We start from the raw sequence: 56,052 nt of genomic DNA, 5'->3' as shown, positions 1-56,052 counted from the left end.
GCACGGTCCTGGAGGTGGCCGCCGAGGACCGGGCCGCACCCCGGCCGCACCCCGGCCTCGCCCGCAGCTACGCGCGGTTCCTGTGCCGTACCGCCCGCGCCCTGCGTCTGTACAGCCGCAGCCGCTTCGACTCCCCCCGCGAGGACGAGCTGCGCGCCGAGGTGACCGGCCTGCGCGCCGCCCTCGACAGCCTCCGCGGGGAGCTGGCCCGGTCCGCCACGGGTCACCCGGACGACCTCGCCACCTACGGCACGCTCCTCGCCCAGGCCAACCGGCTCACCGACCACCTCCTGGCCTCCACCGGATGAGCGCCGTCACGCGTCCGCGGCCCGCACCACCCCGAACTCGGCGTCCCCCACCGTGAGTACGCCGTCGCCGACCGGGCGGCACCGCACTCCCCCGCCGCCGCGCAGCGCCCGCTGGGCGCCGGGCCCGAGGGTGGCGTCCATCCAGGCGCAGGGCCGCGCCGGGCGGCGCACCTCCAGCTCCACCGGTCCGGTGCCGCAGTCGAGGAAGACGGTCGCGCCGATGTGGGCGTCGATGTCCACGCCGCGCAGCAGGACATTGCGCCGGGTGAGCAGCAGGCCCGCCCGCGGCGACCCGCTGCGCGGCAGCCGTTCGGCGGCCATCAGGGTGATCGAGGCGTCCCGGTGGGCGGGGCGGTTGAAGTAGCGGTCGCCCTCGATGCCGAGCCCGGCGCGCACCCGGACGCTCTCCACCAGTTCGCCGGGCGGCAGCTCGGGCAGGCCGTCGCCCGGCCGGCCGGCCAGCCGGTGCACCGGGGAGACCAGCAGCTGGAGTATCTCGACGCGCGCCACGCCACGAGCCTACCCGGCGCCCCCGCGCGGTCGGAGCGTCCCGGCAGGCGCGGGGCGCGGTCGGCCCGATGCCCGGTCAGCCGGAGGCGAAGGTCTTCAGCTGCTTCTCGCTGCCGTTGAAGCGGTCGTGGTCGCCCACGGTCTTGCCGGTGGAGGTGTACTGCCACATCGTGTAGTACGCCCAGCCGGCCGGCAGGGTGCCCGCCGTCGAGGCGTATCGGGCGATCCACAGCGGGTTGGTCGCGCTGAATCCGCCGTAGTTGCCGGTGCACTCGGTCCACCAGTTGGTGGCGGTGTAGATCACGGCGGCGCGGCCGGTGCGGGCCTTGTAGCGGTTGAGGAAGTCGCGGATCCAGGCGACCATCTGGCTCTTGGTCTTGCCGTAGCAGTCACCGCCGTACGGGTTCCACTCGATGTCGAGTACGCCGGGCAGCGTCCTGCCGTCCGCCGACCAGCCGCCGCCGTGGTTCACGAAGTAGTCGGCCTGGGCGGCGCCGCCGGTGCTGTCCGGGGTGGCGAAGTGGTAGGCGCCGCGCACGATGCCGACGTCGTAGGAACCGTTGTACTGCTGGGTGAAGTAGGCGTTCTTGTACGAGGTTCCTTCCGTGGCCTTGGTGTACGCCCAGCGCACCCCACTGCCGTACAGGGTCGACCAGGCGACGTTGCGCTGGTAGCTGGAGACGTCCACGCCCTCGGTCAGACCGGTGCGGGAATCGGACAGCGAGTCGGCGGTGGGGCCGGTGGCGACACCGTCGTGGGCGAGGACGCCCATGCCCATATAGGCGCTGCCCCGCTCGGGGGTCGCGGCGCCGCTGTCGGGCACGGCCGCCGGGACGGACAAGGTGAGGAGGAGGCCGGTCAGCACGCCGGTGACGGTCAGGCGTGAGCGGCCGCGGGAAAGGGCTCTCGAGGTTCGCACGGCTTCCATCTGACCCGGCATCGGGCCGCACCGCACTCCGGGCGCCGCCCAACGAAGGCGGATGCGCGCGGGTTTGGGCCATCCGGGTGGCCGCCCGGCCGGTCGCGGGCACCCCGTGCGGGGCGATCGCGACCGGCCGGGGTCCGTCAGCCGTCGATGCGGTGCTGGGTCCAGAAGGAGGTCAGGTCCGTACTGGTGGCGGCCTGGGCCGCGGCCTTGAACTCGGCCGTGGTGGACACGCCGTACCAGTGCGCGCTCGCGTAGTCCTTCAGCAGCTTGGCCATGGCGGTGTCGCCGAGGACGCGCCGGAGGTCGTGCAGGGCGCACTTGCCGTAGCCGTAGACCACGGTGGAGTAGCGGGAGGAGTGCGCGTCCCAGTACGCCATCGAGTTGGTGATCTTCTCCGCGCTGGAGGCCCAGGAGACGCTGTTCCAGCAGTTGGCTCCGGTGATGCCCTGCGCGAGGTCGGTCGAGTAGTCCGCGAACGCCTCGTCCAGCCAGGGGTTGTTGTACTCGTCGTCGCCGACGATGCCGTACCACCACTGGTGGGCGATCTCATGGGTGAGCGCGGTGCTGCTGACCAGGTCGAGGACGAATCCGGGGTACTCCATTCCGCCGAACCAGTAGTTGTTGTCGAGGACCGCGTCGAGTTCGCCGTACGGGTAGGCGCCGAAGCGGCCGGCGTGGGTGTCGACGGCGGACTTGGCGGTGCTGAGCATCGACTGGGCACTGGCGGAGCTGATGCCGGACACCGAGTAGACGTTCACGGCGACCCCGGCCGGTGAGGTGCCGGATATCTTGCTGAAGGGCCCGGCGGCCCAGGCGAAGTCGCGGACCTTGGCGGCGGTGGCCGTGGTGACGGTACGACCGCTCGTGCCGGGGGTGTCGGTGGAGGTGCCGGCGGCCGGGACCAGCAGGGTGCTCGGGTGGTCGAGGGTGACCTTGAAGTCGGCGGCGAGCGAGTAGAAGGCCTCGCCGTTGTCCGTGTAGGGGTCCAGGTGCCAGCCCGCGCCGTCGCGGATCGCGAGGACGGGCAGGGCGTTGCCGATGAAGCTGTACGCGCCGTCGTGGCCGAAGCGGTCGGCGCCGCTGGGCACGGTGATGCCGAGGTCGAAGCCGATGGTGGCGCTCTGTCCCTGGGCGAGCGGGGCGGGCAGGGTGATCTTCAGCGCGGTGCAGGCCACGGACAGGTCGCCCGCGGTGCCGCCGGTGACGTTGCCGACCGTGATCGGCATCGCGGAGCAGCTGCCGTGGTAGTTGTCCCACAGCCGCAGATAGACCTCGCCGAGCGCGGTGGCGGAGGCGTTGGTGAAGGTCACGCTCTCGTGCCCGGTCCAGGAGGTGCCGGTGCTGTCGCTGCTGAGGCTCACCGTGTAGCCGGGCGCGGCGGGGGTGCGGGTGGTGTCGGTGGCCGGGGGCGCGCTGCCGCCGGAGGTGTCGAGGGCGACGTCGTCCAGCACGAAGCTGGTCTGGAGGCTGGAGTCCTCGGTGCCGCTGAAGGACAGGTTCACCGTCTGCCCGGCGAAGGACGACACGTCGAACGACTTCCGCACGTAGCCGGTGTTCTTGTCGAGATTGGACCAGGTGCCCAGCGTGGTGCCGCCGATCTTGGCGGTCAGCTTGTCGTAGGCGGTGCTCGTGGTCGTCTCGGCGGTGTCGATGTGCAGGTAGAAGCTGAGGGTGGCGGTGCCGCAGCCGCCGGGGATGGTGACGCTCTGGCCGAGGCTGTCGGTACGGCTCTTGCCGGTGCCGTCCAGCCAGGCGTACGAGCTTCCGCCGTGCGGGCTCTGCCCGGTACGGCTGGTGATGAGGGTGGACGCGGACGGGGTCCACGCCGGGCTGCCGTTCTCGAAGCCGCCGTCGGTGACCACCTGGGCGGCGGTGCAGTCGGCGGGGGCGGCCGGGGGCGCGGTGTGCGCGGCGGCGGGTACGGCGGGGAGGAAGAAGGCGGCCAGCGCGGCGGCGGTGAGCGCGGCAGCGCCTGCGGCCTTGTGGGGGGTGGGTCTCACACGCTACTCCTTTGCGGCGGCCGGGGTCCCGGCCTGCTCGACGGCCGGCCGGCGGGGTTGCGCCGGGGCGGCCGCGTACGGGGCTTGCGCGAGCGCTGTGCTGAAGAACCGGTGGAACCGGCCGCCTCCCGCTGGGGCCGGGCGGCGACTGCCGAAAGAGTGCCAGATTTGACCCGTGCATGCCAGACGGCGCGGTCGGCTCCGCCCATCCGGCGGGCCAGGCCCCGGCCACCGCGGGCACCGCCCGCCTCGGGAGGCGCGGTCCGTGGCCCGCCGCACGGCAGGCGGTGTCCGAGTGGTGAGGCCGGGTCAGGCCGCGCGCACCGTCAGCAGCACCGCGCGCAGACGGTCGCCCGAGGGGGCGGGCCAGCCGGTGGCCACGTGGCCGAGGGAGGGCGCCGCCGGGACCGGCGGGTTGGTGTCGCTCGGGGTGAGGACGCGGTGCAGGTGCAGGACCGTGCCGTGCGGAGTGGGCAGACGGGTGCCGTCCGCGTCGTCGACCGGGGCCGGGGTGAAGGCGGCCGGGGTGAGCGGGGCGCCCGTGTAGGCGTGGGTCACCTCGTGGTCCGGGAAGTCGGTGATGCTCTGCGCCATCGCCTGCGTGCCGCCCTCCATGAGCCGCAGCAGTTCGGTCACCAGCACCGGGTCGCACAGGCCGTCGTACGCCCAGCGCCTGCCCAGGACGCCGTGCTCCATCGTGCCGACGAGGGCGTGCTCGGCGCCCTCCAGCGGCGCGCCCCGATAGCTCAACGGCATGAGGTACGCGGTCCGTTCGGGGCTGCTGGTGTCGGTGACGATCATGATCTCGATGCCCACCTCGCCCTCGGGGTCGTCCAGCCGGAAGCCGCCGGTCTTCTCCAGGACCGGGGTGCCGGGACCGCCGCGGTACCAGGGGCGGGAGGGCAGCCACCCGGCGAGCAGTTCGACCTTGGACGGGATGAGAGTCGTGTGGTGGATGACGGCCATGGCGGTGCGGTCTCCCGGTGGTGAGCGTGCGGAACGCCCTCAGCCTCGCACACCGTCCGTGAAGTCCAGCGCGGGGCTCAACGACGCCCAGGGATTGGGCCCTTCGCCGGTCACCGGCCCGCAGACCCCGGCTCCCCGCTCCCGCGCGGTGCGCACCGCGAGCGGCACCAGGGCGGCGGGGACGCCGTACACCAGGTGGCAGATCCGGTCGGCCGGGTGCCGCGCCGCCCAGGCCGGCCGGGTGAACGCGGAGACGTACGTCGACCAGTGTCCCTCGAACGTGACGGTGAGATCGGCGAGCCGGGCGTACCCCGGCGCCGGATGGACGCCGGGATTGAGCACCACGGTCCCGGCGCCGAGCCGCCGCAGCCCCCGGACCAGGCGGCGGCAGCCGGGCAGGCCCTCGGGCGTCGCGGTGACCCGGTCGAGGAAGCAGCCGTGGGTCCCGTACCACAGCCGGTGCCGGCGCACGTCCTCGGCGATCGCGGCCCGGTCCCGCATCCCGTAGTCGGTGTCGACGTAGCCGAGCAGCCGGGCGCCCGCCGCGCGCAGCGCCCGAGCCGCCGCCGTGTAGGCGGGGTCGGGCGCGGCGCCGGGCCCGCTCGCGGGGTTGAGGACGACCGCACGGGTGCGGGCGGCCGCCGTGATCAGCCGGTGCCAGGCGCCCGGATCCTGCGCCGGGTGCACGTACAGCGGGACCAGCAGGCTCACGGCGCCGCCCACAGCGCGGCGAGCGCGTCGTCCAGGCCGTGCGCCGGGCGCCAGCCCAGGGCGCGTGCGGCGGCGGCGATGTCCGAGCACTGCCAGGACACCCGGCCGGAGCGCGCAGAGCCGTCCCCGTCCTCCGCCAACCCCCCTTGGAACCCGGCCAGTTCGGCCAGCCGGTGCACCAGGTCGCGCACCGGTACGGCCCCGCCGCCGCCGATGTTGAGCACGGGCGGCAGGGGTCCGGGCGCGGTCACGGCGAGGGCGACGGCTTCGGCGACATCGCGGGTGTCCACGAAGTCACGGTAGGCCGACAGGTCCCCGAGCCGCAGCACGGCACGGGGATCGGGGCCGGCCGTGCGCAGCAGCGCGGCCATCCGGCCGGGCAGGCTCGCCGCGGGCGCCCCCGGCCCCACCGGGTTGCCGATCCGCAGCACCACCGCGTCCACCCCCGCAGAGGTCACCGCGAGGGTGCCGGCGAGTTTGGTGGCGCCGTAGGGGGTGACGGGACAGGCGGGCGCCGACTCGGTGACCGCCGCGCACGGGGTGCCGGGGCCGTACTCGGCGGCGGAGCCGAGGTGGACCAGACGGGCGGCGGGGGCCGCCTCGCGCAGCGCGGCGCAGAGCGCGGCCGGCCCCCGCGCGTTGACCTCGGCGAGCGTCACCGGGTCGCCGCCGGTGGCACCCGCGCAGTTGACCACGGCGTCGGGCGCGGCCGCCGCCAGGGTCTTGGCCAGCCGCTCGGGCGGGTCGGCGGCGAGGTCGACGGCGTACCCGGCGCCGGTGCGGCCCCCGGTGAGCAGGTGCGCGCCGGGGAGGGCGCGTACCCGCTCGGTCACCCGGCGGCCCAGATATCCGGTACCGCCCAGGACGAGAATGCGCATGCGGGACTCAGGCTCCCTTGAGCAGCAGGGACTTGCGGCTGGTGAACTCGGCGTTGGCCCGGTCGTAGTCGTCGGGGCGGCCGATGTCCAGCCAGTAGCCGCCGAACTCATAGGCGTGCGGCGGGTTCTGGGCTCTGAGCAGGTCGAGGACGAGTTCGTCGAAGCCGAGCGGCAGGCCGGGGGTGTAGCCGTCGAGGGTGGCGCGGGAGAGGCCGTAGACGCCCATCGAGACCCGGTAGTCCATGCTGGGCTTCTCGGTGAAGGCGACGACCTTGCTGTGGTCGGTGGTGAGCACGCCGAAGTCGATGTGCACCTTGCGGGCGTAGGTGGCGATGGTGAGCGGGGCGCCGACGGCGCGGTGGCGGCACAGTACGTCCGCGTAGTCGAGGTCGGTGAGGACATCGCCGTTCATCACGAGGAAGTCCTCGGGCAGCCGGTCCTTCAGGTTGAGCAGGGGGCCCATGGTGCCGAGCGGGCTCTCCTCGGTGGCGTAGTCGACGCGCATGCCCCACTGCGAGCCGTCGCCGACGTAGGCGCGGATGATCTCGCCGAGGTGGCCTATGGCGAGGGTGCAGCGGGTGAAGCCGGCCGCGGACAGCTGGCGCAGCACGATCTCCAGGATGGCGTGCTGGTCGCCGATGGGCACGAGCGGTTTGGGCAGCGCGGTGGTGTAGGGCCGCAGCCGGACGCCCTTGCCTCCCGCCAGGATCACTGCGTGCATGGGGTGCCTCCTTCGAAGACGTCGTGACGTGCCGGACGGATCAGATGTTGTAGATGCCGGTCTTGTAGCGGGCCAGGTTGGCCGGGTCGCGGAAGAACTCCACGGTGTGCGCGAGGCCCTGTTCCAGGGTGTGCGCGGGGCTCCAGCCGGTGGCGGCGGTGAGCCGGGTCGCGTCGGCGACGAGCCGCATCACCTCGGAGTTCGCGGGCCGGACGCGCGCGGGGTCGGCGCGGACGTCGAGCGGGGTGTCCATGACCTTGCCGATCAGCGCGACCAGGTCGCCGACCGAGATCTCGGCGCCGGTACCGGCGTTGAAGGTGCGCCCGACGACCTGCCCGGCGGGGGCGCCGCCGACGGCGAGGAAGGCCCGCGCGGTGTCCTTGACGAACAGGAAGTCGCGGGTGGGCCGCAGATCGCCGAGGGTGATGGTGCGCTCTCCCGCGGCGACCTGCCCGATGACGGTGGGGATGACGGCCCGCATCGACTGGCGCGGTCCGAAGGTGTTGAACGGCCGCAGGGTGGCCACCGGGGTGCCGAAGCTGGCGTGGTAGCTGTCGGCGAGCCGGTCCCCGCCGGCCTTCGAAGCGGCGTACGGGGACTGGGTGTTGATGGGGTGGTCCTCGGTGATCGGGACGGTCCGCGCGGTGCCGTAGGTCTCGCTGGTGGAGGTGTGCACCAGGCGGGGCGTGCCGAGGGCGCGGACCGCTTCGAGCACGTTGAGGGTGCCGGTGACGTTGGTCTCCACATAGCTGTGGGGCGCCTGGTAGGAGTACGGGATCGCGATCAGGGCCGCCAAGTGGTAGGCCACGTCGGCTCCTTCGAGCAGGCCGCGCACGGAGCCGGGGTCGCGGACGTCGCCGAGGACGATCTCCACCTGGTCCAGGACGTCCGGGGCGAGGGCCTCCAGCCAGCCGTAGGAGGAGAAGGAGTTGTACTGGGCCATGGCGCGCACCCGGTGCCCTGAGGCGACCAGGGCCTCGGTGAGGTGGGAGCCGATGAAGCCCTCGGCTCCGGTGACGGCGGCGAGCGGTTGGGAGGTCAACTGGTTGGTCCTTCCAGTGAGTCGAGGAAGAAGGAGGTTCTGGTTCAGGCGTGCCGGGCCGGGCGGCCGAGCAGCCGCAGCGCGCACGCCAGAAGACACGGCACGGCGGCGGCGCAGGCGAGCGGCAGGGCGGCAGGGCCGGGTGGGAGGTGCAGTGCGGTGACCGCGCCGGCGGTGCCGGCGGCGGCCAGGCAGATCGCGGCGGGCGGCCAGGCGGTTCCGAACGCCTGGAGGAGCAGCGCGGTCCACAGGGTGGCCGCGAGCAGCAGCAGGGGGGCCGGCGGGGCGCCGGTGAGGTATGCGGCGGGCAGCAGCGGCAGCAGGTAGCCGAGCAGGCACAGGGCGAGGACGCCGGTGGAGCGCAGCAGGAAGCCGGCGGGGGTGGCGGTGGCGCGCAGGGCGGCGACCGACAGGCCGCGGTAACGGTAGAGCAGCCATTCGGCGGGGCCCATGCTGAGGGTCAGCACGATCACCGCGTAGGGCTCCCGGCGCCCTTCGAGCAGCACCAGCAGCCCGGCGGCCAGCCCGAACAGGCCGTAGGGCAGCGACCAGCGCAGCGGGGGCCGCCGGCCGCCGTCGGCGGCGGGCTCCCTGAGCAGGCGGCGCAGGGCGTGTGCGGTGACGGTGAGGGTGGCGAGCAGTGCGAGCAGGGGCAGGCCGAGGCGCAGCGCACTGCCGGGGTGCCACCGCAGCAGGCAGGCGGCGCCCGCGAGCAGCGGGCTCAGTGCGGCGAGCAGGGTCCTCTCCCGTGCCAGGACCAGCAGGACCCCCGCGGCGGCGAGGTAGAGCGACTGGGCGGCGACGGCGAGCAGGACCGGGCCGCCGCCGGTGAGCGGCGCGGCGAGGGCGGTGGCGAGTACGGCGCCCGCGGGCGCGCCGGCCGCCAGGGTGCGGGCGGCCTCGCGCGGTCCGGTGGCCTTGCGCAGGTGGGCGCGGTGGCCGAGCCCTTGGCCCCAGGCCCAGGAGACGAGGCCCGCGAGGATCAGCGCGGCGGCGTGCCGGCCGGGGTGCCACAGGGGTGCGGTGAGCGGGTAGGCGAGGCCCGGCAGGGCGAACAGCAGCCCGCGCAGCAGGCAGCGGACATGGTCGGGGCGCCAGGGGTCGGCGGCCGGTGCGGGCTCGGGGAAGGTGCGGGGCACCTGCTCGTAGAGGGCGGTGGCCAGCGAGAACAGGTTCGGGTGCCCGTACCGGTCCTTGATCGTCTCGGCGGTGAGTCCCTCGGCCTCCAGCAGGGCGGCGACCTCGTAGGGGTGAACGGCCGGGCCGACGCGGTCGGCGAGTTCGGCGGCCAGCAGGCTGACGGCCGCCTCGTCGGTGCCGTGGCCGGCCAGCCGCAGGGACAGGGTGCGGTCGTCGGGGCGGGCGAGCCGCAGGGCGAGGGTGTCCTGTTCGGCGCCGCCGGGTTCCAGGGCCATGGGTCCGCTCATCCGGCCAGACTCCCCGCGGCGGTCCGGTGTCCGGGCTCGCGCACCGGTGCGGACGGGGTGGTGAACTCATCTGCCTGGTAGGCGAGTTCGAGGTATATGGAGCGGAAGGTGTCGATGGTCTGCCGCAGGGTGAACTGCTCGATCACCCGTATCCGCGCGGCTTCCCCCATCGCCCGGCGCCGGTCGCCGTCGCCGAGCAGTTCCAGGGCGGCCGCGGCCATCCGCTCGGGGTCGCGCGGCGGTACGACGAGACCGGTGTCGCCCACCGCCTCGCGCACCCCGCCCACATCGGTGGAGACGGTGGCCCGGCCACAGGACATGGCCTCGATGAGGGTGAACGGAAAGCCCTCGCTGATGCTGGAGAGCATCACGACGTTCCCGGCCGCGTAGGCGTCCTTGATGTCCTCGACGCGGCCCTCGAAGGCGACGGCGTCGGCATGGCCCAGCTCGGCCGCCAGCGCGGCGCAGCGCTCCCGGTACGCCTCGCCGCCGCGGGGCGTGCCGCCGAACAGCCTCAGCCGGGCCTCGGGTATCCGGGCCCTGACGAGGGAGAACGCGCGTATGAGGGTCTCCAGGTCCTTGATCGGATCGACCCGGCCGGCCCAGCTCAGGGTGGGGGTGCCGGGTTCGGGTCCGGCGGGCGGGAAGGCGGCCGGGTCCACGCCGTTGTAGACGGTGCGGATGGCCTCCGGGTCGGCGCCGCCCTGCTCCTCCCAGAGCCGGTTGTAGCGGTTGCCTGGGGTGATCAGGGCGGCTTTGCGGTAGCTCTCCTCGGCGAGCAGCCGGAAGAAGCCGAGGACGAGAGCCTTCACCGGCCAGCGGTAGGGGGCGGTGCGGTAGCCGAGGTAGCGCTCGCGCAGGTAGACGCCGTGCTCGGTGAGCAGCAGCGGCACCCCGTGCCGGTCGAGGGCGGCGAGTCCGGGCAGTACGGCCACTCCCCCGCTGACCGCGTGGGCCACGCCGTGCCGGGGCGCGGGCGCGGCGAGCGGGCGCAGGGCGTGTTCCAGCAGGGCGGTGGCGGTGACCGCGTCGTGCAGGGTGGGGCGGGCCTCGCGCACGGCGAGCCCCGGCCGGTTCCACACGGCGGCGAGCAGGGCGATGGCCCGGTCGCCGCGCAGGAACGCGCTCAGCGCCCCGTCGGCGGCGGCTCGCGCCAGCAGGTACAGGGCGGGCGGGAACTGGTCCTCGGCGCGGGGGTCGAGGAGCGCGGTGAGGAAGCGTTCGTAGGCGGCGGTGAGCCGGGCGAGGGCGCGCCCGCGGGGCGGACGGCCCGCGGGCGGCTCACCCCACATGGGGACGGAGAGCACCTGCCGGACCTGGGCGGGCAGGTCCCAGACGACGGGTTCGCGTCCGGTGCCGGTGACGGCGACGACGTCGAAGTCCAGATCGGGCATGCCCTGGACGAGTTGGTCGCACCAGACGCTGACGCCGCCGTGGCTGTGCGGGTAGGTGCCTTCGGTGAGCAGGGTGACGTGCGCCGCGCCGGGGCGGCGCGCACCGTGGTGAACGTGCATCGATCGGGCTCCACGGCCTCAGTGGTGGGGTGGTCGTGCGCATCCCGGCCGCGTTGTGGCGGCCGGGATCCGGGGCCCGTCCGAGGGTGTCGGACGGGCCCTTGGGTCGGTGCGCGTTCAGTGCTTCGGGGAGTGGCCCACCTGGTGCCGCGGGGTGTACGGGATCTGCCGGTCGACGCCCTTGGGGAGCTTGGTGCGCGGGGCCGGTGCGGTGGCCGCGGGGTGGCTGTGGCCGTGGGTGCCCGGTGTGGCGGTGGCCGCGGTGGCGGGCAGGGTGAAGGTGAGAGGGGTGCCGGTGGCGGCGGTCCAGCCGGACAGCTCGCCGGCGTACGCGCTGCCGAAGGCACCGGTGCCCAGGGTGCTGCCGGTGGGCAGGGTGGCTTCGGTGTACGTGCCGCCGGGCGCCTGGACGGTGACCGTGTTGCCGATGCGGTAGGCGGTGACCTGACCGGCGTTGAGGGCACCGGCCCAGGCGGTGCGGCGCTGGAGTTCGGTGCCGATGTCCTTCATCCGCAGGTTCACCAGCGGGGTGTTGGCGGCGAACAGGCTGTGGTAGCCGTCGAGGACGCCGTCGAGTACCGGGTAGGCGATGCGGTCCTCGGCGAGGTTGGACTGGTGGATGAAGTGCGGCTTGGGGTCGTTGGAGAGCACATGGCCGAGGTCGATGCGGGTCTCCAGCGGCACGATGTAGTCCTGGTAGCCGGTGCCGGTGTCCAGCGGGGCGGGCATGCAGGTGGTGGTCGCGGGGTTGTCCTCGCACAGGCCGCTGCCGCCCTGGGCGCGGCTGGTGTAGAGCCAGTTGTACTCGTCGACCTCTTCGGAGGCGTGGCCCGCGTTGTAGAAGACGTTCATCGGGTAGCGGGCGACGGTGTTGGCGGGGCCGACCTGGCGCTGGCCGGGGTCGCGGGAGGCGTCCGCGCCCAGCCACTTGACGCCGCTGTCGGTGAGCGCCGGTGCCAGGTTGGGGTTGTCCTGGGGCTGCTGCGGCAGGATCAGCAGGCCGGAGTGTTCACCGGTCACCAATTCGCTGTTGTCGAGGGGGAGTCCGTTGGCCTCGCCCCAGACCCGGTTGTTGGCGATCTCGTCGTCGATGGTCAGCCGGCTGACCCACCGGGTGCCGCCGCCGGGGTTGGTCTCGCATTTCCACGGGACCACGGTGGTGTCCTGCTCGCAGCCGAGGAAGGCGTGCGTGTAGGTGTGGTTGATCCAGCGGAACTGGTTGCGGTCGGCGATGAGTTTGTCGGCGAGCTGGTCGACGCCGTTGTTGTCCTCGCGCTGGTCGACGCTCCCGGAGCCGTTGAAGGCGAGGTCGAGGGTGAAGCCGTGGCTCTGCTCCCAGGCGGCGGCGTAGTCGACGTCCGCCGGGGTCATCCGGATCGGGTTGGGCGTGCCGGAGCTGTTGGTGCAGTCGACGTCGCCGGGGGTGCAGTTGAGCTGGGTGTCCCAGCGGTCGTCGGCCGCGAACACGTCGTCCACGTGGACGGCGAAGTAGTTGCGGGAGGCGCCGAGGTGCACCCCGCCGGTCATCCAGTCCACGATGCCGCGCGCCAGCAGCCGGAACTGCTGCTGGTACTGGTTGTAGACGAAGGTGATGACCAGCTCGCGCCGCCCGTCGTGCCGGTACTCGCCGACGAGGGAGCCCTGGGTGGTGGTGCCGGGGATGGTCGCCTGGACGTACGGGGTGAAGTCGGCGCCGGGCGCGGGCGTCGACAGGTAGGCGTAACTCTCGCCCACGGTCGGCGAGTTGTCCTCGAAGGGCACGGCGCCCTTGAGGTAGTCGAAGGGGCCTGCCCGGCCCGCGTCGGTGACCTGGGCCTGGACGCCGTCGACGCTGCCGGAGTAGCCGCCGGAGGTCGGGACCTGAAGCCCGGCCTGGGGGCGGGCGTAGGTGTAGGCGTCCACCTGCGGGATGCCGTACGTCTGCTCGTAGGCGGCGAGCGCGCTCATCTCCGCGCTGCCGGAGGCGAACGGGTTGTCGTTGGGCAGGACGACGGCCTGGTACTTGGCGCGGGGCCGCCCGTTCACGGTGTCGGCGAGGAAGCCGGCGTCGATGGTGGGCCGGCCGGTGCTGGTGAGGTCGACCTCGGTGAACGGCGTTCCCTCCGAGGTGAGTTCGGCGGCGATGGCGTCGGTGGCCGGGCCGCCGTCGCTCACCACCAGGACTCTGAGGTCGATACGTGGTGTACCGCTGTCGGCCTGGGCCGGTCCGGCCTGGAGGCCGAGTGCGGTGACGAGTGCGCCCACCGTGAGCGCGGTGGTGCCGATGGTCCGCTTCATGCGGTGCAGTTCCCCTCCCCGGACAGGGGTGAGCACGGCTCGCCTGGAGCGGACGCACCCCCTCACACGCCGCCGGCGTCCCCCTCAGAAGCCGGTCGGCGTGCATCCGTCGCGTCACATAGTGATGGATGTGTGTAGCTTTTGTGGTCGGGTCACGAAACCTGACGGAAAATGACGGGTGTCCAACTGCCTTGTGACGCAACCCGATTGAGCTTTTTCCCGTCGTGCCCGATGTCGCCCGGCGGACCGCGGGGTCCGCCGGGCGGCGTGCCGGCTGCCGCGGCGGGCGCGGCGGGCCGTCAGGAACAGAGCACGCGCGTCTCGGGCGTGTAGACGGGGCCGCCACTGAAGTTGGTGCCGTCGCTGAACTCGGCGTAGAAGTACGAGTAGAAGCCGATGTTGCCGTTGCAGCCGGAGTCGGCGGCGACCTGGAGGGTCAGGGTGACGGTACGGCTCTGGCCGGGCGGGATGGTGGCGCCGTAGTTGGTGCCGAGGTTGGTCGGACCGGTGCCGGAGCAGGGGGTGCTCGTGCCGTCGGCGGCGGCCAGGGTGCAGCCGCCGAAGCTGTACTTGAGGTCCGGACGCTGGGTGGTCAGCCAGGTCGGATTGATCGTCTGGTAGACGAACAGGACGTCGTACGTCTTGTTGTTGGTCAGCGTCATCGAGAGCTTGACCGAACCACCGGGGGTGGTGGTGGCGCTGTCGGTGCCGAAGGTCAGGGCGGCCGGGTCCGGGGCGGCGCTGGCCATGGAGCTGAAGCCGAAGACGGGGAGGACGACGGCGAGGACGGCGGTGAGACCGAGGCGTCTCAGCAGAGGTGATCGCATGGGCCGGGAGGCTAGGCGCGGGGCGCGCGCGGCGTCTGCCCCGTCACGGGGTCCCGGAGTGCGATCGGCCGAAAGTGGTCACCTGGTGAAGGGAATGTGATGACGATGTGACGATCTTCCGCGGCGGGCATCCCTGCACGGTACGGGCGGTGACGACGGGGGCGCATGGGGTGACCGGAAACATCGGCGCAAAGCCGGGGCAATGGCGAAGACCCGCCCCGCGCTCGCGCACGGAACCAGGTCATCCGGTCATGTACGGGCGCACTTCCCGGCCAATGGGTGAATTCCGGCCGCGCCGGTCCCCTGTGCGAGGACCGGCGCGGCCGATCCGCGTCAGCCGCGGGCGTGTGCCCGCTCGAACGCCACGAACGCGGCCTCCTGGCGCCATTCCAGGCGCGCCCTGGCGCTGCCCGCGAGGAGCCGCCGGCAGGCCGCGCCGCGCACGGGCCGGCCGGGGGTCTCGGCGCGGCAGGCCGCGACCGGGTGGTAGCCCCCCGCGGTGGGGTTGCCCTGCCACAGGCTGGCGCCGGGCAGGAAGGCGTACTGGAGGGAGGCGCGGGCCAGGTCCTTCAGCTCCGGGTAGCCGAGGCCGTAGGTGGCGGCGGCGTACTGGTACTCGTGGCCGATGTCGATGCGCGAGACGCCGGGGTCGTCGGTGGCGAGGACGACCGGGACGCCGTAGCGGCGGTACGTGGTGAAGGGGTGCTCGGCGCCCTTGACGCCGAGGATCTGCGCGTTGCTGGAGAAGGGCACCTCGACGGCGATCTGCCGGGCCGCCATGGTGCGGGCGGTGCGCTGCCAGCCGTCCTCGTGCACCAGGTCGACACCGTGTCCGACGCGCTCGGTGTGCGCGACGTCGACGGCCTCGGCGATATGGAACTTCAGCGCCTCGGGCTTGACCAGTCCGGGCCACAACTCGCCCGCGTGCAGGGTGACATGGGCCTTCGGGTACACCGTGCGCAGATAGCCGACCATGCGCATCTGGAGGCTGTAGTTCGCCAGCGAGCTGTCCCAGTCCTCGGGCTGCACCAGGTTGACCGCGACGAACCGCGGGTCCGCCTCGGCCAGCCGCATGCCGAGGTCCAGCTGGGTGAAGACCCGCACCGGTGAACTGCCGCGGGACGCCTGGGAGATCCAGCGGACGGTGAGCCCGCAGGCGGGCCGGGCCCGCGAGGTGCCGCAGTGCTCGGCGGCGCGGAACTCGGCGTCGCCGTCGTCGGTCTCCTTGCGGGCGTCCGCGACGAGCTTGTCCAGTTTGCCGTCCGCGGCCAGCTTGCGGTGCAGGGCGGCGAGATCGGCATCCCAGCCCACCTGGTCGGCGAGTCGCTTGGCGCCGTCGGAGGCGGGGGTGACCATCGTCTCCAGGTACGACTGGTTTTCGGCGACGACGGTGTCGGCGACCTGCGCGAGCAGCTTGCCCCGGTGCCGCCAGGTGACCTCGCCGAACTTGCCGAAGGTGTCGAAGAAGTGGTCGTGTCCGTTCTCGCCGGGCGGGAAGTCCTGCATGGACCAGGCGCGCACGATCGCGTCGTGGAAGGCGCGGTCGGTGCGGGCGTCGGCGGCGGGACGGGTGCCGGGTCCGCAGGGCGGGGCGACGGCGGTCATGGTCGCGTCGATGCACAGGCCGTCCTCGGCGGCCAGTTCGACGAGGTAGTCCGTGTTCACCGCTCCGGAGAGGTGGTTGTGCAGGTCTCCGCCCTTGGGGAGCTGCCGGAAGAACGCCCGCAGTGCCGCGGGCCGGTCCTTGACCGAGCGGAGGTAGGCGTCGGTGCGCGCCTCGGCAGCCGTGACCGGCCGGGACGGTGGCGCGGCGGGCCGGACCGCCGGGCGCGCGGGCTGCGCGGCGGCGGGCAGGGCGGACAGCAGGGACAGGACGCTGAGGGTGCCGAGCACGGCCGGAACGACGCGGCGCGGTACGGCACTTCGGGTGTGCAGACTCACAAGGGCATGATCAAGGAAGGCGTACGGCGGCGGGGGCGTGACCGGCGCATACCGGCCGGAGAGCACCCGTGCGGGTGACACGTCCGGCTCCCTGTCCGGTAACGGACGGTGCGGGCGGCACGCGAGGGGCCGGAGAGCGCCGGGGGGCATGCCGGGCGGCAGCGCGGGTAGTCGCGCTTGCGAACGTCGTACACCGGCGACATACCTGGAGGCCGACCCCATGCTGATGGCACACCCCGCCGTACTGAAGGACCTCGTCGCCCAGTACGAGGCCCTCGCGCCGCTCGGCGCGGAAGAGAGCACTCCGGGGACGCGGCAGCGGCTCGCGGACGTCTCGTACACGCTGTGCGTGGCCACCGGGACGCGGGATGTCGACATGGCGCTGATCGCGGCACGCCACCGCCTGTCCGGGGCCCAGCCCGAGGACGACTCCCTGCGCCAGGGCCCCGCCCCGGCCGTCGCCTGAGGCCGGGATCCGGGCACGGAACCCGGCTGCGGGGCCCGAAGCCCGGGCCGGGGCGTGAGCCCTGGCCGTGAGACGTGCGTGCGGCCGCCCGCCACCGGCGCCGCGCCCCCATGAGGCGGCTCCCCCCGCCGTCTTCCCCAACTCGCACGCTCCCGCTTCTGGTCGGCGGGTCCTACCGGGCGGTATACAGAACCGGTCGATCGCGCGGGGGCCGCTCGAAGGCGCCGCCGTCCGCGCTGTGCACCGGTTCCGAGGGGGGAAACGATGACGTACGACAGGCGTCCGGCGGACGGGGCGGGGACCCGGCGGCGGGCCGCGGTGCTGGCGTCGGCGGTGGCCGGATGCGCCCTGGTGGCCGCCGCCGTGACACCGGCCGCCGCGCACCCGGCGGGCCACGGACACCGCCTCGCGTATGTGGCGCTGGGCGACTCCTACACCTCGGGCCCCGGCATACCCACCCAGGTGGACGCCGACTGCGCCCGCTCCGACCGCGATTACCCCTCGCTGGTGGCGCGCCGGACGGCCGCGACCGCGTTCACCGACGCCAGTTGCTCGGGTGCGACGACCGCCCAGATGTGGCAGGCGCAGGGCACCAACCCGCCCCAACTGGACGCCGTGTCACGGCACACGGACCTGGTGTCGCTCCAGATCGGCGGCAATGACATCGGGTTCGGCACCATCATCGCCACCTGCGCCCGGCTCGGCGCGAAGGACCCGGCGGGCAACCCGTGCCAGCGCTCCTACGAGGCGTCAGGGCAGGACGCGTTGGCCCTCGCGGTACAGCAGACCGCGCCGAAGGTCACCGAGGTGCTGCGGGCGGTGCACACGCGGGCGCCGCACGCGAGGGTCGTGCTCGTCGGCTACCCCGATCTGCTGCCCGACGACGGTGTGGGCTGCTTCCCGCAGGTGCCCTTCGCCCAAGGGGACTTCGCCTATCTGCGCGACACCGAGAAGCGGCTGAACGGGATGCTGCGCGCGGTGGCCGCGCACCACCGCGCCGCGTACGTGGACACCTACGGCCCGACGGTCGGCCACGACATGTGCAAGGCGCCCGCGGACCGCTGGATCGAGCCGCTGCAGCCGGCCGCGCCCGCGGCCCCCGCGCATCCCAACGCGCTGGGTGAGCAGGCCATGGCGGGGGCGGTCCTGCACCGGCTCGCGGGCGGTCGCGGGCACCGCTGAGCCCCGCCGCGGCGGCCTCCGCGCACCGTCGGAAGCCGCCGCGGGCCCGCGCCGTGGAAGGGGCCGTGGCTCAGCCGCCCAGCGCGCCGCGCACCACGCCCTTCGCCTCCTCCTGCACTTGCGCCAGGTGGTCCGGGCCGCGGAAGGACTCGGCGTAGATCTTGTAGACGTCCTCGGTGCCCGAGGGGCGGGCCGCGAACCAGGCGCTCTCGGTGGTGACCTTGATGCCGCCGATGGCCGCGCCGTTGCCGGGCGCCTCGGTGAGCACGGCGGTGACCGGCTCCCCGGCGAGGGTGTCCGCGGTGACCTGGGCGGGCGACAACTTGCCGAGCAGCGCCTTCTGTTCGCGGGTGGCGGGGGCGTCGATGCGGGCGTAGGCGGGCTCGCCGAAGCGGGCGGTCAGGGCCGCGTAGTGCTCGGACGGCGTCTTGTCCGTGACGGCGGTGATCTCGGAGGCGAGCAGGGCGAGGAGGATGCCGTCCTTGTCGGTGGTCCACACCGAGCCGTCCCGGCGCAGGAAGGAGGCGCCGGCCGACTCCTCGCCGCCGAAGCCGAGCTCCCCGCCGATCAGCCCGTCCACGAACCATTTGAAGCCGACGGGGACTTCGACCAGGCGGCGGCCGAGGTCGGCGGCGACCCGGTCGATCATGCTGGAGGAGACCAGGGTCTTGCCGACGCCCGCGTCCGCGGACCACTGCTCGCGGTGCCGGTAGAGGTAGTCGATGGCGACTGCGAGGTAGTGGTTGGGGTTCATCAGGCCCGCGTCCGGGGTGACGATGCCGTGCCGGTCGGCGTCGGCGTCGTTGCCGGTGGCGATGCGGTAGGCGGCGCGCTGCTCGATCAGCGAGGCCATCGCGTAGGGCGAGGAGCAGTCCATGCGGATCTGGCCGTCCCAGTCCAGCGTCATGAACCGCCAGGTGGGATCGGTGTGCGGGTTGACCACCGTGAGGTCGATCCGGTGCCGCTCGGCGATCCGGCCCCAGTAGGCGACGGAGGCGCCGCCGAGCGGGTCGGCTCCGATGCGCACCCCGGCCGCGCGGACGGCGTCGAGATCGAGGACGCCCGGCAGGTCGTCGACGTAGGTGCCGAGGAAGTCGTAGCGGCCGGTGGTGTCCGCGGCGAGGGCGCGGGTGTACGGCAGCCGTCGTACGTCCTTCAGGCCGCCGGTGATGATCTCGTTGGCGCGGTCCTGGATCCAGGAGGTGGCGTCGGAGGCGGCCGGGCCGCCGCTCGGCGGGTTGTACTTGAAGCCGCCGTCGGCGGGCGGGTTGTGCGAGGGGGTCACGACCACGCCGTCGGCGAGCCCCGTGGTGCGGCCCCGGTTGTGGGTGAGGATGGCGTGCGAGACGGCGGGAGTGGGCGTGTAGCCGTCGGCGCTGTCGATGAGCACGGTCACGCCGTTGGCCGCGAACACCTCCAGCGCGGTGACCCGCGCGGGCTCCGACAGGGCGTGGGTGTCGGCGCCCAGGAACAGCGGACCGTCGATGCCCTGCCCGGCGCGGTACTCGCAGATGGCCTGGCTGGTGGCGGCGATGTGGTCCTCGTTGAAGGCGCTCGCCAGGGAGGAGCCCCGGTGCCCCGAGGTGCCGAACGCCACCCGCTGGGCCGGGTCGGCCGGGTCCGGGTGCAGCGCGTAGTACGCCGTGACCAGCCTCGCCACATCGACAAGATCCTCGGGACCGGCCGGCCGGCCGGCTCGCTCGTGCGCCATGAGTGCGTTCCTCCGCATCGGTTTCGGTCACTCGCTGACGCCCATCTTCCCTTGTCAGGGCGTTGCCACGCGAGTCCGTGCGGGCCGGGGCGGCGTGACCGCGCCACGTCCGCCGCCCGCGGTGCGGCCCGAGTGCCGCGCCGCGGGCTCCCCCGGCCGCGCGGCGCGGCAGGCGACGACCCGTCAGCCGATGTGGTAACTGTCGCCGTACACCTTCCAGTCGAGCGGCGTCTTCAGGTCGAGGTTGCCCCTGCGCAGGAAGACCCGCTGCTCGGTGTCGACGCGGGTGGTGTCGCTGTGGGCCTCCTCCTGCTTCATGGCCCAGACGCGGGCGTCGAGGAAGGCGTTGAGGTACGCCGTCTCGTCGCCGCCCTGCGCGGGGGGCTTGGCGGTGCGCAGGGCGCGCGCCCGGATGTTGCGGAAGCTCGTGGCGTCGTCGCCGTCACCGTGCATGACGATGGCGTCGTAGTAGCAGAACTGGCCGAGGGCGCGCAGTCCGTCGCTCTTGCCCTGCGCGACGGCGGGATCGAAGTAGACGCGGTCGCGTTCGTCGTCCTGGCACTTCTGGAACACCGTGTCCCGGGCGGCCTTGCGCCAGTCCTTGGGGAAATCGGGGTCGAGCCCGGAGTGCGAGTCGCTGCCGTTCACCTTGCGCAGCGCGGGCAGGTACCGGGCGAGGACGTTGCCGGGCTCGCGGTCGGCGTAGAGCTGGACGACCTCGAGCATGTCGCCGGTGCCGGAGCAGAAGCCGATGATGCCGGCGGTGTAGCCGCGGCCGTCGCCGATGTCCTCGATGTACTTGTACTGGGCCTTCCAGTCGAGCGAGGAGTTCTCCGCGCTCGACACCAGCTTCATCGCGATCTCCTTCTTCGCGGGGTCGTCGAGGCCGGTCGCGGCGGTGGCGGCCTGCGCCGCGGTGGCGCGCGGGATGCCGAGCGCGGCTCCGGCGGCCACGGCGCCGAGCGCGGCGACGAGGGTGCGGCGGGAGAGTCGGGCGGGGGCCGGTGATTCGCGGTGTGCGTGCACCACTGGGGCTCCAAAGAGGGGTGGGGGGTGGCGAGTTGGGCCAGTACGAAGACATTGCTCGCACTGGTAGGAAAGTTTCCTATCAGAGCCGGGAGCGGCCGGTAACCCGGCCCGCGTGAAATTCGTAGGATCGGACAGTCGCAGACTCAGAAACGGGACCGCTCAATCCCATCCGGCTGCGCAATTGGACTTATGGATCACCTCGGCGCAGGGTGGACGGACCCCCTCGCACCTCTGGGGGCACCCGTACCGCACCATCCGGAGATCACCCGATGACCTACGTCGCGGACCCCGCTCGCTACGACGGCACCATGCACTACCGGCGCACCGGCCGCTCGGGCCTCGACCTGCCGGTCCTGTCCCTGGGCTACTGGCACAACTTCGGCGACGACCGAGCCTTCGAGACCCAGCGCGAGATCGCCCTGCGCGCCTTCGACCTGGGGATCACCCACCACGACCTGGCGAACAACTACGGGCCGCCCTACGGCTCGGCGGAGCTTAACTTCGGCCGGCTGATGCGCGAGGACCTCGCGCCCTACCGCGACGAGCTGGTGATCTCCACCAAGGCGGGCTGGGACATGTGGCCGGGCCCCTACGGGCAGGGCGGCGGCTCCCGCAAGTACCTGCTGGCCTCGCTGGACCAGTCGCTGCGCCGGATGGGCGTGGACTACGTGGACATCTTCTACTCCCACCGGCTGGACGCGAGCACGCCGCTGGAGGAGACGATGGGCGCCCTCGACACGGCCGTGCGCCAGGGCAAGGCGCTCTACGTCGGCATCTCCTCCTACGACACCGAGCGCACCCGGCAGGCCACCGCGATCCTGCGCGAACTCGGCACCCCGCTGCTGATCCACCAGCCGTCGTACAACATGTTCAACCGCTGGATCGAGACCGAGGGCCTGCTGGACGCGGCGCAGGAGGAGGGGTTCGGGGTCATCGGCTTCACGGCGCTCGCCCAGGGCCTGCTGACCGGCCGCTACCTGGACGGCGTGCCGGCGGACTCGCGGGCCGCGCGCGGCGCGTCGTTCGACCGCTCCTGGCTGACCGAGGACGTGCTGCGCCGGCTACGCGCCCTGAACGGCATCGCCGCGCGGCGCGGGCAGACCCTGGCCCAGCTGGCGCTCGCCTGGGCGCTGCGCGACCGGCGGGTGACGTCCCTGGTCATCGGCGCCTCGCGCACCGAGCAGCTGGAGCAGAACGTGGCCGCGCTGGAGAACCTCGACTTCACCGACGAGGAGCTGGCCGAGATCGACACGTACGCCACCGACGGCGGGGTGGACCTGTGGCGCGAGGCACGGCTGGGAAATCTGGATTGACCGCCCACAATGTGACGTAGCTCACAGAAATGAGGGATAAATAAGACTTAATCTGGCAACTCGGACATCCTTACGACTCCCTCACACCGCAAGGAGCCGCTCGCCGTATGGTGCACGCAGCCCGTCCCAGCCCCGTCCCGCCGCCCCGTCCGGACCTGAGCCGCGCTCGCGACTGCGAACGCTGTCTCGGCTGGGGAACCGTCGTCAGCCGCGACGGCGAGCACGAGCTGTGCCCCAGTTGCCAGGCGGGCCCCCGGTAGCACCGGGGGCCCGGCCCGCCGCGGGCCCGTACCGTTGAGGCATGGCCGCTCCTCCGCTTCCAGGACCACTGGCCCATCTGGCACCGCTGCTCGGCCACTACGGCTACTGGGCCGTGGGGGCCGTGATCCTCGTGGAGGACTTCGGCGTCCCGGCACCCGGCGAGACGATTCTGCTCGCCGCCGGGGTGTACGCGGGCGCGGGTGAGCTGGACATCGTGAAGGTGGCGCTCATCGCGTTCGCCGCGGCCGTCATCGGGGACAACATCGGCTATCTGATCGGCCATTACGGCGGACGCGCCTTCGTGCACCGCTGGGGGAAGTACGTCCTGCTGACCCCGAAGCGGTTCGCGGCCGCCGAGGAGTTCTTCACCCGGCACGGCGGCGCGATCGTCACCGTGGCACGGTTCATCGAGGGCCTGCGTCAGGCCAACGGCATCGTCGCGGGCACCTCGGGCATGCACTGGCGCCGCTTCCTCGCCTTCAACGCCCTCGGCGCCGCCCTGTGGGTGGGCCTGTGGACCACCCTGGCCTACCTCGCGGGCAGCCATATCGACGCGGTCTACGCACAGATCAAGCGCTACGAGATCTACGTCCTGGTGGCGTTCGCGGTCCTGGTGCTCGCGCTCGTGGCCCGCCATGTCGTACGGCGGCGCCACGAGCGCTGAGCCGGTCAGGAGGAACGCGCCGCCCCGCGCGTCGGCTCCTTGGGCACGGCCTCCCTTCCGCCGCCTCCCGGCGCCTCCCCGGCGCGCTCGTGACCGCCGCGCAGCGCGGAGGCCACGGCGGAGACCAGGGCCATGCCCGCGGCCACGCTGAAGACGATGGTCAGGCCGTGGTGGAAGGGGCCGGAGACCAGTTCCGGGAAGAACGTGTGGCCTGTCAGGGTGGCGCGCTGGGCGGCGGTCAGGTGGTCCAGGGTGCCGCCCGCCAGCAGATGGCCGATGGGATTGTTGCCGAGGAACGTCGCGAACAGGGTGCTCACCGGCGGCAGCGAGGCCACCTGGTGCGCGGTCGCGGCGGGCACGCCGTGCGCCGTCAGGCCGCTGCTCAGGGTCTTCGGCAGGGTGGCGGCGAGGCCGGAGACCATCAGCGAGAAGAACACCCCGATGGACAGGGCGGTGCCCGAGTTCTGGAAGGTGGAGCGCATCCCGGAGGCCACGCCCCGGTACCGCGCCGGCACGCTGCCCATGATGGAGGACGTGTTGGGCGAGGAGAACATGCCCTGGCCGAGACCGTTGAGCAGCAGCAGCGCGGCGAACGGGCCGTAGGCGAAGTCCACCGGCAGGGCCAGCAGCCCGAGGAAGGAGCCGGCGACCACCAGCAGCCCGGCGGTGGAGAAGATCCGGGCGCCGAACCGGTCGGAGAGGTAACCGGAGACGGGACCGGCGAGCAGGAAGCCCAGGGTGAGCGGCAGCATGAAGATGCCCGCCCACAGCGGGGTGTCCTCGAAGTCGTAGCCGTGCAGCGGCAGCCAGATGCCCTGGAGCCAGATGATCAGCATGAACTGGAGCCCGCCGCGGGCGATCGCGGTCAGCAGCGCGGCGAGGTTGCCCGCCGCGAAGGCCCGCACCCTGAACAGCGAGAGGCGGAACATCGGCTCGGCGACCCTCGTCTCCACCACGCAGAAGACGAGCAGCAGGCAGGCGCCGCCGATCAGCCCGGCGAGGACGAGCGGGTTGGTCCAGCCGGTGGGATGGCCGCCGTAGGGCTGGATGCCGTAGGTGATGCCCGCGAGCAGGATGCCGGCGCCCGAGGCGAAGGTGAGGTTGCCGAGCCAGTCGACCCGGCCGCGCCCGCCGGCCGCGGTCTCGCGCAGGCTCAGGTACGACCAGACGGTGCCGGTGACACTGATCGGGACGCTGACCCAGAACACGGCCCGCCAGTCCACGGCGGCCAGCAGACCGCCGGCGAGCAGGCCGAGGAACTGCCCGGCGAGCGCGGTGATCTGGTTGATGCCGAGCGCCATGCCGCGCTGCCGGGAGGGGAAGGCGTCGGTGAGGATCGCGGCCGAGTTGGCGGTGAGCATGGAGCCGCCGAATGCCTGCACGATCCGCCACAGGATCAGCCACAGCGCGCCCGCCCCGGCCCGGAACGGGTCCAGGGACAGGGCGATGGAGGCGACGGCGAAGACCAGGAAGCCGAGGTTGTAGATGCGCACCCGGCCGAACATGTCGCCCAGTCGGCCGAGGACCACCACCAGCACGGCCGAGACCAGCAGATAGCCGAGGATCATCCACAGCAGATAGCCGATGTTGCCCGCGGCCAGCGGGTCCAGGCCGATGCCGCGGAAGATGGCCGGCAGCGAGACGATCACGATGGACGCGTCCATCGTGGCGATCAGGACGCCGAGTGTGGTGTTGGACAGGGCGACCCACTTGTAGCCGGGGCCGGGTGGGGTGGCTCGCTGCCGGGCCGAGCGGGCGAGGAGCCGGGCGCGTATGCCGCCCTCGGGCGCGGCGGCGTTCACAGCTGCTCCGCCAGTCGGTCCAGAAGGGGCAGCACGTCGGCCAGCGCCTGCCGCTCCCTCGGGGTGAATCCGTCCAGGGCGCGGGCGAGGCGGTCGGCGGACTCGGAGCGGCGCCGCTCCAGCACGGCGCGGCCCTCCTCGGTGATCGCGATGACGGCCCGGCGCCGGTCGGCCGGATCGGGCGCCCGGCTCACCAGGCCCCGCTGCTCCAGGCCCGCGAGGGTGCCGGCCATCGCCTGCGGTCGCACCCGCTCCAGCTCGGCGAGCGCGCCCGGCGAGTCCGGTCCGCTGCCGGAGAGCCGGGCCAGTACCGAGGAGCCGGAGAGGGTGAGGTCGCCGACCGCGTGCGCCTGGCGCAGTCTGCGCACGATCCGGCCCATGGCGAGCCGGAGCGCGCCCGCGAGCGCGCTGGTCCCGGCGCCGGGGGCCGGGTCGGCGGTCGTCTCCACCACGTCGTCTGTCGTCACATCCACGATTAGTAACAATAGGTTTATCAGTCTGGCCTGTACAACCAAGGGCGGGTAATCGGTTTGGGGCGCGTCGTAGAGGCAAACCGAAGGACGAACGGACATCGCGACACGTTGGGATGTGAGGCTCCGATGGCAGGCAACCAGAAGGCGAAGGGCAAGGCGGAGCAGGCCAAGGGCAAGGCCAAGGAGGCCATCGGCCGCGCCGTCGGCAACGAGAGCATGGAAGCCGAGGGCCGGATGGAAGGTGCCAAGGGCGACGCCCGGCAGGCCAAGGAGAAGGCCAAGGACACCTTCAAACACTGAGGGCCGCCGTCGGCCATGGCGCTGACCCGGACGACCGAATCCAGCGGGTCCCGGAAATCCACCCAGCGGATGACCGGGACCCGCCGTCGCGTCCGGGAGCCGCGGTGGGCAGGGATTCGTGTGCAACCGGAGGAATCCCGGTGCACGTCCCCTTGATCGACGGAGCACCGGGTAGCCGAGCCGAGGACGGCACGTTTCTTCACACGCTCGCAGGAAGGGACCCCGAACCCCGGAGGGAAAAGGGCGACGAGGTATGGACATCTCGCTGAGGACGCACCCGAGGACGCAGGAGCCGCGCTACAGCCGCACCTGGGAGACCGGCACGTGCAGCAGCGCCGAGGCGCGGGACGCCGTCGCCGCCCTGCTCGCCGCGGCGCGCCCCGCGCCGGTGCGGCGTTCGGTGCAGGACGCGCAGCTCGTGGTGAGCGAACTGGTGACCAACGCGGAGAAGCACGCGCCCGGCCCGCGCACCCTCCGCCTGGAGCTGGGGCCCGGCGCCCGCGCGCTGCGCATCTGCGTGACGGACACCTCCGCCGAGCCGCCGCGCCCCCGCCCGCCCGACCCCGGACGGGTCGGCGGCCACGGTCTGCATCTGGTGACGATGCTCTCGCGCGACCTGGAGGTAACGGTGCTGCCCGAGGGCGGCAAGCGGGTCACCGTGACGGTCCCGCTCCTGGCCGAGGGCACCGGCGCACGCGCCGACGCCTGACCCGCCGCACGGGACGCCGGGTCACGCCGCGGGCAGCAGGCCCGCGTTGTCCGCCGTACCGGACGTAGAACTCCCGCCGCAGGACGCCGAGTTCAAGACGGGGTTGGCCAATCCACTGTGAAGTGAGCCGATTTGCCGGCATAGGCGGCCGGGCTCTCGGCACGGACGACCGGACCCGCCCCGCACGAAGCGCGCCGCCCCTCCCTCACACCGCTCACACCACGGCCGCGGCAGCGTCGGCCGTCGCCCAGTCCGGTGGCGTCTCGCCGTCCACCACGAACTCCAGCAGGACGGGACCCGGCCGGGTGAGCACGTCGGCCCAGACGGAGGCGACATGCCGGGGGCGGTCGCAGCGTACGGCCGGCACTCCGGCGAGCCGGGCCCACTCGGCGTACGGCATCGCGGGGACCTCGGCCGAGAGCGGGATCAGCGGATCTCCGGCGGCGGCCCGGCGCTGCCAGGTGAGCCGGTTGAGGTCGCCGTTGTTCAGCACGCAGAACACGAGCGGCGGCAGCTCGCCGAGCAGGTCCGCATGGCGCCGGACCGTGATGAGTTCGTTCAGCCCCCCGCCCTGGAAGGCCCCGTCTCCCACGAGCGCGATCACCGGCCGCTCCGGGGCCGCGAACTTCGCGGCGACGGCGTACGGGACCGCAGCGCCGGGCAGCCCGAGGTGGCCCGAGAGCAGGGAGCGCATACCGTTGCGCAGCCTGAGGTGGCGGGTCCACCAGTCGAGCGCGGTCGCGGAGTCGGTGACTACCACGGCCCGGTCCGGCAGCCGCTCGGACAGCTCGGCGACGACCGCGCGGGGGTTCACGGAGGTGCCGAAGTACCGGCGGGCCCTGGTCCGCCCCTCGGCCCGCCAGCTGCGCACCGTGTCCTCCACATGAGCGCGCCAGGCGCGGTCGGTGCTCCGGCGCAGCAGCGGGATCAGCGCCTCCAGGAACGCCGTGGGATCGACGGTGGCACGCACCTCGGCCGCCGACAAGACCTCGTCGGACGCCGGGAAGGACACGGCGCGCGGGGGTTCCGCGGGCTCCACGGCGACGATCCGGCAGCGGGCGCGGTCGGGCAGCACGGCGGGGTCGAGGTCCTCCGCACCCACGAGCAGCAGGGTGTCGCACTCCCCCAGCAGCGCCGCGGCGGCGGTGCTGCCGAGCGGCCCCGCGACGCCCGTCTGGTACGGCAGGTCGTCGGGCAGCGCGTCCCGCGCGAGCGCGGTCACAGCCACCCCGGCACCGAGCAGCGCGGCCACCCCCGCCGCCTGCGCCGACGCCGCGCGTCCCGCGTTGCCCACGACCACGGCGGGGCGCCGGGCCGCGTCCAGGACGGCGGCGGCTCGGCGGAGCAGGCTCTCGTCGGGCGGCCGTACCGGCGCGGGTCGCGGGCGGTCCTCGGGCGGTTCGCCCGGTGCCGTCGCCGTCAGCACCTCGCTCGGTACGATCACGCTCGCGACGCCCCGCTCGGTGAGCGCCGCCCGCACGGCCCGGTGCAGGGCGTCGGGCAGCTGTTCCGGCCGGGAGACCGGCTCGCAGAACACGGACACCTCCGCCAGATGGCGTACGGCGAGGCCGCCGTCGTCCCCGCCGAGCAGCGCGAGCACCGGCGCCCGGTCGGCCGCCGCGTCGTACAGGCCGCCCAGCAGGCGCAGGGCGCCCGCGCCGGACGGGGCGAGGCAGCAGCCGAGGCGGCCGGTGAGCTTGGCGTGGGCGCAGGCCATGAGGGCGGCGGACTCCTCGCCGCGCGCCTGCACGAACCAAGGGGCCCAGGCTGCGGACCGCGGGGTTTCCAGCTCCCGGACCAGCGGGTCGAGCGCCAGGCACGGCATCCCGTACACCCGGTCCACGCCCGCGGCCCGCAGCCGGGCGGCGACGGCCTCGGCCATGTTCCCCACGGTGTCCTCCTCGCACTCGGCCCACTCCTCCGGGCCACCGGGTAGCCCCGCGCCGACCCGTGCAAACAGCGCGCGGACGGCGGACGGCGCCGTTTCGGACGCGCGGAGTGCGGGCACCCGTGCCAGGCTCAGGAGAGGGCACCGGGAGTTAACGACCCCGTACACGGGTGGAGGGCGAGCACGCAGTGGCGGTCTCGGAGGAACGGCGGGCATCCCGGCGTGCGGGGCGCGGTGAGCGTCTGGTGCGGGCGTTCGACGAGCGGCTTCCGGTCTCCGCGGCGGGCCGGGAGTTCCTGCGCAAGGCGTTCCCGGACCACTGGTCGTTCCTGCTGGGCGAGTTGGCGCTGTACAGCCTGATGGTGCTGGTGCTCACCGGGGTCTGGCTGGCCTTCTTCTTCCGCCCGGACATGACCGAACGGCCGTACACCGGCTCCTATCCGCCGCTGCACGGCGTGCTGACGACCGAGGCGTACGCGTCGGTGCTGCGGATCGGCTTCGAGGTGCGCGGCGGGCTGCTGCTGCGGCAGACGCACCACTGGGCGGCGCTGGTGTTCGTCGGCGCGATCGGGGTGCATCTGCTGCGGATCTTCTTCACCGGGGCGTTCCGCCGCCCGCGCGAGGCCAACTGGACAGTGGGCGTGACGCTGTTCCTGCTCTCGCTGCTGGAGGGCTTCTGCGGCTACTCGCTCCCCGACGACCTGCTCTCCGGCACCGGGCTGCGCACCGCACAGGGCATCGTGCTGTCGATCCCGGTCGTCGGCACGTACCTGTCGTTCTTCGTCTTCGGCGGGCAGTTCCCCGGACACGCGATCATCCCCCGGCTGTACGTCACGCACATCCTGCTGGTGCCGGGCCTGCTGCTGGCGCTGCTCGGCGTGCACCTGACGTACGTCGTGGTGCACAAGCACACCCAGTGGGCGCGGCCCGGCCACACCAACCGCAATGTGATCGGCAAGCCCCTCTTCCCGCAGTACACCGCCAAGTCGGCGGGCCTGTTCTTCATCGTCGCCGGGGTGCTGACGCTGATGGGCGCCCTGTTCCAGATCAACCCGATCTGGTCGTTCGGCCCGTACCGCGCCGACCATGTCTCGGTGGACTCGCAGCCCGACTGGTACGTGGGCTACCTGGAGGGCGCCCTGCGGCTGATGCCGGGCTGGGAGACCGATGTCGCCGGGCACACCGTCGTCTGGGACGTGCTCCTGCCGGGTGTGCTGCTGCCCGCACTCCTCTTCGTCATCCTGTACGGCTATCCGTTCTTCGAGCGCTGGCTCACCGGTCCCCTCCCGGAGCGGCACCTGTGCGACCGGCCGCGCAACCAGCCGACCCGCACCGCACTGGACGCGGCGGCCGTCTCGGCGTACGCGGTGCTGCTGCTCGCCGGCGGCCAGGACGTGCTGGCGTACCGGTTCGGACTGCCGGTTGACTACGTGACCCGCTGGCTGCGGGCCCTGCTGTTCGTCGTGCCGTTCCTGACCTACCACGCCGTCAAAAGGGCGTGTCTGGGCCTCCAGGCCGCCGACCGGCGCCGGTTGCTGGACGGCGAGGCGACCGGTGAGGTGCGGCGCACGGCGAGCGGCGGTTACGAGGAGGCGCACACCCTGCTGCCGCGCGCCGAGGCGTACCGCATCCTCGTGCGCGAGGTGCCCCGGCCGCGCGCCGAGGGCACCGAGGTCTGGCGCTGGTTCCGCCGGCACCGGCTGCGCAACGCGCTGAGCCGCTGGTACTTCGCGCGGAGCGTGGAGATGCCGGCCACGCCGTGGGAGCGGCGCCGGGTGGCCGCGGTGCGGGCCGCGCCCGGCGAGGTACCCGAGGAGGAGTCGTGAGCGAGGAGGCATGCCATGAGCGACGGCCCTGAGATTCGCGGGAACCAGTGGTACGGCCCCCAGCCGGACGTGGCCGGCGCGGCCGGCTATCCGGACGCGCCGCCGCGGATGGGGTTCTTCACCGACACCTCGGTGTGCATCGGCTGCAAGGCCTGCGAGGTGGCCTGCAAGGAGTGGAACGCGGTCCCGGAGGACGGCCTGGAGCTGACCGGGATGTCCTACGACAACACACAGGGCCTGGGTGCCGACACCTGGCGGCATGTGGCCTTCATCGAGCAGCGCAAGCCGTTCGGCGGGCAGGAACCCGGTGTCGGCCACGAGGACACCGACGTCTTCGCGGCGGCCGCGCGGCTGGGCACCGGCCCCGCCGCGCCGGGCCCCGGCGCCACGGCTCCCCCGCCCGGCCGGGCCCCCGAGGGCGCTCCCGCCGGGGAGATCTCCCCGCTCGCGCCCGACGGCCGCACCGAACTGCGCTGGCTGATGTCCTCGGACGTGTGCAAGCACTGCACGCACGCGGCCTGTCTGGACGTGTGCCCCACCGGGGCGCTGTTCCGCACCGAGTTCGGGACGGTCGTGGTGCAGGAGGACGTCTGCAACGGCTGCGGCTACTGCGTGCCCGCCTGCCCCTACGGCGTCATCGACCAGCGCGAGGGCGACGGCCGGGTGTGGAAGTGCACGCTGTGCTACGACCGGCTGGGGGTCGGCATGGAGCCCGCCTGCGCCAAGGCGTGCCCGACGGACTCCATCCAGTTCGGGCCGCTGGACGAGCTGCGGGAGCGGGCGGCGGGCCGGGTGGCACAGCTGCACGCGGCCGGGGTGGCGGACGCCCGGCTGTACGGGGAGGACCCGGCGGACGGGGTCGGCGGTGACGGGGCGTTCTTCCTGCTGCTCGACGAGCCCGAGGTCTACGGTCTGCCCCCGGACCCGGTGGTCACCACACGGGACCTGCCCGACATGTGGCGGCACGCGGCGCTGGCGGCGGTGACGCTGGTGGGACTCGCGGTGGGCGGCTTCGCCGGCCTCTCGAGGAGGATGCAATGAACGAGTGGCGGCGGGCGGGCCGTCCGAGGAGGGCGCGATGAGCGGAACGGACGCGGGCCGTGGCGGTGCCGGGGGGCGTCCTGGACGGCAGGCGTCGACGGGGGCGCACGCGGGGCGGCGCAGGCGGCGGCGCGGGCGGGGCGAGCAGCCGATGGTGCCGGACGCCTCCTTCTCGTCGTACTACGGCAAACCGGTGCTGAACAAGCCGACGTGGAAGGCGTTGGACATCGCGGGCTACCTGTACCTCGGCGGTCTGGCCGGAGCCTCCTCGCTGCTGGCGGCGGGGGGCGAGCTGACGGGCCGGCCGGGGCTCGCGGCACCGGCGAAACTGGGGGCGGCCGGGGCGATCTCGCTGTCGCTGGCCGCGCTGGTGCACGATCTGGGCCGCCCGCTGCGGTTCCTGAACATGCTGCGGGTGTTCAAGCCGACCTCCCCGATGAGCGTGGGCTCCTGGCTGCTCGTGGGGTACGCGCCGCTGACCATGGCCGCCGCGGCCACCGAAGTGGCGGGCCGCTACCGGCTGCTGGGTCCCACGGCAGCCGAACTCGCCTGCCGCTACCGGTTGCTGGGCTCGGCCGCCACGGCCGCCGCGGCGGTGCTCGGCCCCGCCGTGGCCACGTACACCGCGGTCCTGATCGCGGACACGGCCGTCCCCTCCTGGCACGAGGGCTACCGTCAACTCCCCTTCGTCTTCGCCGGGTCCGCCGCGACCGCCGCCTCCGGTCTGGCGCTGGCCGCGGCCCCGGTCGCGCAGGCGGAACCGGCCCGCCGGCTGGCCCTGCTCGGCGCCGGACTGGAACTCGGCGCCTTCCAGCTGATGAAGCGCCGGATGGGGATCACCGCCGAGCCCTTCGACCAGGGCCGGCCGCGGATCCTGCTGCGCGCCTCCGAGGCCCTGACCGTCGCCGGTGCCGGTCTGGCCCTCCTCTCCGGCCGGCTGCGCGACCGCCGGGTGGCGCTGGCCGCCGGTGCCGCCCTGCTCACCGGCTCGGCGGCTCTGCGCTTCGGCGTCTTCCACGCGGGCGTGGCCTCGGCGGAGGACCCGCGCTACACGGTCGTACCGCAGCGGGAAAGGCTCACCCGTAAAGGGAGTTGAGCCGGTCGGCCAGCTCCGGCAGGGAGACGGCGGTGACATCGGGAGCGCGCCGGGTCGAGGGGTAGGGCGTGTGGGTGCGGCGCAGCCAGGCGGTGGCCAGGCCCGCGCGGGCCGCGCCGTCGATGTCCCAGGGGTGGACCGAGACGAGGAGGGCCTCCTCGGCGGGCACGTCCGCGGTGTGCAGCGCGTGCGCGTAGGCGGCGCGGGCCGGTTTCCAGTGGGCCGGGGTGTTCACGTCCAGGTGGGCCTCGAACAGGTCGGTCAGGCCGGCCCGGTCGAGGACGGCGCGGGTGGTGCCGGCGGTGCCGTTCGTCAGGGTGAGCAGGCGCAGCCCCGCGGCGCGCAGGGCGCGTACGCCCTCGGCGACGTCCGGGTGCGGCGGCAGTTCGGCCAGCCCGGCGAGGATGTGGTCCGCGGCCCGTTCCGGGTCGGGCAGGCCCGTCCCGGCCGCCATCGTCCGCAGTACGTCCCGGCCGACGGCGGCGAAGGTGGCGTGGCCGCCGGCGAGGGTGAGGGCCACGCCGTCGCGCAGTACCTCCGCGAACCAGAGCGGCAGCAGACGGGCGGGCAGGCCCGCGGCGGTGAAGCGGTCGGCGAGGGGGCTCAGGTCGGTGAGCGTCTCGTTCACGTCGAACACGACGACGCGGGGGTCAGCGGGCAACGGGATCGCCTCCTGGTGCGGGCAGGGCGGGGTGGTGCGCCTCGCGTTCCTCGCGTTCGGCCCAGGACCAGGTGAGCGCCGCCGCCGTGACGCCGAGAGGCAGCATGCCGACGATCATGGCGAGTCCGGCCGCGGAGTGGCCCGCGGCGATGACGGCGACGGCGGGCAGGTCCAGGAAGGGCGCGGCGAGGAAGAGGTACAGGCAGCGGGCGGCGTCGTCCAGGCGGTGCCGGGTGTGCGCGAGCACCGGGAGCCAGAAGAGGACGGCGGTGGCTGGCAGCAGCGGTTCGGTGACGAGGGCGCCGCCGGGCGGGCGCAGTCCCGCGAGGTCGCCGAGGACGCTCCAGGCGTGGGCCAGGACGAGCAGGGGCAGGGCGAGCGGCGCGGGGACGCTGATCCGGTGCCACAGCGGGGCGCGGCGCAGCGCGTGCACGGCGGCCGGGACGACGGCGGCCACCAGGAGCGCGGACCAGGCCATGCCGGTCACGGACATGGCCGCCCTGTGCCCCATCGCCCTCACCGCTCCCGTGCCGTCGTACCCCGCGCCAGCATCACCGCGGCGACGGCCAGCAGGGGGACGGCGACGACCAGCAGCCAGCGGCCGTAGACGAAGCAGAGGGCGACCAGGAGGAGGCCGATCGCGGCGGGCAGGACGGCGCCCGCGCCCCGGTCCTGGACCCGGTAGCGCACATGCTGGTCGGGGCCGTTGCGGGAGGACGACAGGACGGCGAGGGCGGCCAGTTGGAGCAGCAGCACGACCGAGCCCCACAGCCAGTAGACCATCGCGCTCTCGCCGTAGACCGCGAGGACGGCGAGCAGCAGGCCGTTGAGCAGTCCCCAGCCCGCGACCACGGTGGCGGACAGGTGCCGTTTCACGCCTCGCTCCTCTCCCGGCGCCGCAGGTCCAGCAGCGGCGCGAAGCTGGTGACGGGCGGCAGCGGCCGGTCTGCGGGGAAGTTCAGGCGCGGCGGCGGGGAGGTGGTGGCCCATTCCAGGGTGTGCGCCTGCCAGGGGTCTTCCCCGGCGGGGCGCGACCGGCCGAGATGGCAACGGCGCAGGGTGCTCAGGAGGTTGACGAGGAAGACGGTCATCCCGGCCGCGAGGAAGGCGGCGCCGATGGTGGCGAGCAGGTTCAGCATGGCGAAGCCGTCGAAGGAGGCGTAGGTGGAGACGCGGCGCGGCATGCCGAGGTAGCCGAGGCCGAACATCGGCAGGAAGGTCAGATTGGTGCCGATCACCAGGAGCCAGAAGTGCCAGCGGCCCATCCGGTCGTCGAGCAGCGTTCCGGTGACCTTCGGGAACCAGAAGTAGACGGCCGCGAACAGTCCGAACGCGCTGCCCGCGAAGAGTACGTAGTGCAGATGGGCCACGACGAAGTAGCTGTCGGTGACGTGGTAGTCGATGACCGGGGTGCCGACCATGATTCCGGTGAGCCCGCCGATCAGGAACTGCGGGACGAAGGCGAGCGCGAACAGCATCGGGGTGGTGAGGCGCAGCCGCCCGCCCAGCAGCGTGCCGAGCATCCCGAAGTACTCCACGCCCGCGGGCACGAGCAGCGCGATGGACGTCAACGAGTAGTAGTCGTTGGCGACTTGGCCGGTGGCGAACATGTGGTGGCCCCATACGCTCATCGACAGCGCCGCGAACACCAGGAGGGACAGCGCGGTCCCCCGGTAGCCGAAGAAGCGGCGCCCGGAGAACACCGCCAGCACCTCGGCGACGGCGGCGAGGTACGGGAAGAACATCACGTAGACGACCGGATGGCCGTAGAACCAGAAGATGTGCTGGTAGCCGATGTTCCAGGTGTTGTGCAGGAACACCGAGTCGTCGGCGCGGCCCACGGCGAGCAGGGTGAGCGCGGCGAGCAGCGCGGGGAAGGCACCGATCACCATCAGGCAGGTGGCGATCATCGACCAGCAGAAGACGGGCAGCCGCAGCATGGTCATCTGGCGGGTGCGCCGGCGCAGCACCGTCCAGAGCACCGCCCAGCCCATCAGCAGGGTGCCGGTGACCGCGACGAAGACGCCGGCGATCCACAGGTCGGTGCCGGCGCCCGGCGAGTACGCGCTGTCCGAGAGCGGCGGGTAGGAGAACCAGCCGCCGGCATGCGCCCCGGCCGGGGTGGCGAGCCCGGCGAGCATGGTGAGCGCGCCGAGCGCGTAGAGCCAGTAGCCGAGCAGGGTGAGGCGGGGCAGCGCGATGCCGGGGGCGCCGATCTGCAGGGGCACCAGGTAGACGCCCATGCCGAGCGCGAACGGCGTCATGACCATGTAGATCATGCCGGAGCCGTGCAGGGTGAACAGTTGGTCGTACGCCTGGGCGGCGAGGAACGTCTCGTCGGGCCGGGCGAGTTGGCTGCGCATCAGCAGCGCGAAGACACCGAAGACCAGCAGCAGGAACAGGGCGGTGCCGGCGGTCAGCAGGCCGATGCGCTTGTGGTCGGTGCTGGACACCCAGCCGAGCCAGCTGCCCGGCGGCACCGGCCGGCCCGCGTCGTCGCGCTGCGTCGCCGGGGGCGCGACGGTCATACGGCGGCCGCCGCGCCGTGTGCCCAGCGGTCGTACTGCTCGGGTGGTACGGCCTTGATCCAGAAGTCCATGGCGTAGTGCCGCTGCCCGCAGAACTCCGCACACCGCCCGCGCCAGCGGCCGGTGTGGTCGAGGGTGAGGGTGAAAGTGTTCACATGGCGCGGGAAGGCGTCCATCTTGTAGCGCAGGTCCGGCACCCACAGGGAGTGGATGACGTCCTTGGAGGTGAGCCGCAGCTGCACGGGGCGGCCGGCCGGCACGACCAGGGTGGGCAGCGGCTGTCCGTGGCAGTCGCCGGTGACCTGGCGGTGGGCCGGGGACTGCGGGTAGGCGAAGGTCCAGCACCACTGGAATCCGGTGACGTCCACCCGCAGCGGCCGGACGGCGGCCGTGTGCTGTTCACGGGAGTTCTGCCAGGCGGTCCAGGCGACCAGGAAGACGGCGAAGGCGGCGAGGGCGGTGACGTAGAAGGCCTCGATACGGGGCCGCTCGGTCCGGTCGGACGCGTGAGCGCGCCGTGTGCTCACGCTCCAGGCCAGCAGGCCGAGGACGACGAGGAAGACGAGAGCGGCGACGGCCGACTCCAGACTGAACACGGTTGCGAAGACCTGCCGCTGCCTCATCGCGCCATCCCCCTCCCGCCGGGGCTCCCGCCCGCCATGTGCTCACTCCCGCCGTCGTATCCGTCCGTGGCCGTACGGGTCGGGCGGGAATCGAACCCGCCTGCCCTCCCAGGGCCATGACGATCCGGACATTACGGGCGCCCGTCACGGTCCGTGGGCCGACACACCGCAGCGGCGGGGTCCCCCGGCCCGGCGATCTCGCACCTCCCGGCGCCGTTTGCCCCCGGCCGACGGGGGTACCCCGGCGCCACACGAGATGCCGCCGCCGCGGCGGCGCGGGACAATCAGGACGACGAGTCGGGAGGAGTGGACGTGGGCGTACGCACCTGGATCGACTCCTGGCCGGTCTACCGGCAGCTGACCGGGACGGACCCGCTGGGCCGGGGTGCCGCCGCGAAAAGCCGGACCAGCGAGCGGCTCACACCGCGGGTGGCCTCGGCCGACCGGGTGGTCAAGTCCGTCTGCCCGTACTGCGCGGTGGGCTGCGGCCAGAACGTGTACGTCCAGGACGAGAAGGTCACCCAGATCGAGGGCGACCCCGACTCCCCCGTCTCCCGCGGCCGGCTGTGCCCCAAGGGCTCGGCGAGCCTCCAGCTGACGACCGGCGACGCCCGCGAGCACCAGGTGCTCTACCGGCGCCCGCACGGCACCGAGTGGGAGCGCCTGGACCTCGACACCGCGATGGACATGATCGCGGACCGGGTGATCGCGGCCCGCCGGGCGGGCTGGGAGTGGGAGGTCGACCAGACCCGCACCCGGCGCACCCTGGGCATCGCGAGCCTGGGCGGGGCCACGCTGGACAACGAAGAGAACTATCTGATCAAGAAGTTGTTCACGGCGCTCGGCGCGATCCAGATCGAGAACCAGGCGCGCGTTTGACACTCCTCCACCGTTCCCAGTCTGGGAACCTCGTTCGGACGCGGCGGCGCGACCACCTTCCAGCAGGACCTCCAGAACGCGGACTGCATCGTCATCGAGGGCTCGAACATGGCCGAGTGCCATCCGGTCGGGTTCCAGTGGGTGATGGAGGCCAAGGCGCGGGGCGCGAAGGTGATCCATGTCGACCCGCGGTTCACCCGCACCAGCGCGCTCGCCGATCTGCACGTGCCGCTGCGCGCGGGCTCGGACATCGCCTTCCTCGGCGCGATCGTCAACTACGTGCTGGAGCAGGAGAAGTACTTCCGCGACTACATCGTGGCGTACACCAACGCGCCGATGATCCTGCGCGAGGACTTCTGTGACACCGAGGACCTCGCCGGTGTCTTCTCCGGCCTGGACAGCGAGTCCCGCTCGTACGACAACTCCAGCTGGCAGTACGAGGGTTCACAGGTGCAGGCGCCCTCCGGCGAACGCGACCAGGAGTACGACGAGCGCACCCGCGGCGGCAGTTCGGTGACCGAGGCCGCGCGCGGCGAGGCGCACGGCTCCGGCGGTGCGGTGATCGGCGAGGGCGAGCCGGAGCGGGACGAGACGCTGACGCATCCGCGCTGTGTCTTCCAGGTGCTCAAGCGGCACTTCGCCCGCTACACCCCGGAGATGGTGGAGCAGGTGTGCGGAGTGCCGCGGGACCTGTTCCGGCAGGTGTGCGAGCTGGTCACGGAGAACTCCGGGCGGGAGCGGACGACGGCCCTCGCCTACGCGGTGGGCTGGACCCAGCACACGGTGGGCGTGCAGTACATCCGCACGGCCTGCATCCTCCAGCTGCTCCTCGGCAACATCGGCCGGCCGGGCGGCGGCATCCTCGCGCTGCGCGGGCACGCCTCCATCCAGGGCTCCACGGACATCCCGACACTGTTCAACCTGCTGCCGGGCTACATCCCGATGCCGCACGCGCACCAGAACCAGGACCTGGACGCGTTCGTCGAGGCGGAGGCAACGCACAAGGGCTACTGGGGCAACATGCGCTCCTACCTGGTGAGCCTGCTCAAGGCGTACTGGGGAGACGCGGCGACGGAGGAGAACGACTTCTGCTTCGACTACCTGCCCCGGCTGACCGGTTCGCACTCGACGTACGAGACGACGATGGCCCAGCTGGAAGGCACCTGCAAGGGCTACTTCCTGATGGGCGAGAACCCCGCGGTAGGCAACGCCAACGCCAAGCTGATGCGGCTCGGCATGGCGAACCTCGACTGGCTGGTGGTGCGCGACTTCTCCCTGATCGAATCGGCGACCTGGTGGAAGGACGGCCCGGAGATCGAGACCGGGGAGCTGCGCACCGAGGACATCGGTACCGAGGTGTTCTTCCTGCCGGCCGCCGCGCACACCGAGAAGGACGGCAGTTTCACCAACACCCAGCGGCTGCTCCAGTGGCACCACCAAGCGGTCGAGCCGCCCGGCGAGGCGCGCAGCGACCTGTGGTTCACCTTCCACCTGGGGCGGATCATCCGGGAGAAGCTCGCCGGGTCGGCCGACGAGATGGACCGGCCGGTGCTGGACCTCGCCTGGGACTATCCGACCAAGGGCCCGCTGGCCGAGCCGGACGCGGAGGCGGTGCTCGCCGAGATCAACGGCCATGACGCCGACGGCAACCCGCTCTCCTCGTACGAGCAGCTCAAGTCCGACGGCTCCACCTCCTGCGGCTGCTGGATCTACTGCGGGGTGCGCGCCGACGGCGTCAACCAGGCCGCGCGCCGCAAGCCCGGCGGGGAGCAGGACTGGGTGGCGGCCGAGTGGGCGTGGGCGTGGCCCGCCAACCGCCGGGTGCTGTACAACCGCGCCTCCGCCGACCCCGAGGGCAGGCCGTGGAGCGAGCGCAAGGCGCTGGTGTGGTGGGACGCGGACAAGGGCGAGTGGGCCGGCCACGACGTCCCCGACTTCAAGAAGGACAAGGCGCCGGACTACGAGCCGGACGAGGACGCGACCGGGCCCGCGGCGCTGAGCGGCCGGGACCCGTTCATCATGCAGGCCGACGGCAAGGCGTGGCTGTACGTGCCGTCCGGGCTCACGGACGGTCCGCTGCCCACGCACTACGAGCCGCAGGACTCGCCGTTCCCGAACCTGCTCTACGACCAGCAGCGCAACCCCGTGCGGCAGGTGATGCCCCCGGTGCCCGACAACCGCTACCAGCCGAGCGGGGACGAGCGCGGCGCGCAGGTCTACCCGTACGTGGCGACGACCTACCGGCTCACCGAGCACCACACGGCGGGCGGCATGTCCCGCTGGCAGCCCTATCTGGCCGAGCTGCAGCCGGAGTTCTTCTGCGAGGTCTCCCCGGAGCTGGCGGCCGAACGGGATCTGGAGCACACCGGCTGGGCGACGATCGTCAGCGCCCGCGGGGTGATCGAGGCGCGGGTGCTGGTCACCGACCGGATGGCCCCGCTGACCGTGCACGGCCGCCGGCTGCACCAGGTGGGCCTGCCCTACCACTGGGGCCCCAACGGCTACACCACCGGCGACGCGGCCAACGAGCTGCTGCATCTGTCCCTCGACCCCAACACGCACATCCAGGAGGCCAAGGCGTTCGCGGTGGACATCCGGCCGGGGCGCAGGCCGCGCGGCCCGGCGTCCATGGAGCTGGTGCGGGCCTACCGGGCGCGGGCGGGCATCGACGCGCACACGGGCACGGAGCCGTAGGCCCACCGCCGGGGCGGGAGCCCCGACTTCCCTGCGAGGGCCGGCGCTCCCTGTGGGCGGGCTAGCGCAGGACGACGGTGTGGGAGCCGTCGTACGGGATCAGCTCCCCCACCACCGGCGCGCCCGGCACCTCCCCGGCGACCAGCAGTCCCCCGGAGGTCTGGGCGTCGGCCAGCAACAGCCGGGTGTCGGTGTCGGTGGTGCCGAATCCGGTGAAGGGGGCGACCCATTCGAGGTTGCGCCGGGTGCCGCCGCTGACGTAGCCGTCGCGTACGGCCTCGCGGGCGCCGTCCAGGCAGGGCACGGCGGCGGTGTCGAGCACGGCGGTCACCCCGGATGCCTTGGCCAGCTTGTGCAGATGGCCGAGGAGGCCGAACCCGGTGACGTCGGTGGCGCAGGTGGCCCCGGCGGCGAGCGCGGCCTCGGACGCCTCGCGGTTGAGCGCGGTCATGGTGGCGACGGCGTGTTCGAAGCGTTCACCGGTGGCCTTGTGCCGGTTGTTGAGCACGCCGAGGCCGAGCGGCTTGGTCAGGGACAGCGGCAGTCCGGGGCGGCCGGTGTCGTTGCGCAGCAGCCGCTCGGGGTCGGCGACGCCGGTGACGGCCATGCCGTACTTGGGCTCCGGGTCGTCCACGCTGTGCCCGCCGCCGACGTGGCAACCGGCCTCGGTGGCGATGTCGAGGCCGCCCCGCAGCACCTCGCGGGCCAGTTCGAAGGGGAGCCGGTCGCGCGGCCAGGCCAGCAGGTTGACGGCGAGCACCGGCCGGCCACCCATCGCGTACACGTCGGACAGCGCGTTGGCGGCGGCGATGCGTCCCCAGTCGTAGGCGTCGTCCACCACCGGGGTGAAGAAGTCGGCCGTGCACACCATGGCCGTGCCGGGCTGTCCGGGCAGGGTGACGACGGCCGCGTCGTCGCCGGTGGCGAGGCCGACGAGCAGCGGGGTGTCGCCCCCGGCCAGCGGGGGCGCGGTCAGCCCGCTGACCACCTCCTCCAGCTCACCTGGCGGGATCTTGCAGGCGCAGCCGCCGCCGTGGGCGAACTGCGTGAGCCGGACGGTCGCTTGGCGGGTCGGTGTCATTGTGGTCTCCTGGGGCACTAGCCTGACGAGCGGTGGAGGCGTGTGGGTGCCTGGTGGCCCTCCCGGTCTTCAAAACCGAGGTGCCCGAGGATCTCGGGCAGGCGGGTTCGATTCCCGTCCGCCTCCGCTCCACGCCTGTACCCATGGGCTCCGCGGCCGAACGCCGGCCGACCGCGTCTCATTCGGCCGCCGTACCGGGTCGTCCGGCCGCCGTCCGTCCTCACCGCCGCTTTCCGGCTCCGTACGGCAGCGCCGGTGCTGGTCGTCGACGCGTTCCGTGTGGCCGCGGGCGTCCAGGAACTCCAGCAGCGGTACGGCGACCCGGCGGGTGGTGTCCAGGGCGCGGCGGGCCTCGCTGAGGGTGAAGGGCTGGGGCAGGGTGCGCAGGAGGGCGGCGGCCTCGGCGTCGGCGCCGGGCAGCAGCACGATCCCGTCGGCGATCCGCAGCAGGACCCCGGCGCTCACGGCGGCGGCCAGGGTCCGGTGGTCGAGGCCGAGTTCGGCCAGCCGGCCCGCCTCGGGCGCGCGGAACGGTGTGCGGGCCAGGTCCCGGCGTACGGCGTCCACGGCCGGGGGCAGGGCAGGCCGTGAGGCGTCGGCGGCGTACAACTTGCCGTGTTCCGCGCGGAGTCGGGGGGCCGCCTCGGCCAGCGCGTCGACGAGGGCGCGGTCGGGCAGGCCGAGCAGCCGGCGGGCGGCCTCGGTGGGCAGGCCGGGGTCCAGGGGATGGGCACGGGCGTGCCGTTCGACCTCGGCGGCGAGCCGGTCGCGCAGCCCGGTCCAGTGCGCGGGGTCGGCCAGCCAGTCGCCCGTGACCGGCTCGGCGGGGGCCGGGACGCCCATGGCGATGAGGTCGGCGCGGCGGATCAGCCCCCGGCGGCGCAGTTCCGCGGTGCCGTCGGGGCGGCCGGTGAGGGTGGCGAGTTCGGCCGCGCGGGCCCGGCCGGCGCCGCGCCGGGTCAGCCGGGGCGGTCGTACGTCGAGGACCGTGAGCCCCTGGGGCGGGCGGGTGCCGCCCGGTTCGCGCAGCACGGCGCGGTCCCCGACGCGCAGCGGCAGCGGGCGGGCGAGGGTGAGCCGGGCGGTGTCGGGGCCGAGCGGGCGGACGGTCACCGGCACGGCGGCGGTCCCGATGTGCAGGGTGACCTGGCGGGGCAGCTCGGCCGCCGGCTCGCCGGTCACCCGCGCGTCGATCACCTGGCTGGGCCGCCAGCGGCCGGGGCTCAGCAGCACCTGGCCCCGGCGCAGGTCCGCGTCCCCCGGCCCGTGCACATTGACCGCGACGCGGGCCACTCCGGCGACGGCCGCCCGGTCCTCGTGCAGGCTCTGGAGCCCGCGCACCCGCAGCACCGTCGAGCCGTCCCCGGTCGCCAGCCGGTCGCCGACGCGCAGGGTGCCCGCGCCGAGCGTGCCGGTCACCACCGTGCCGTGCCCGCGCACGGTGAACGCCCGGTCCAGCCACAGCCGTACGTCGGCGTCCGGATCAGGATCGGGCAACTCACCTGCCAGGGCGGCGAGTTCGCCGCGCAGGGCGTCGATTCCCCTGCCGGTGACGGCACTCACCGCGACCGAGGCGACCTTGCCGAGGGAGGCCCGTGCCAGCCGGCGCACGGCGTCGGCGCGCACCGGTTCGGGGTCCGCGAGGTCGCTGCGGGTCACCGCGAGGACGGCGTGCCGGACGCCGAGCGCGTCGAGGACGGCGAGGTGCTCCTGGGACTGGGGCTGCCAGCCCTGGTCGGCGGCGACCACGAACAGCACGGCGGGCACCGGCCCCACCCCCGCGAGCATGGTCGGCACGAAGCGCTCGTGACCGGGCACGTCCACGAAGGCGAGGTCGTCGTCGAGCGCGTCGAGCCGCGTCCACACGAAGCCCAGGTCGAGGGTGAGGCCCCGGCGGCGCTCCTCCTCGTACCGGTCGGGTTCCATCCCGGTGAGCGCCCTGACCAAGGCGGACTTTCCATGGTCGACATGCCCGGCGGTGGCGAGGACCCGCATCACACCCGCCCCTTCCCGGTGCCCGGACCGTCGCTGGTGCGCACCGCGCGCACGGCCGCAGCGAGCCGTTCGTCGTCCTCCGGGGGCACGGCGCGCAGATCCAGCAGGCAGCGCCCGGCCTCCAGGCGTCCGACCACCGGGGTGCGGCCGGTGCGCAGCGCGGCGGCGTACGGCTCGGGCAGGGACAGCGCCGCGCTGGGCAGCCCGACGCCGGGCGCCCCTCCCCCGCCGACCGTGGCGGTGCTCTCGACGGCGCGGGCGTCGATCCCGTGCGCGCCCAGCTCGGCGGCGAGCCGGCCGGCGCGGGCCCTGAGGGCGGCGGGGCCGGCGGTCAGGGCGCGGGCGGTGGGCGTGGGCGGTCCGGTGAGGGTGGCCTCCAGGGCGGCCAGGGTCAGCTTGTCCACGCGCAGGGCGCGGGCCAGCGGGTGCCGGGCGAGGGCGCGCACCAGGCCGCGGTCGCCGAGCAGCAGCCCGCACTGGGGTCCGCCGAGCAGCTTGTCGCCGCTCGCGGTGACGAGGGCGGCGCCCGCGCGCAGCTGGGTGTCGGCGTCGGGCTCCTCGGGCAGACCCGGCTGCGGGGCGAGCAGCCCGGAGCCGATGTCCACGACGAGCGGGACGCCCAGGCCGGCGAGTTCCCCGGCCCCGGCCGCACGGGTGAAGCCGGTGACACGGAAATTGGACGGGTGCACCTTCAGCACGAACCCGGTCTCCGGTCCGATCACCTCGGCGTAGTCGGCGGCGGTGGTCCGGTTCGTCGTGCCCACCTCGCGCAGCCGCGCACCGGTGGAGACGAGCAGGTCGGGCAGCCGGAAGCCGTCGCCGATCTCCACCATCTCGCCCCGGCTGACCACGATCTCCTTGCCCGCGGCGAGCGCGGTGGCGGCGAGGACGAGGGCGGCGGCGCCGTTGTTGACGACATGGACGTCCCCGGCGGCGGGCACCCGCGCGCCCAGCGCGGCGAGGGCGGAGCGCCCCCGGCGGGCCCGAGCGCCGGTCACCAGGTCGAGCTCCACGTCCGTGGGTCCCGCGGCCTCGGCCACGGCCCGCCGGGCGGCGTCCGACAGAGGGGCGCGGCCGAGATTGGTGTGGAGCAGCACACCGGTGGCGTTGAGCACCGGGCGCAGTCCGCTCGCGGCGTCGGGGAGCAGGCCCAGGACCGTCTCCGGCACCTGCTCGGGCGCCACCTCCCCGTCCCTGGCCCGCTGCTGCGCCTGCCGTACGGCGTCCTTGACGACCCCGGCCCCGAGCCGGTCCACGGCCTCGGCCAGCCGGGGGTCGCGCAGCAGGGTGTCGGTACGGGGGATACGGCGGCGGGGGTCGGGGGCGCGGTCGGCGGGGTTACGGGTGCCGGCGTTCCGGGTGGTGGGCGGCGTCGTACCGGCCGTGCCCGTCGTCCCCGCGCCCGCCCCCACTCCCGCGGCGGCCGGTTCGCTGCCCGCGCCCGCCGCCCGCGGGGTCACCCGCTGTCCCATGCCGCCCTTGCCGCCCTTTCCCTGCGGTCCGGCCCGCGCCGCCCCTGGCGGGGTCCGTCCATCGTCTCCCAGTGCCCCGGAACGGCCGTCCGACACGCCGGGAGGACGTTGCGGTGGCCGGGGCGGGGGTACCCGGCGCCGTATGAACGCACGCGATGACCAGCCTCAGGGCCGACAGGAACAGCGGGCCGCGAACCGCCGCAACGAGACGGAACGCCGACGTGCCGCCGAGTCGGCCGGCAACTCGCCGACGCCGACGCCCACACCTCGCGACATCGCCGAGCGCACCTCCAGGAGCAGGGGCGCCGAGGAGCGGGGCGGCGAAGGGAAGCCGCGCTGACCGGCCGACCCGCCCCCGGTGGCATGCCTCGCCGGCGTGCCTTCACCGGTATTGCTCTCACCGGGCCGGCGGGGACCTCCCGCCGGGGCCTTCGCCGCCGTCCGCCCCGCCGGCGTCCGTCTGCGGCCGGGGCAGCGGCAGGTCGCCCGCGGTCAGGTGTTCCAGGACCTGCACCAGTTCCTGGCACGCCTGCTCCACCGAGCGGCGCGTGTTGCGCTGCTCGGTGATCAGGGCGGCCATCAGCAGCGCGGTGAGCGCGATCGTCCCGTTGAACGCCTGGAGCTTGGCCATGGTCTCGACCGGGTTCAGCCCCTCGAACGCGCCGCTCCCGTCCGTGGCGGCATTGGTGGCCATCACGGACGTGAACAGCGCGCACAGCACGGCGCCCGCGAGCTGGAAGCGGACGGCGGCCCAGATGATCAGCGGGTAGACCAGAAAGAGCAGGCTGACCGAGCTGTAGGTGGCCACCGGGACGAGCGCACAGGTGATGACGGCGAGGGCCGTCGCCTCCCGCCACCGGCCCGGGGAGAGCGGCCGGCGCAGCCCGCGCAGCATCAGCAGCAGCGGGGTGACCAGCAGCACGCCCATCGCGTCCCCGACCCACCAGGCGAGCCACACCGGCCAGAAGGCGCCAGTGGCCAGCTTGTCCGTGAGCACGAGCATGCCCACGCCGACGGTCGCGCTGACCGTCATGGCGGCCAGCGCACCGAGGAACACCAGGGCGAGGCCGTCCCGGAACCTGCTGAGGTCGGGGCGGAAGCGCGCCAGGTGCAGCAGGATCGCCGCGCACACGGGGGCCGCGGTGTTGCCGAAGAGGATGCCGACCAGATCGGGGCCGGGCGGCGAGATGGTCAGGATCAGGGCGAGGGCACCGAGGGTGATGCCGGGCCAGCAGCCGATGCCGAGGACCAGCAGGGCGGCGACGGCGACGCCGGTCGGCGGATAGATGGGGGTGAAGACGGCGCTCCCCACGGTCAGCTCGCGCAGCAGCCCGAGGCGGGCGGAGCCGTAGTAGAGGGCCGCGACGGCCAGCACCTGGACGGCATAGCCGCCCGGCCGGCGCAGTTCCGCGATACCCACCACAGCAGCCATCTCACACCGCCCGGCGCGACCCGGCGAGGCGAGAGCGCCCGGTTCGGCCCCTCTGGCCGAGCTGAGACCCGCCGCAGAGGCCCTACGTCCGCCGGGGCCCGTCGAGTCCGACGACGAGGACGGCGGCGTCGTCCTCGTGTCCGACGCTCTCGGCGCCCTTGATCACGGCGGCGGCCAGCGCATGGCTCTCCAGGCCCGCGACGGCGGCTATGCCCGCGAGCCGGGTCACCTGCTCCAGGCCGTCCTCGACGTCGAGCGAGGGACCTTCCACCACGCCGTCGGTGAGCAGCACGAACAGCCCGCCGGTGGTCAGCCGGTGCCGGGTCACCGGGTATGCCACGCCCCGCTGGATGCCGAGCGGCGGCCCGCACTCGTCGTCGGCGACTCCGGACCTGCCGTCCGCGGTGGCCCACACGAAGGGGATGTGGCCCGCACGGGCGCTCTCCATCGCGCCGCTGGCCGGGTCGAGCCGCATGAAGGTGCAGGTCGCGAAGAGTTCGCTGCCGAGGGAGAGCAACAGGTCGTTGGTGCGGGCGAGTAGTTCGCCGGGCTCGCCGGTGGCGAAGGCGAGGGCGCGCAGGCCGGCCCGGACCTGGCCCATGAAGGCGGCGGCCTCGATGTTGTGCCCCTGTACGTCCCCGATGGCCAGCCCGATCCGGCCGTCGGGCAGCGGAAAGGCGTCGTACCAGTCGCCGCCCACGTTGAGGCCGTAGCAGGCGGGTGCGTAGCGGACCGCCAGGTGCAGTCCGGGGGCGCCGGGCAGGTCCCGCGGCAGCATGCCGCGCTGCAGGGCGATGGCCAGCTCGACCTGGGTGCGCTGGAGTTCCGCCCGCTCACGCGCCTGGGCGGTGAGCGAACCGAGTCTGGCCAGCAGTGCGTCGCCGTCATCGGTGGAACGCTTGCGGGGCATCGGCTCACTTCCGGCGGAGGGTGCCCACCCGGACGGCCGCCTCCGGGGAGGACGGCTGCCCGAACAACGGCTGCCCGGATTATTGGCAAACGCCTCGATTTTACCTGGGTTGACCGAACTCGGCGCGGGACCGGTGGCGGGCCGCTCAGTGGGCGTCGGAGTCGATTCCGGTGATCACCGCGGGTCCCAGCGGCGCGCTGCGCTCGTCCAGACCCGCGCCGCGCAGCGCGGAGTCCGCGAGCCGGCGGGCCTCCTCCTCGGCGTGCGGGCCGGTGTCGGCCTCGACGGTCAGGCGGAGGGTGAAGGTGTTGTCGTCGTTGACGTTGAGCACGTCCAGGTCCTCGCTGCTGCCCATCCGGGTGCCGTGCGGGTCCACGGGGCGCAGCGCGCGGGTCAGCCGGGTCCGGGTGTCCGCGCCGACCCCGGCGGTGAAGGTGCCGGGGACGCTGATCAGATAGGTCGTCATGACGGTCCTTTCCTCGGGCGTCCCCTCGACTACCCCGTTTCCCGGCCTTCGCACGGGCCGGGCGGGGTGATCGGCTTCTTACGGACTCCTCACCGGGTCAGGGCGCTCACAGCGGGGAGTGGGCCACCGCCGTGACGTAGGCGCCGAAGAACAGGGACACCAGGGTGAGCGCGCCGTAGACGAGGACCGCCTGGACCGGTCGGGCCCGCCAGGTCCGGGCGAGGGCGCGGGCCATGGGGATGAGCAGCGGGAAGGCCGGGAGCAGGAAGCGCGGCTTGGAGGAGAAGGACCCCGAGCCGCCGAGCACGAGCAGGATCAGCACCCCGGCGAAGACGACCAGGACCAGCGGGGCGCGCTCCAGGCACAGCAGCGCGAACAGCAGCACTCCGGCGGCCACGACCAGCAGCGCGACGGTGTAGACGACGCCGCCGCCGTGCAGCAGCAGGGCCTTGACGAAGCGGGCCGCGCCGACGCCGAAGTCGAAGCGGGAGTCCCAGGCGCTCTGCACCTTGAAGTAGCCGCCGAACAGATTGCCGACCTGGGTGCCGACCCACAGCACATAGCCCAGGAAGCCCAGCGGGGCGAGGACGGCGCCGGCCCATACCCGCCAGGAGACCCGGCCGCGGGCGCGCCACACCTCGTACAGCGCGGCGAGGGCGACCGCGCCCGCCACCGCGAAGCCGCTGGGCCGGGCGAGACCCGCGAGCGCGGCCAGCACCCCGGCCCACAGCCAGCGGCGCTTGAGCACGCAGTACAGGGACCAGATGGCGAGAGCGGCGAACAGCGACTCGGTGTAGGCGATGGTCAGCTCGACGGCGTGCGGCATGACCGCCCACAGACCGACCAGCGCGGTGGCCACTCCCCGGCCGTGGAGCAGATGCCCGATGACGTAGACGCCGTAGGCGGCCACGCCCGCGGCGAGCCAGGAGACGAGCAGTGCGGCCTGGCCCGGAGTGAGCGGCAGCACGGTGGTGAGCGCCCGGATGAGCGCCGGGTAGAGGGGGAAGAACGCCCAGTCGGTCTGGACGGCGCCCTGCGGGGTGATCCACATCTTGTGGCCGTAGCCCTGGGCGGCGATGTGCAGGTACCAGCGGGAGTCCCAGGAGTGGGCGAGGGTCCTCACCAGCGGGTGCCCGCGCCACGCATTGGTGAGGATCACCGCGAGTATCCCGGCGAGCCGGACGCAGGCGAACAACGCGAGGGCCGGGACCGCCCCTTCGGGGATGCCGCGGCGGGCGATCCGGGGCAGGTCGAAGCGGCCTGCGGGGCGGGACGGGGCGGCCGGTTCGGGCCGGGGTACGGAGGAGGTGCTCACGCTTTTGACCTTGGGCACGCCGGGTAAGACGTGCAAACCACGACTCGGGTTTCTTACGTACTTCCACCCTGAATCAGGAATTGGTCAAGGAATGGGTGTAATTCCCTTACGGTCCCTTACCCCGGCGGCTCGAACACCTCTTCGCGGACCCCCCTGCGGGCCCCCAAAAGAGGCCCCGTAGGGTGTGGTTATCATATGAGCGCTGCCTAGCTCGAAAGATGGACCGGACCTGTGACTGTCAACGACGACTCGTTCACCAACTGGAAGAACCGCGAGGAGATCGCGGAGTCGATGATCCCGCTCATCGGGAAGCTGCACCGCGAGCGGGACGTGACCGTCCTGCTGCACAGCCGCTCCCTGGTGAACAAGTCGGTGGTCAGCATCCTCAAGACGCACCGCTTCGCCCGGCAGATCGCCGGCCAGGAGCTGTCCGTCACCGAGACGATGCCCTTCCTGAAGGCCCTGACCACCCTGGACCTCGGCCCCTCCCAGATCGACCTGGGCATGCTCGCCACCCTCCACCAGGCCGACGAACGCGGCCTGAGCGTCGAGGAGTTCACCGCCGAGGCGGTCGCCGGCGCCACCGGCGCCAACAAGATCGAGCGGCGCGAGCCACGCGATGTGGTGCTGTACGGCTTCGGCCGCATCGGCCGGCTCGTGGCCCGGCTGCTGATCGAGAAGGCCGGCTCGGGCAACGGGCTGCGCCTGCGGGCCATCGTGGTGCGCGGCGGCGGCCCCCGGGACATCGTCAAGCGCGCCTCGCTGCTGCGGCGCGACTCGATCCACGGCCAGTTCCAGGGCACCATCACGGTGGACGAGGACAACAGCACCATCGTCGCCAACGGCAACGCCATCAAGGTGATCTACGCCGACGACCCGTCGCACGTGGACTACACCGCGTACGGCATCCGCGACGCCATCCTCATCGACAACACCGGCAAGTGGCGCGACCGCGAGGGCCTGTCCAAGCACCTGCGCCCCGGCATCGACAAGGTCGTGCTGACCGCGCCCGGCAAGGGCGACGTCCCGAACATCGTGCACGGCGTCAACCACGACACCATCAAGCCGGACGAGCGGATCCTGTCCTGCGCCTCCTGCACCACCAACGCGATCGTCCCGCCGCTGAAGGCCATGGACGACGAGTACGGCGTGCTGCGCGGCCACGTGGAGACGGTCCACTCGTTCACCAACGACCAGAACCTGCTGGACAATTACCACAAGGCCGAGCGCCGCGGCCGCTCCGCGCCGCTGAACATGGTGATCACCGAGACCGGTGCCGCCTCCGCGGTGGCGAAGGCCCTGCCCGACCTCAAGGCCCCGATCTCCGGCAGCTCGATCCGCGTCCCGGTGCCGGACGTCTCGATCGCGATCCTCAACCTCCAGCTCGCCCGCGCCACCAGCCGCGAGGAGGTCCACGACTACCTGCGCGACGTCTCGCTGACCTCGCCGCTCAAGCGCCAGATCGACTTCACCACGGCGCCCGACGCGGTCTCCAGCGACTTCATCGGCTCGCGCCACGCCTCGATCGTGGACGCCGGCGCGCTGAAGGTCGACGGCGACAACGCGATCCTCTACCTCTGGTACGACAACGAGTTCGGCTACTCCTGCCAGGTCGTCCGGGTCGTGCAGTACGTGTCGGGCGTGGAGTACCCGACGTACCCGGCGACGGCGGTCTGACCGCACCAGCCCCAGCCTCTGGCGCCCGACGTCTGGCGCCCGGCGCCTCCACGGCCGCCGACCGGAGTCTTCCGGTCGGCGGCCGTTCGCGTACCCCGGTCCAGGATGCCTTCGTAACTCAAGGATTTGCCTATGGCCTATAGGAAACTGCATAATTGCCATCGGCAAGAGGAAGGAAGCTGATGGTGCGTGCGGGACTGACCACGGAGCGGCTGGTCCGGGCCGGCGCGGAGCTGGCCGACGAGGTGGGCTTCGAGCAGGTGACCGTGTCGGCGCTGGCCCGGCGGTTCGACGTCAAGGCGGCGAGCCTGTACTCGCACCTGGAGAGTTCGCGGGACCTCAAGACCCGGATCGCGCTGCTCGCCCTCGCGGAGCTGGCCGACCGCGCCGCCGAGGCGCTCGCCGGCCGGTCCGGGAAGGACGCGCTCGGCGCCTTCGCGGACGTCTACCGCGACTACGCCCTCGCCCACCCCGGCCGCTACGCGGCGGCCCGGTACCCGCTGGACCCCGAGACCGCCGCCGCCAGCGCGGGCCCACGGCACGCCCAGCTGACCCGCGCGATCCTGCGCGGCTACGACCTGCCCGAGCCCGAGCAGACCCACGCGGTGCGCCTGCTGGGCAGCGTGTTCCACGGCTACGTCAGCCTGGAGACGGTCGGCGGTTTCGCGCACAGTGCCCCCGGCTCCCAGGAGTCCTGGACGCGGATCGTGGACGCCCTGGACTCCCTGCTGCGCAACTGGCCCGCCCGCTGAGCCGACTTCTCCCTACGAAACACAGGCCGACATGACGCACACCACCGCCCTCACCGCCGACCTCGTACGCGGCGCCCTCGACCTGGAGCGCACCGAGCGGGGACTGCTGCCGCACCGGCTGCCCGCGCGGGCCCGCGCCCAGTGCGCCGACCCCCAGCTCGCCCTGGCCGAGTCCCAGCCCGCCGGCGTGCGGCTGGTGTTCCGCACCCGCGCCACCACCGTCGAGCTGGACACCCTGCCGACCAAGCGGGTCTACCTCGGCGCTCCCCCGCGCCCGGACGGGATGTACGACCTGCTGGTGGACGGGCGCCCGGCGGGCAGCGCCACCGCGGCCGGGGGCGACACCCTCACCATCGACATGGCCACGGGGAGCACGGAGCACACGCCGGGCCCGGTCGCGACCGTACGGTTCACCGGGCTGCCGGACACGCCGAAGAACGTGGAGATCTGGCTGCCGCACAACGAGCGGACCGAGCTGGTGGCGCTGCGCACCGACGCCCCGGTGACGGCGGTGCCGGACCGGGGCCGCAGAGTGTGGCTGCACCACGGCAGTTCGATCAGCCATGGTTCCGACGCCGCGAGCCCCACCACCACCTGGCCGGCGCTGGCCGCCGCGCTCGGCGGGGTCGAGCTGGTCAACCTGGGCCTCGGGGGCAGCGCGCTGCTCGACCCGTTCACCGCACGCGCGCTGCGGGACACGCCGGCCGACCTGATCAGCGTCAAGCTCGGCATCAACGTCGTCAACAGCGACCTGATGCGGCTGCGTGCCTTCGGGCCCGCGGTGCACGGGTTCCTGGACACGATCCGGGAGGGGCACCCGGACACCCCGCTGCTCGTCGTCTCGCCGGTGCTGTGCCCGATGCACGAGGACACGCCGGGGCCGACCGCCTGGGATCTCGCCGCGCTCGGCGAGGGCCGGCTCGCCTTCCGGGCGGCCGGGGACCCGGCGGAGACGGCGGCCGGCAAGCTCACGCTCGGGGTGATCCGGGCGGAACTGGCGCGCATCGTGCGTGAGCGTTCGGCCGAGGACGACAGGTTATTCCACCTCGACGGGCGCGAGCTGTACGGCGAGGCCGACTTCGCCGAGCTGCCGCTGCCGGACGGGCTCCACCCGGACACGGCGGCGCACCGCAGGATCGGCGAGCGGTTCGCGGAGCTGGCCTTCGGCGCGGGGGGCGCGTTCGCGGGCGGGGAATGAGCGGGCCGACGGTGCCTCGCGGCCGGTGGGGCGGGCCCCGTGTCCCGCAGGGGAACCGCCCCACCGTCGGCCGCGGGGCACCGTCGCCCGCGCAAGGGCTACGGGACGAGGTGGGCGAAGACCACCAGGTTGTCGGTGTAGTCCTTCGCCGTGTGGTCGTAGTCGCCCGCGCAGGTGATGAGCCGGGCCTCAGGGCGGGGTGCGTCGGCGTAGACACGGTCGCTCGGGAAGTCGTCCTTGGCGAACGTCTCGGCGCTGTCCACCACGAAGTTCGCGGTCCGTCCGTCGGCGCGCTCCACGGAGAAGCGGTCGCCGGTGTCCAACTGGTCGAGGTTGACGAAGACGGCCGCGGAGACCTTCGTGTCCACGTGCCCGGCGATGATGGCGGTGCCCTTCTCGCCGGGTGCGGCACCCTTGGCGTACCAGCCGACGAGATTGGTGTCCGCCGCGGGCGGCGGCTCCAGTTGCCCCGTGGCGGCGAGGGTCAGCTGGGTGAAGGGGGCGTCGACGCCGATCTTCGGGATGACCAGCCGGGTCGGCTCCGACCGGGGAAGCCCGGCGGCCGCCGGGGGCAGCCCGGCCGTTGCCGACGGCCGCCCGGTGGAGCTGGCCCCGGAGGCCGGGGTCGCCCGCGGCACCGGGAACGACCCGTGGTGCCCCCCGAACATGCTGACCGCGAGGAAGAGGAGCGCCACCCCCCAGAGCACCAGCCGCCCGCCGCGAGCGGCACCTGACGCGTCCGGCTCCGGTTCAGGGGGCTGCGCGGAGGACGGATCCGCTGCCATCGGACATCACCTCACTGGGACAGGGCGGTACGGGGGACGGGTCGTGACGGCGGGGGTTCCGCCCGCCCCGCGAGGGGCACACGCCGCCGGCGCCATCGGCGCGCCGGCGGCGTCCGGGACCCGGTCAGGACGCCGGCTGCGCGGCCTTCTTGCGGCGCATGGCGTACATGCCGGCCGCGCCGACGCCGAGGACCGCGAGGCCGCCCGCGGTGACACCGGGGCCGGCGAGCGCGCCGCCACCGGTGTGCATGCCGCCGCGCGGCTTGCCGCCGCCGCCGGAGCCGCCGCCCCAGTCGCTGCCGCTGTCGTCGCCGCCCTTGCCGCGGCCACCGCCGCCACTGTCGTCGTTGCCACCCTTGCCGCGACCGCCGCCACCGCTGTCGTCGTCGCCACCCTTGCCACGACCGCCGCCACCGCTGTCGTCGTCACCGCTCTTGCCGCGGCCACCGCCACCGCTGTCGTCGTCACCGCTCTTGCCGCGGCCACCGCCACCGCCCTCGTCGCTGCCGCCCCGGCCCCCGCCGTCCTCCTTGTAGGTCTCGGGGTCGAACCGGACGTCGCCACCGCTGTCGGTGCGCAGCACGGTGGCGAGCGCTCCGCCACCCGTGTGCATTCCGCCGCGGGGCCGGTCGTGTCCGCGGTCGTTGTCGCCTCCGCTGCCGTTGTCTTGTTCCCGGTCGGAACCCTTGTCGCGGTCACCGCCGGAGTCGCTGCTGTGCGAGGAGTCCCCACGGCCCGAGTCGTGCCCGGCCGGGACCGCGAACGCGGCGCCGGGCGTGGCGAAGGCCAGGGCGGCCGCGGCGGCTGCCGTGGCCAGGAGGGTACGGGCAGAACGCATCGTGTTGTCCTTCCGCCGTGACCGGGCAGCGGACGCCTCATCAGCTGGATGGACCCGGTCCCGACATGAACCACCGTCAGTGAGGCCCCCGGATCCCACCATCCGGGCCGCCCAGCCGTGTCACCGGCCCACCCGTCTGCCCCAGTGCGCGCGGCCCCGGACCCCTCGTCCGGGTCAAGGGGGACCCGCCGCGGAATCTTGCCGGTACCGGCCGGTAGGGGTTCGCCACCGGCCCTTGTTATGACAGCCGTCATAGCGCAATCTGGTACCGGACGGTGCGACGGCACACGGCCGACGGCGGCCGGGGCGGTGGGAGGCGGCAGTGGCGGACGGGATGGCGCGGGCCCTGTGGGAGCGCTACGAACCGGTGCACGACCTGGTGTACTTCGCGCCGCAGGCGCTCGACGCGGCGCGGGCACTCGGCCTGCGCGGCTACTGGATGGGCTACTTCGCGCTCCGGGCCGCCCCGCTCGGTCCGGTCTCCCCCGCCGTCGTGACGAGCTGCTTCTACGTCTTCCACCCCGCGCGCGTCGCCAGAGCGCTGCCGGACGCCTGGGGGTACGCGGCTCCCGAGCGGGTCCTCGCGGCCCGTGCGGACGCCCTGGACGCGGCGATGACCGGGCTGTACGGACCGCAGGTCACCGGCTCCGCCGACTTCGCCGAGGCCGCCGACCTCGCCTGGGAGGCCGCGGCGGCCGCGGACACCGCGGGCCGGGTGCTGGCCGCCGCCAACCAGGCGCTGGAGCGCCCGCGGCGGGCCACGGCCCGGCTGTGGCAGGCGCTGACCACCCTGCGCGAGCACCGGGGCGACGGGCATGTCGCGGTGCTGGTCGGCCAGGGGCTCGATCCGGTCGAGGCGATGGTGCTCAAGGCGGCGGCCGGCGAGTCGGACGCCGGGTTCCTGCGCGAGACCCGCCAGTGGGAGCAGGGCGACTGGACGGCGGCCGGGATCCGGCTGACGGAGCGCGGGCTGCTCACCGAGGACGGCTCGCTCACCCCGGCCGGGGCGGCGGCGCGCGCGGAGGTGGAGGCGCTCACCGACGCGGCGGCCGTAAGCCCCTGGCGCGCCCTCGGCCCGGAGCGTACCGCCCGCCTCGCCGCCCTGCTGGATCCGCTGGCCCGCGCGGTGCGGGACTCGGACCTGCTGCCGCCCGGCAATCCGGTGGGCCTGCCCGCGCGGACGACCCCGGTCGGCGACTGACGGTACGGCGGGCGCCTCGTGTGGCCCCTTCGCGCACTCCCGCCGCCCGTGCGGTGCCGGCCCGCGCGCGAGACTCTGCCGAACGGCCGAAAAGCGTCGTAGTTACGGTCGAAGTACCCTCTCCTGACCTGGTGTTGTGCGCCGTACTCTGAAGCCGTGGTCACGCGAGACGAGGATCCTGGACAGGCGGCGTCCCGGCTCACCGGGCGCCCGGCCGGTGCGGCGCGGGGGGCGTCCGGCTCGCCCGCGGAGGTACTGCTGGACGACGGCACACCGGTGATGGTCAAGCGCGGCGACGCCCCCGGCGCGGTGCGCGCCGAGGTGGCGGGGCTGCACTGGCTGGCCGCGGCGGGCGCCGTACGGGTGCCGGCGGTGCTCGGGCACGACGAGCACTGGCTGGTCACCGAGCGGGTGGCGACCGGGCGCCCCGATGCGAAGGCGGCGCTCCGTTTCGGTCAGGCCCTGGCCGCCCTGCACGCGTCCGGCGCGCCCCGGTTCGGGTCGGCGCCGCCTGGCGGGCCGCGGGACGCGTACATCGGCCTGGCGCCCATGCGCAACACCGAGGGCACCGAGTGGTCCGGCTGGTACGCCGAGCACCGGGTGCTGCCGTACGTGCGCGGCGCGGTGCAGCGCGGGGTGCTGCGGACGGGCGAGGCGGCGGTGTTCGAACGGGTCTGCGCGCGGCTGCCGGAACTGGCGGGGCCCGCGGAGCCGCCCGCGCGGCTGCACGGCGACCTGTGGAGCGGCAATGTGCTCTGGGGCGCCGACGGCGAGGTGCGGCTCATCGACCCGGCCGCGCACGGCGGGCACCGGGAGACCGATCTGGCGATGCTTCAGCTGTTCGGCTGCCCCCATCTCGAACGCGTCCTCGCGGGGTACGAGGAGTCGGCGCCGCTCGCCGGCGGCTGGCGCGGTCGCGTCGGTCTGCATCAGCTCTTTCCGCTGCTCGTGCACGCGGTGCTGTTCGGACGCGGCTACGCGGAGCAGGCACTGTCCGTGGCGCGCGGGGCACTCGCTGTGTGAGCGCGGCGCCCGGCGGCGCGGTGGAACGCTCCCGTCCGCGCCGTGATCACGCAGCGTAAGGAAACCAATCACCCGTTCGAATCGTATAAGGACGTGAAAGCCGAACCAGGGAGAGACCATGCAACCGTTCACGCTCAACTACGCGCGCCCGGCTGTGCAGTTGGAAGTAACCGTTCCGTACGCGTACGACTCCGGACTGCAGTTGAACGTCCTCCCGGACGGGCGGATCGCCGCGACGGACCACGCGACCCTGCGCGCGCTGGGCACCACGACCTCGACCGCCGGTTCCAAGACGCACTTCGACGACTGAGCCACGGACCCGCAGACGATGACCGTGCTCATCCTGACCAGTGATGAAGACGTGACGGCGGACATGGTGGTCCTCCGCCTCCGCGAGGCCCAGGTGCCCGTCGTCCGGCTCGACCCCGCCGATCTGACCGACGGGGTCGCTCTGTCGGGCGAGTACGCACACGGCGCCTGCCACGGGCAACTGTCCGTCGGCGGGCGCCTGGTGGACCTGGACGGGCTGCGCTCCGTCTGGGTGCGCAGGCCCGGTACGGCCGCCGCGCGCGCCGCCCAGCCGTCCACCTGGCTGACCGAGGAGTCCGCGCAGGCGCTGTACGGCATGCTCCGCTGCACCGACGCACGCTGGATGAACCATCCGGACGCGGCCCGCCGCGCCCGGTACAAGCCCTGGCAGCTGCGGCACGC

General features: G+C 73.4%; 50 protein-coding genes, 1 tRNA gene and 1 pseudogene (2 of these 52 cut by a window edge). 20 read left to right on the top strand and 32 right to left on the bottom strand.

Translation table 11 applies throughout. The annotated features are described in order from the left end of the window. Positions 1-308, top strand: the end of a protein-coding gene (locus ACZ7EC_RS12150) for an FUSC family protein (protein ID WP_471061365.1). Its footprint begins 853 nt before the window's first position; 308 of the gene's 1,161 nt are visible here — the last part of the coding sequence; its start codon lies beyond the left edge, outside the window; it ends in the stop codon at positions 306-308. 6 nt (positions 309-314) lie between these two features. Here the strand turns inward: ACZ7EC_RS12150 and ACZ7EC_RS12145 are convergent, their stop codons facing one another. The 13 genes from ACZ7EC_RS12145 to ACZ7EC_RS12085 all read right to left on the bottom strand — a co-directional run bounded on the left by ACZ7EC_RS12145 (position 315) and on the right by ACZ7EC_RS12085 (position 16,050). After that, entirely contained in the window at positions 315-818 is a 504-nt protein-coding gene (locus ACZ7EC_RS12145) for a molybdenum cofactor biosysynthesis protein (RefSeq protein WP_471061363.1), read from the bottom strand. A gap of 76 nt (positions 819-894) precedes the next feature. Then, complete coding sequence (locus ACZ7EC_RS12140; protein ID WP_471061360.1) at positions 895-1,746, bottom strand: lysozyme; 852 nt, start codon at positions 1,744-1,746, stop codon at positions 895-897. Positions 1,747-1,883: 137 nt separating this feature from the next. Further along, positions 1,884-3,746: a M1 family metallopeptidase gene (locus ACZ7EC_RS12135; RefSeq protein WP_471061357.1), complete on the bottom strand. Its 1,863-nt coding sequence runs from the start codon at positions 3,744-3,746 to the stop codon at positions 1,884-1,886. 309 nt (positions 3,747-4,055) lie between these two features. Beyond that, positions 4,056-4,712, bottom strand: coding sequence for a maltokinase N-terminal cap-like domain-containing protein (locus ACZ7EC_RS12130; protein ID WP_471061353.1), 657 nt, complete (start codon positions 4,710-4,712; stop codon positions 4,056-4,058). A 39-nt stretch (positions 4,713-4,751) separates the two neighbouring features. Further along, a complete protein-coding gene (locus ACZ7EC_RS12125; protein ID WP_471061349.1) occupies positions 4,752-5,423 on the bottom strand; it encodes a spherulation-specific family 4 protein in 672 nt (223 codons plus the stop codon). Continuing rightward, the gene (locus ACZ7EC_RS12120; RefSeq protein ID WP_471061345.1) at positions 5,420-6,301 is read right to left on the bottom strand and encodes an NAD-dependent epimerase/dehydratase family protein; all 882 of its coding nucleotides are present in this window, start codon (positions 6,299-6,301) and stop codon (positions 5,420-5,422) included. The genes ACZ7EC_RS12125 and ACZ7EC_RS12120 overlap by 4 nt, the downstream gene beginning before the upstream one ends. 7 nt (positions 6,302-6,308) lie before the next feature. Continuing rightward, positions 6,309-7,022 carry a nucleotidyltransferase family protein gene (locus ACZ7EC_RS12115; protein ID WP_471061343.1) on the bottom strand — a complete coding sequence of 238 codons (714 nt, stop codon included), beginning with the start codon at positions 7,020-7,022 and terminating at the stop codon, positions 6,309-6,311. Between the two features lie 40 nt (positions 7,023-7,062). Beyond that, positions 7,063-8,064, bottom strand: a complete 1,002-nt coding sequence (locus tag ACZ7EC_RS12110; RefSeq protein WP_471061340.1) for a GDP-mannose 4,6-dehydratase — start codon at positions 8,062-8,064, stop codon at positions 7,063-7,065. A 44-nt stretch (positions 8,065-8,108) separates the two neighbouring features. After that, the gene (locus ACZ7EC_RS12105) at positions 8,109-9,491 is read right to left on the bottom strand and encodes a hypothetical protein (protein WP_471061337.1); all 1,383 of its coding nucleotides are present in this window, start codon (positions 9,489-9,491) and stop codon (positions 8,109-8,111) included. Continuing rightward, positions 9,488-11,005: a GT4 family glycosyltransferase PelF gene (gene pelF, locus ACZ7EC_RS12100; RefSeq protein WP_471061334.1), complete on the bottom strand. Its 1,518-nt coding sequence runs from the start codon at positions 11,003-11,005 to the stop codon at positions 9,488-9,490. The genes ACZ7EC_RS12105 and pelF overlap by 4 nt, the downstream gene beginning before the upstream one ends. Before the next feature lie 117 nt (positions 11,006-11,122). After that, entirely contained in the window at positions 11,123-13,282 is a 2,160-nt protein-coding gene (locus ACZ7EC_RS12095; protein ID WP_471061331.1) for a hypothetical protein, read from the bottom strand. Positions 13,283-13,581: 299 nt separating this feature from the next. Further along, positions 13,582-14,109 carry a hypothetical protein gene (locus ACZ7EC_RS12090; RefSeq protein WP_471061328.1) on the bottom strand — a complete coding sequence of 176 codons (528 nt, stop codon included), beginning with the start codon at positions 14,107-14,109 and terminating at the stop codon, positions 13,582-13,584. Positions 14,110-14,442: 333 nt separating this feature from the next. Then, complete coding sequence (locus ACZ7EC_RS12085) at positions 14,443-16,050, bottom strand: adenosine deaminase family protein (RefSeq protein ID WP_471061325.1); 1,608 nt, start codon at positions 16,048-16,050, stop codon at positions 14,443-14,445. A gap of 220 nt (positions 16,051-16,270) precedes the next feature. Between ACZ7EC_RS12085 and ACZ7EC_RS12080 the strand changes: the two genes are divergently transcribed. Beyond that, positions 16,271-16,516, top strand: a complete 246-nt coding sequence (locus ACZ7EC_RS12080; protein WP_471061322.1) for a DUF5133 domain-containing protein — start codon at positions 16,271-16,273, stop codon at positions 16,514-16,516. A gap of 264 nt (positions 16,517-16,780) precedes the next feature. Then, positions 16,781-17,698 (top strand): SGNH/GDSL hydrolase family protein, encoded by a 918-nt coding sequence (locus tag ACZ7EC_RS12075; RefSeq protein ID WP_471061319.1) that lies wholly within the window; start codon positions 16,781-16,783, stop codon positions 17,696-17,698. 70 nt (positions 17,699-17,768) lie between these two features. Here the strand turns inward: ACZ7EC_RS12075 and pgm are convergent, their stop codons facing one another. Together pgm and ACZ7EC_RS12065 are read right to left on the bottom strand one after the other, a co-directional pair. Further along, positions 17,769-19,409 carry a phosphoglucomutase (alpha-D-glucose-1,6-bisphosphate-dependent) gene (gene pgm / locus ACZ7EC_RS12070; RefSeq protein ID WP_471061316.1) on the bottom strand — a complete coding sequence of 547 codons (1,641 nt, stop codon included), beginning with the start codon at positions 19,407-19,409 and terminating at the stop codon, positions 17,769-17,771. Positions 19,410-19,592: 183 nt separating this feature from the next. After that, positions 19,593-20,438: a chitosanase gene (locus ACZ7EC_RS12065; protein ID WP_471061313.1), complete on the bottom strand. Its 846-nt coding sequence runs from the start codon at positions 20,436-20,438 to the stop codon at positions 19,593-19,595. Positions 20,439-20,707: 269 nt separating this feature from the next. Between ACZ7EC_RS12065 and mgrA the strand changes: the two genes are divergently transcribed. Both mgrA and ACZ7EC_RS12055 read left to right on the top strand, forming a co-directional pair. Continuing rightward, a complete protein-coding gene (gene mgrA, locus ACZ7EC_RS12060) occupies positions 20,708-21,751 on the top strand; it encodes an L-glyceraldehyde 3-phosphate reductase (RefSeq protein WP_471061310.1) in 1,044 nt (347 codons plus the stop codon). Between the two features lie 301 nt (positions 21,752-22,052). Next, positions 22,053-22,676 (top strand): DedA family protein, encoded by a 624-nt coding sequence (locus ACZ7EC_RS12055; protein ID WP_471061307.1) that lies wholly within the window; start codon positions 22,053-22,055, stop codon positions 22,674-22,676. A 5-nt stretch (positions 22,677-22,681) separates the two neighbouring features. On the opposite strand, the gene ACZ7EC_RS12050 is transcribed toward ACZ7EC_RS12055, so the two are convergent. Together ACZ7EC_RS12050 and ACZ7EC_RS12045 are read right to left on the bottom strand one after the other, a co-directional pair. After that, positions 22,682-24,340 carry an MFS transporter gene (locus tag ACZ7EC_RS12050; RefSeq protein WP_471062048.1) on the bottom strand — a complete coding sequence of 553 codons (1,659 nt, stop codon included), beginning with the start codon at positions 24,338-24,340 and terminating at the stop codon, positions 22,682-22,684. A 134-nt stretch (positions 24,341-24,474) separates the two neighbouring features. Then, a complete protein-coding gene (locus tag ACZ7EC_RS12045) occupies positions 24,475-24,951 on the bottom strand; it encodes a MarR family winged helix-turn-helix transcriptional regulator (protein ID WP_471061303.1) in 477 nt (158 codons plus the stop codon). Between the two features lie 126 nt (positions 24,952-25,077). Here ACZ7EC_RS12045 and ACZ7EC_RS12040 point away from each other — a divergent pair, with 126 nt between their 5' ends. Next, on the top strand, positions 25,078-25,251 hold the full coding sequence (locus ACZ7EC_RS12040; RefSeq protein WP_078967593.1) for a CsbD family protein: 174 nt from the start codon (positions 25,078-25,080) through the stop codon (positions 25,249-25,251). Between the two features lie 253 nt (positions 25,252-25,504). Further along, positions 25,505-25,960 carry an ATP-binding protein gene (locus ACZ7EC_RS12035; protein WP_471061298.1) on the top strand — a complete coding sequence of 152 codons (456 nt, stop codon included), beginning with the start codon at positions 25,505-25,507 and terminating at the stop codon, positions 25,958-25,960. A gap of 214 nt (positions 25,961-26,174) precedes the next feature. Here ACZ7EC_RS12035 and ACZ7EC_RS12030 read toward each other — a convergent pair whose 3' ends face one another. Beyond that, positions 26,175-27,842, bottom strand: coding sequence for a thiamine pyrophosphate-binding protein (locus tag ACZ7EC_RS12030; RefSeq protein ID WP_471062046.1), 1,668 nt, complete (start codon positions 27,840-27,842; stop codon positions 26,175-26,177). A 251-nt stretch (positions 27,843-28,093) separates the two neighbouring features. Here ACZ7EC_RS12030 and qcrB point away from each other — a divergent pair, with 251 nt between their 5' ends. The 3 genes from qcrB to nrfD are packed head-to-tail and all read left to right on the top strand — an operon-like array spanning position 28,094 to position 31,811. Next, complete coding sequence (gene qcrB, locus ACZ7EC_RS12025) at positions 28,094-29,674, top strand: cytochrome bc1 complex cytochrome b subunit (RefSeq protein ID WP_471061294.1); 1,581 nt, start codon at positions 28,094-28,096, stop codon at positions 29,672-29,674. A gap of 15 nt (positions 29,675-29,689) precedes the next feature. Next, on the top strand, positions 29,690-30,715 hold the full coding sequence (locus ACZ7EC_RS12020; RefSeq protein WP_471061291.1) for a 4Fe-4S dicluster domain-containing protein: 1,026 nt from the start codon (positions 29,690-29,692) through the stop codon (positions 30,713-30,715). A gap of 37 nt (positions 30,716-30,752) precedes the next feature. Further along, a complete protein-coding gene (gene nrfD / locus ACZ7EC_RS12015; RefSeq protein WP_471061289.1) occupies positions 30,753-31,811 on the top strand; it encodes an NrfD/PsrC family molybdoenzyme membrane anchor subunit in 1,059 nt (352 codons plus the stop codon). Here nrfD and ACZ7EC_RS12010 read toward each other — a convergent pair. From ACZ7EC_RS12010 to ACZ7EC_RS11990, 5 genes are read right to left on the bottom strand one after another with little or no spacing between them, the layout of a single operon-like run. Next, positions 31,792-32,472 carry a haloacid dehalogenase type II gene (locus ACZ7EC_RS12010; RefSeq protein WP_471061286.1) on the bottom strand — a complete coding sequence of 227 codons (681 nt, stop codon included), beginning with the start codon at positions 32,470-32,472 and terminating at the stop codon, positions 31,792-31,794. The genes nrfD and ACZ7EC_RS12010 overlap by 20 nt on opposite strands. Beyond that, a complete protein-coding gene (locus ACZ7EC_RS12005) occupies positions 32,462-32,983 on the bottom strand; it encodes a hypothetical protein (protein ID WP_471061283.1) in 522 nt (173 codons plus the stop codon). The genes ACZ7EC_RS12010 and ACZ7EC_RS12005 overlap by 11 nt, the downstream gene beginning before the upstream one ends. 5 nt (positions 32,984-32,988) lie before the next feature. Continuing rightward, positions 32,989-33,348, bottom strand: coding sequence for a hypothetical protein (locus ACZ7EC_RS12000; RefSeq protein ID WP_471061280.1), 360 nt, complete (start codon positions 33,346-33,348; stop codon positions 32,989-32,991). After that, positions 33,345-35,000, bottom strand: a complete 1,656-nt coding sequence (locus tag ACZ7EC_RS11995; protein ID WP_471061277.1) for a cytochrome c oxidase subunit I — start codon at positions 34,998-35,000, stop codon at positions 33,345-33,347. The genes ACZ7EC_RS12000 and ACZ7EC_RS11995 overlap by 4 nt, the downstream gene beginning before the upstream one ends. Beyond that, the gene (locus ACZ7EC_RS11990; protein ID WP_471061274.1) at positions 34,997-35,623 is read right to left on the bottom strand and encodes a cytochrome c oxidase subunit II; all 627 of its coding nucleotides are present in this window, start codon (positions 35,621-35,623) and stop codon (positions 34,997-34,999) included. The genes ACZ7EC_RS11995 and ACZ7EC_RS11990 overlap by 4 nt, the downstream gene beginning before the upstream one ends. A gap of 312 nt (positions 35,624-35,935) precedes the next feature. On the opposite strand from ACZ7EC_RS11990, the gene fdh reads away from it, so the two are divergent. Further along, entirely contained in the window at positions 35,936-39,196 is a 3,261-nt protein-coding gene (gene fdh, locus ACZ7EC_RS11985) for a formate dehydrogenase (protein WP_471061271.1), read from the top strand. A gap of 61 nt (positions 39,197-39,257) precedes the next feature. Here the strand turns inward: fdh and selD are convergent, their stop codons facing one another. Continuing rightward, positions 39,258-40,277: a selenide, water dikinase SelD gene (gene selD / locus ACZ7EC_RS11980; protein ID WP_471061269.1), complete on the bottom strand. Its 1,020-nt coding sequence runs from the start codon at positions 40,275-40,277 to the stop codon at positions 39,258-39,260. A 34-nt stretch (positions 40,278-40,311) separates the two neighbouring features. Here selD and ACZ7EC_RS11975 point away from each other — a divergent pair. Further along, positions 40,312-40,409 (top strand) — tRNA-Sec (locus tag ACZ7EC_RS11975). A gap of 105 nt (positions 40,410-40,514) precedes the next feature. Here the strand turns inward: ACZ7EC_RS11975 and ACZ7EC_RS11970 are convergent. Continuing rightward, positions 40,515-42,272: pseudogene (locus ACZ7EC_RS11970) on the bottom strand (SelB domain-containing protein); the annotation flags it as partial. After that, a complete protein-coding gene (gene selA / locus ACZ7EC_RS11965; protein WP_471061266.1) occupies positions 42,272-43,744 on the bottom strand; it encodes an L-seryl-tRNA(Sec) selenium transferase in 1,473 nt (490 codons plus the stop codon). The pseudogene ACZ7EC_RS11970 and the gene selA, both read right to left, overlap by 1 nt. Before the next feature lie 142 nt (positions 43,745-43,886). Between selA and ACZ7EC_RS11960 the strand changes: the two genes are divergently transcribed. Beyond that, entirely contained in the window at positions 43,887-44,084 is a 198-nt protein-coding gene (locus ACZ7EC_RS11960) for a hypothetical protein (RefSeq protein ID WP_471061263.1), read from the top strand. 57 nt (positions 44,085-44,141) lie between these two features. Here ACZ7EC_RS11960 and ACZ7EC_RS11955 read toward each other — a convergent pair whose 3' ends face one another. The 4 genes from ACZ7EC_RS11955 to ACZ7EC_RS11940 all read right to left on the bottom strand — a co-directional run bounded on the left by ACZ7EC_RS11955 (position 44,142) and on the right by ACZ7EC_RS11940 (position 47,867). Further along, positions 44,142-45,176 carry an MASE1 domain-containing protein gene (locus ACZ7EC_RS11955; protein WP_471061260.1) on the bottom strand — a complete coding sequence of 345 codons (1,035 nt, stop codon included), beginning with the start codon at positions 45,174-45,176 and terminating at the stop codon, positions 44,142-44,144. An 82-nt stretch (positions 45,177-45,258) separates the two neighbouring features. Next, a complete protein-coding gene (locus ACZ7EC_RS11950; RefSeq protein ID WP_471061257.1) occupies positions 45,259-46,086 on the bottom strand; it encodes a PP2C family protein-serine/threonine phosphatase in 828 nt (275 codons plus the stop codon). A gap of 145 nt (positions 46,087-46,231) precedes the next feature. Next, positions 46,232-46,552 (bottom strand): hypothetical protein, encoded by a 321-nt coding sequence (locus ACZ7EC_RS11945; RefSeq protein ID WP_471061255.1) that lies wholly within the window; start codon positions 46,550-46,552, stop codon positions 46,232-46,234. Between the two features lie 106 nt (positions 46,553-46,658). After that, complete coding sequence (locus ACZ7EC_RS11940) at positions 46,659-47,867, bottom strand: hypothetical protein (protein WP_471061252.1); 1,209 nt, start codon at positions 47,865-47,867, stop codon at positions 46,659-46,661. Between the two features lie 231 nt (positions 47,868-48,098). On the opposite strand from ACZ7EC_RS11940, the gene ACZ7EC_RS11935 reads away from it, so the two are divergent. From ACZ7EC_RS11935 to ACZ7EC_RS11925, 3 genes are all read left to right on the top strand, one after another. Then, positions 48,099-49,544 carry a glyceraldehyde-3-phosphate dehydrogenase gene (locus tag ACZ7EC_RS11935; RefSeq protein ID WP_471061250.1) on the top strand — a complete coding sequence of 482 codons (1,446 nt, stop codon included), beginning with the start codon at positions 48,099-48,101 and terminating at the stop codon, positions 49,542-49,544. Between the two features lie 182 nt (positions 49,545-49,726). Further along, a complete protein-coding gene (locus ACZ7EC_RS11930; protein ID WP_471061248.1) occupies positions 49,727-50,296 on the top strand; it encodes a TetR/AcrR family transcriptional regulator in 570 nt (189 codons plus the stop codon). Between the two features lie 31 nt (positions 50,297-50,327). Next, positions 50,328-51,494 (top strand): GDSL-type esterase/lipase family protein, encoded by a 1,167-nt coding sequence (locus tag ACZ7EC_RS11925; protein ID WP_471061245.1) that lies wholly within the window; start codon positions 50,328-50,330, stop codon positions 51,492-51,494. A 98-nt stretch (positions 51,495-51,592) separates the two neighbouring features. Here ACZ7EC_RS11925 and ACZ7EC_RS11920 read toward each other — a convergent pair whose 3' ends face one another. Both ACZ7EC_RS11920 and ACZ7EC_RS11915 read right to left on the bottom strand, forming a co-directional pair. Then, positions 51,593-52,279: a class F sortase gene (locus ACZ7EC_RS11920; RefSeq protein WP_471061243.1), complete on the bottom strand. Its 687-nt coding sequence runs from the start codon at positions 52,277-52,279 to the stop codon at positions 51,593-51,595. Positions 52,280-52,403: 124 nt separating this feature from the next. Further along, positions 52,404-53,117 (bottom strand): hypothetical protein, encoded by a 714-nt coding sequence (locus tag ACZ7EC_RS11915; protein WP_471061240.1) that lies wholly within the window; start codon positions 53,115-53,117, stop codon positions 52,404-52,406. A 322-nt stretch (positions 53,118-53,439) separates the two neighbouring features. Here ACZ7EC_RS11915 and ACZ7EC_RS11910 point away from each other — a divergent pair, with 322 nt between their 5' ends. From ACZ7EC_RS11910 to tgmB, 4 genes are all read left to right on the top strand, one after another. Then, on the top strand, positions 53,440-54,318 hold the full coding sequence (locus tag ACZ7EC_RS11910; protein WP_471061237.1) for an SCO6745 family protein: 879 nt from the start codon (positions 53,440-53,442) through the stop codon (positions 54,316-54,318). A 156-nt stretch (positions 54,319-54,474) separates the two neighbouring features. Further along, on the top strand, positions 54,475-55,341 hold the full coding sequence (locus tag ACZ7EC_RS11905) for a fructosamine kinase family protein (protein WP_471061236.1): 867 nt from the start codon (positions 54,475-54,477) through the stop codon (positions 55,339-55,341). Between the two features lie 118 nt (positions 55,342-55,459). Further along, positions 55,460-55,651: a putative ATP-grasp-modified RiPP gene (gene tgmA / locus ACZ7EC_RS11900; protein ID WP_046416733.1), complete on the top strand. Its 192-nt coding sequence runs from the start codon at positions 55,460-55,462 to the stop codon at positions 55,649-55,651. A gap of 18 nt (positions 55,652-55,669) precedes the next feature. After that, on the top strand, positions 55,670-56,052 hold the beginning of the coding sequence (tgmB, locus tag ACZ7EC_RS11895) for an ATP-grasp ribosomal peptide maturase (RefSeq protein ID WP_471061233.1). It continues 601 nt past the right edge of the window; only the first 383 of its 984 coding nucleotides appear in the window; the start codon lies at positions 55,670-55,672; its stop codon lies beyond the right edge, outside the window.

Source organism: Streptomyces sp. NPDC037203, assembly GCF_055605065.1.
The sequence above is the reverse complement of the archived record's forward strand: the minus strand, read 5'-3'. Positions and strand labels throughout refer to the sequence as shown.

What these genes read in the sequence shown, in the direction of transcription:
- ACZ7EC_RS12140 (WP_471061360.1), bottom strand. Translation starts at nt 1,746, where the DNA reads ATGGAAGCCGTGCGAACCTCGAGAGCCCTTTCCCGCGGCCGCTCACGC.
- ACZ7EC_RS12130 (WP_471061353.1), bottom strand. Translation starts at nt 4,712, where the DNA reads ATGGCCGTCATCCACCACACGACTCTCATCCCGTCCAAGGTCGAACTG.
- ACZ7EC_RS12120 (WP_471061345.1), bottom strand. Translation starts at nt 6,301, where the DNA reads ATGCGCATTCTCGTCCTGGGCGGTACCGGATATCTGGGCCGCCGGGTG.
- ACZ7EC_RS12115 (WP_471061343.1), bottom strand. Translation starts at nt 7,022, where the DNA reads ATGCACGCAGTGATCCTGGCGGGAGGCAAGGGCGTCCGGCTGCGGCCC.
- ACZ7EC_RS12105 (WP_471061337.1), bottom strand. Translation starts at nt 9,491, where the DNA reads ATGAGCGGACCCATGGCCCTGGAACCCGGCGGCGCCGAACAGGACACC.
- pelF (WP_471061334.1), bottom strand. Translation starts at nt 11,005, where the DNA reads ATGCACGTTCACCACGGTGCGCGCCGCCCCGGCGCGGCGCACGTCACC.
- ACZ7EC_RS12095 (WP_471061331.1), bottom strand. Translation starts at nt 13,282, where the DNA reads ATGAAGCGGACCATCGGCACCACCGCGCTCACGGTGGGCGCACTCGTC.
- ACZ7EC_RS12090 (WP_471061328.1), bottom strand. Translation starts at nt 14,109, where the DNA reads ATGCGATCACCTCTGCTGAGACGCCTCGGTCTCACCGCCGTCCTCGCC.
- ACZ7EC_RS12080 (WP_471061322.1), top strand. Translation starts at nt 16,271, where the DNA reads ATGCTGATGGCACACCCCGCCGTACTGAAGGACCTCGTCGCCCAGTAC.
- ACZ7EC_RS12075 (WP_471061319.1), top strand. Translation starts at nt 16,781, where the DNA reads ATGACGTACGACAGGCGTCCGGCGGACGGGGCGGGGACCCGGCGGCGG.
- pgm (WP_471061316.1), bottom strand. Translation starts at nt 19,409, where the DNA reads ATGGCGCACGAGCGAGCCGGCCGGCCGGCCGGTCCCGAGGATCTTGTC.
- mgrA (WP_471061310.1), top strand. Translation starts at nt 20,708, where the DNA reads ATGACCTACGTCGCGGACCCCGCTCGCTACGACGGCACCATGCACTAC.
- ACZ7EC_RS12055 (WP_471061307.1), top strand. Translation starts at nt 22,053, where the DNA reads ATGGCCGCTCCTCCGCTTCCAGGACCACTGGCCCATCTGGCACCGCTG.
- ACZ7EC_RS12050 (WP_471062048.1), bottom strand. Translation starts at nt 24,340, where the DNA reads ATGGACGCGTCCATCGTGATCGTCTCGCTGCCGGCCATCTTCCGCGGC.
- ACZ7EC_RS12040 (WP_078967593.1), top strand. Translation starts at nt 25,078, where the DNA reads ATGGCAGGCAACCAGAAGGCGAAGGGCAAGGCGGAGCAGGCCAAGGGC.
- ACZ7EC_RS12035 (WP_471061298.1), top strand. Translation starts at nt 25,505, where the DNA reads ATGGACATCTCGCTGAGGACGCACCCGAGGACGCAGGAGCCGCGCTAC.
- ACZ7EC_RS12030 (WP_471062046.1), bottom strand. Translation starts at nt 27,842, where the DNA reads ATGGCCGAGGCCGTCGCCGCCCGGCTGCGGGCCGCGGGCGTGGACCGG.
- ACZ7EC_RS12020 (WP_471061291.1), top strand. Translation starts at nt 29,690, where the DNA reads ATGAGCGACGGCCCTGAGATTCGCGGGAACCAGTGGTACGGCCCCCAG.
- nrfD (WP_471061289.1), top strand. Translation starts at nt 30,753, where the DNA reads ATGAGCGGAACGGACGCGGGCCGTGGCGGTGCCGGGGGGCGTCCTGGA.
- ACZ7EC_RS12005 (WP_471061283.1), bottom strand. Translation starts at nt 32,983, where the DNA reads ATGGGGCACAGGGCGGCCATGTCCGTGACCGGCATGGCCTGGTCCGCG.
- ACZ7EC_RS11995 (WP_471061277.1), bottom strand. Translation starts at nt 35,000, where the DNA reads ATGACCGTCGCGCCCCCGGCGACGCAGCGCGACGACGCGGGCCGGCCG.
- ACZ7EC_RS11990 (WP_471061274.1), bottom strand. Translation starts at nt 35,623, where the DNA reads ATGAGGCAGCGGCAGGTCTTCGCAACCGTGTTCAGTCTGGAGTCGGCC.
- selD (WP_471061269.1), bottom strand. Translation starts at nt 40,277, where the DNA reads ATGACACCGACCCGCCAAGCGACCGTCCGGCTCACGCAGTTCGCCCAC.
- selA (WP_471061266.1), bottom strand. Translation starts at nt 43,744, where the DNA reads ATGGGACAGCGGGTGACCCCGCGGGCGGCGGGCGCGGGCAGCGAACCG.
- ACZ7EC_RS11960 (WP_471061263.1), top strand. Translation starts at nt 43,887, where the DNA reads ATGAACGCACGCGATGACCAGCCTCAGGGCCGACAGGAACAGCGGGCC.
- ACZ7EC_RS11955 (WP_471061260.1), bottom strand. Translation starts at nt 45,176, where the DNA reads ATGGCTGCTGTGGTGGGTATCGCGGAACTGCGCCGGCCGGGCGGCTAT.
- ACZ7EC_RS11950 (WP_471061257.1), bottom strand. Translation starts at nt 46,086, where the DNA reads ATGCCCCGCAAGCGTTCCACCGATGACGGCGACGCACTGCTGGCCAGA.
- ACZ7EC_RS11945 (WP_471061255.1), bottom strand. Translation starts at nt 46,552, where the DNA reads ATGACGACCTATCTGATCAGCGTCCCCGGCACCTTCACCGCCGGGGTC.
- ACZ7EC_RS11930 (WP_471061248.1), top strand. Translation starts at nt 49,727, where the DNA reads ATGGTGCGTGCGGGACTGACCACGGAGCGGCTGGTCCGGGCCGGCGCG.
- ACZ7EC_RS11925 (WP_471061245.1), top strand. Translation starts at nt 50,328, where the DNA reads ATGACGCACACCACCGCCCTCACCGCCGACCTCGTACGCGGCGCCCTC.
- ACZ7EC_RS11920 (WP_471061243.1), bottom strand. Translation starts at nt 52,279, where the DNA reads ATGGCAGCGGATCCGTCCTCCGCGCAGCCCCCTGAACCGGAGCCGGAC.
- ACZ7EC_RS11915 (WP_471061240.1), bottom strand. Translation starts at nt 53,117, where the DNA reads ATGCGTTCTGCCCGTACCCTCCTGGCCACGGCAGCCGCCGCGGCCGCC.
- tgmA (WP_046416733.1), top strand. Translation starts at nt 55,460, where the DNA reads ATGCAACCGTTCACGCTCAACTACGCGCGCCCGGCTGTGCAGTTGGAA.